49 protein-coding genes (1 of these 49 running past the window's edge) are annotated in these 57,671 nt (G+C 50.1%); 19 read left to right on the plus strand and 30 right to left on the minus strand.

Annotated elements, in window-relative coordinates; genetic code table 11:
• Positions 1-314: the 5' portion of a cytochrome c gene (locus tag PJI16_14065; GenBank protein ID MDT3778686.1), read on the minus strand. The gene continues 292 nt to the left of window position 1, outside the view; the window shows 314 of its 606 coding nt (coding positions 1-314); its start codon is at positions 312-314; the stop codon falls past the left edge of the window.
• Positions 315-515: 201 nt separating this feature from the next.
• Between PJI16_14065 and PJI16_14070 the strand changes: the two genes are divergently transcribed.
• Complete coding sequence (locus PJI16_14070; GenBank protein MDT3778687.1) at positions 516-2,093, plus strand: AAA family ATPase; 1,578 nt, start codon at positions 516-518, stop codon at positions 2,091-2,093.
• Positions 2,094-2,217: 124 nt separating this feature from the next.
• Here the strand turns inward: PJI16_14070 and PJI16_14075 are convergent, their stop codons facing one another.
• The 4 genes from PJI16_14075 to PJI16_14090 all read right to left on the minus strand — a co-directional run bounded on the left by PJI16_14075 (position 2,218) and on the right by PJI16_14090 (position 6,283).
• Positions 2,218-2,796, minus strand: coding sequence for a TadE/TadG family type IV pilus assembly protein (locus tag PJI16_14075; GenBank protein ID MDT3778688.1), 579 nt, complete (start codon positions 2,794-2,796; stop codon positions 2,218-2,220).
• Positions 2,793-3,326, minus strand: coding sequence for a pilus assembly protein (locus PJI16_14080; protein MDT3778689.1), 534 nt, complete (start codon positions 3,324-3,326; stop codon positions 2,793-2,795). Before PJI16_14080 ends, PJI16_14075 begins: the two co-directional genes overlap by 4 nt.
• A gap of 77 nt (positions 3,327-3,403) precedes the next feature.
• Positions 3,404-4,723 carry a VWA domain-containing protein gene (locus PJI16_14085; GenBank protein ID MDT3778690.1) on the minus strand — a complete coding sequence of 440 codons (1,320 nt, stop codon included), beginning with the start codon at positions 4,721-4,723 and terminating at the stop codon, positions 3,404-3,406.
• 483 nt (positions 4,724-5,206) lie between these two features.
• Entirely contained in the window at positions 5,207-6,283 is a 1,077-nt protein-coding gene (locus tag PJI16_14090) for a tetratricopeptide repeat protein (GenBank protein ID MDT3778691.1), read from the minus strand.
• An 872-nt stretch (positions 6,284-7,155) separates the two neighbouring features.
• Here PJI16_14090 and smbP point away from each other — a divergent pair.
• A complete protein-coding gene (smbP, locus tag PJI16_14095; GenBank protein MDT3778692.1) occupies positions 7,156-7,509 on the plus strand; it encodes a small metal-binding protein SmbP in 354 nt (117 codons plus the stop codon).
• 187 nt (positions 7,510-7,696) lie between these two features.
• Here smbP and PJI16_14100 read toward each other — a convergent pair whose 3' ends face one another.
• The 9 genes from PJI16_14100 to PJI16_14140 form a co-directional block, all read right to left on the minus strand.
• Positions 7,697-10,012: a TonB-dependent receptor gene (locus PJI16_14100; protein MDT3778693.1), complete on the minus strand. Its 2,316-nt coding sequence runs from the start codon at positions 10,010-10,012 to the stop codon at positions 7,697-7,699.
• A gap of 524 nt (positions 10,013-10,536) precedes the next feature.
• Positions 10,537-11,007, minus strand: a complete 471-nt coding sequence (locus PJI16_14105; protein MDT3778694.1) for a TlpA disulfide reductase family protein — start codon at positions 11,005-11,007, stop codon at positions 10,537-10,539.
• Between the two features lie 47 nt (positions 11,008-11,054).
• Entirely contained in the window at positions 11,055-12,344 is a 1,290-nt protein-coding gene (locus PJI16_14110; GenBank protein ID MDT3778695.1) for a sialidase family protein, read from the minus strand.
• A 221-nt stretch (positions 12,345-12,565) separates the two neighbouring features.
• Positions 12,566-13,945 (minus strand): PepSY domain-containing protein, encoded by a 1,380-nt coding sequence (locus PJI16_14115; protein MDT3778696.1) that lies wholly within the window; start codon positions 13,943-13,945, stop codon positions 12,566-12,568.
• 175 nt (positions 13,946-14,120) lie between these two features.
• Positions 14,121-14,582, minus strand: coding sequence for an energy transducer TonB (locus PJI16_14120; protein MDT3778697.1), 462 nt, complete (start codon positions 14,580-14,582; stop codon positions 14,121-14,123).
• A gap of 172 nt (positions 14,583-14,754) precedes the next feature.
• Positions 14,755-15,069, minus strand: coding sequence for a hypothetical protein (locus tag PJI16_14125; protein MDT3778698.1), 315 nt, complete (start codon positions 15,067-15,069; stop codon positions 14,755-14,757).
• Positions 15,070-15,657: 588 nt separating this feature from the next.
• Complete coding sequence (locus tag PJI16_14130; GenBank protein MDT3778699.1) at positions 15,658-16,893, minus strand: PepSY-associated TM helix domain-containing protein; 1,236 nt, start codon at positions 16,891-16,893, stop codon at positions 15,658-15,660.
• The gene (locus PJI16_14135) at positions 16,883-19,216 is read right to left on the minus strand and encodes a TonB-dependent siderophore receptor (GenBank protein ID MDT3778700.1); all 2,334 of its coding nucleotides are present in this window, start codon (positions 19,214-19,216) and stop codon (positions 16,883-16,885) included. The genes PJI16_14130 and PJI16_14135 overlap by 11 nt, the downstream gene beginning before the upstream one ends.
• A gap of 229 nt (positions 19,217-19,445) precedes the next feature.
• Positions 19,446-19,814, minus strand: a complete 369-nt coding sequence (locus PJI16_14140) for a hypothetical protein (GenBank protein MDT3778701.1) — start codon at positions 19,812-19,814, stop codon at positions 19,446-19,448.
• A gap of 979 nt (positions 19,815-20,793) precedes the next feature.
• Between PJI16_14140 and PJI16_14145 the strand changes: the two genes are divergently transcribed.
• Entirely contained in the window at positions 20,794-21,450 is a 657-nt protein-coding gene (locus tag PJI16_14145) for a hypothetical protein (GenBank protein MDT3778702.1), read from the plus strand.
• Between the two features lie 372 nt (positions 21,451-21,822).
• Here the strand turns inward: PJI16_14145 and PJI16_14150 are convergent, their stop codons facing one another.
• The 3 genes from PJI16_14150 to PJI16_14160 all read right to left on the minus strand — a co-directional run bounded on the left by PJI16_14150 (position 21,823) and on the right by PJI16_14160 (position 24,744).
• Complete coding sequence (locus PJI16_14150; GenBank protein ID MDT3778703.1) at positions 21,823-22,710, minus strand: vitamin K epoxide reductase family protein; 888 nt, start codon at positions 22,708-22,710, stop codon at positions 21,823-21,825.
• A 502-nt stretch (positions 22,711-23,212) separates the two neighbouring features.
• On the minus strand, positions 23,213-23,764 hold the full coding sequence (locus PJI16_14155; protein MDT3778704.1) for a cytochrome P460 family protein: 552 nt from the start codon (positions 23,762-23,764) through the stop codon (positions 23,213-23,215).
• A 233-nt stretch (positions 23,765-23,997) separates the two neighbouring features.
• On the minus strand, positions 23,998-24,744 hold the full coding sequence (locus tag PJI16_14160; GenBank protein ID MDT3778705.1) for a hypothetical protein: 747 nt from the start codon (positions 24,742-24,744) through the stop codon (positions 23,998-24,000).
• 338 nt (positions 24,745-25,082) lie between these two features.
• On the opposite strand from PJI16_14160, the gene PJI16_14165 reads away from it, so the two are divergent.
• Positions 25,083-25,244 (plus strand): hypothetical protein, encoded by a 162-nt coding sequence (locus tag PJI16_14165; GenBank protein MDT3778706.1) that lies wholly within the window; start codon positions 25,083-25,085, stop codon positions 25,242-25,244.
• A gap of 81 nt (positions 25,245-25,325) precedes the next feature.
• Here PJI16_14165 and PJI16_14170 read toward each other — a convergent pair whose 3' ends face one another.
• The 10 genes from PJI16_14170 to PJI16_14215 all read right to left on the minus strand — a co-directional run bounded on the left by PJI16_14170 (position 25,326) and on the right by PJI16_14215 (position 34,783).
• Complete coding sequence (locus PJI16_14170; GenBank protein ID MDT3778707.1) at positions 25,326-25,532, minus strand: helix-turn-helix domain-containing protein; 207 nt, start codon at positions 25,530-25,532, stop codon at positions 25,326-25,328.
• 612 nt (positions 25,533-26,144) lie between these two features.
• Positions 26,145-26,555: a biopolymer transporter ExbD gene (locus tag PJI16_14175; protein MDT3778708.1), complete on the minus strand. Its 411-nt coding sequence runs from the start codon at positions 26,553-26,555 to the stop codon at positions 26,145-26,147.
• A 176-nt stretch (positions 26,556-26,731) separates the two neighbouring features.
• Positions 26,732-28,951 (minus strand): TonB-dependent receptor, encoded by a 2,220-nt coding sequence (locus PJI16_14180; protein MDT3778709.1) that lies wholly within the window; start codon positions 28,949-28,951, stop codon positions 26,732-26,734.
• A gap of 108 nt (positions 28,952-29,059) precedes the next feature.
• Entirely contained in the window at positions 29,060-29,377 is a 318-nt protein-coding gene (locus tag PJI16_14185) for a hypothetical protein (protein ID MDT3778710.1), read from the minus strand.
• 81 nt (positions 29,378-29,458) lie between these two features.
• On the minus strand, positions 29,459-30,931 hold the full coding sequence (locus PJI16_14190; protein MDT3778711.1) for an amidohydrolase family protein: 1,473 nt from the start codon (positions 30,929-30,931) through the stop codon (positions 29,459-29,461).
• A 109-nt stretch (positions 30,932-31,040) separates the two neighbouring features.
• A complete protein-coding gene (locus tag PJI16_14195) occupies positions 31,041-31,628 on the minus strand; it encodes a MotA/TolQ/ExbB proton channel family protein (GenBank protein ID MDT3778712.1) in 588 nt (195 codons plus the stop codon).
• Positions 31,629-31,655: 27 nt separating this feature from the next.
• Positions 31,656-32,546 carry an energy transducer TonB gene (locus tag PJI16_14200; GenBank protein MDT3778713.1) on the minus strand — a complete coding sequence of 297 codons (891 nt, stop codon included), beginning with the start codon at positions 32,544-32,546 and terminating at the stop codon, positions 31,656-31,658.
• Positions 32,543-33,595, minus strand: coding sequence for a tetratricopeptide repeat protein (locus PJI16_14205; protein ID MDT3778714.1), 1,053 nt, complete (start codon positions 33,593-33,595; stop codon positions 32,543-32,545). Before PJI16_14205 ends, PJI16_14200 begins: the two co-directional genes overlap by 4 nt.
• 37 nt (positions 33,596-33,632) lie before the next feature.
• Positions 33,633-34,166, minus strand: coding sequence for an energy transducer TonB (locus tag PJI16_14210; GenBank protein MDT3778715.1), 534 nt, complete (start codon positions 34,164-34,166; stop codon positions 33,633-33,635).
• 323 nt (positions 34,167-34,489) lie between these two features.
• A complete protein-coding gene (locus PJI16_14215) occupies positions 34,490-34,783 on the minus strand; it encodes a hypothetical protein (GenBank protein ID MDT3778716.1) in 294 nt (97 codons plus the stop codon).
• 272 nt (positions 34,784-35,055) lie between these two features.
• On the opposite strand from PJI16_14215, the gene secA reads away from it, so the two are divergent.
• The 15 genes from secA (at position 35,056) to PJI16_14290 (ending at position 54,372) form a co-directional block, all read left to right on the plus strand.
• A complete protein-coding gene (gene secA, locus PJI16_14220) occupies positions 35,056-37,776 on the plus strand; it encodes a preprotein translocase subunit SecA (protein ID MDT3778717.1) in 2,721 nt (906 codons plus the stop codon).
• 236 nt (positions 37,777-38,012) lie between these two features.
• Entirely contained in the window at positions 38,013-39,215 is a 1,203-nt protein-coding gene (locus PJI16_14225; protein MDT3778718.1) for an SAM-dependent methyltransferase, read from the plus strand.
• Positions 39,216-39,283: 68 nt separating this feature from the next.
• Positions 39,284-39,655: an NADH-quinone oxidoreductase subunit A gene (ndhC, locus tag PJI16_14230; protein MDT3778719.1), complete on the plus strand. Its 372-nt coding sequence runs from the start codon at positions 39,284-39,286 to the stop codon at positions 39,653-39,655.
• 117 nt (positions 39,656-39,772) lie between these two features.
• Positions 39,773-40,252: an NADH-quinone oxidoreductase subunit B gene (locus PJI16_14235; GenBank protein ID MDT3778720.1), complete on the plus strand. Its 480-nt coding sequence runs from the start codon at positions 39,773-39,775 to the stop codon at positions 40,250-40,252.
• A gap of 59 nt (positions 40,253-40,311) precedes the next feature.
• Entirely contained in the window at positions 40,312-42,063 is a 1,752-nt protein-coding gene (nuoD, locus tag PJI16_14240) for an NADH dehydrogenase (quinone) subunit D (protein ID MDT3778721.1), read from the plus strand.
• 86 nt (positions 42,064-42,149) lie between these two features.
• The gene (locus tag PJI16_14245; GenBank protein ID MDT3778722.1) at positions 42,150-42,674 is read left to right on the plus strand and encodes an NAD(P)H-dependent oxidoreductase subunit E; all 525 of its coding nucleotides are present in this window, start codon (positions 42,150-42,152) and stop codon (positions 42,672-42,674) included.
• Between the two features lie 80 nt (positions 42,675-42,754).
• On the plus strand, positions 42,755-44,062 hold the full coding sequence (nuoF, locus tag PJI16_14250; GenBank protein ID MDT3778723.1) for an NADH-quinone oxidoreductase subunit NuoF: 1,308 nt from the start codon (positions 42,755-42,757) through the stop codon (positions 44,060-44,062).
• A gap of 11 nt (positions 44,063-44,073) precedes the next feature.
• Complete coding sequence (locus PJI16_14255; protein MDT3778724.1) at positions 44,074-46,764, plus strand: molybdopterin-dependent oxidoreductase; 2,691 nt, start codon at positions 44,074-44,076, stop codon at positions 46,762-46,764.
• A 51-nt stretch (positions 46,765-46,815) separates the two neighbouring features.
• Positions 46,816-47,877 (plus strand): NADH-quinone oxidoreductase subunit NuoH, encoded by a 1,062-nt coding sequence (gene nuoH / locus PJI16_14260; GenBank protein MDT3778725.1) that lies wholly within the window; start codon positions 46,816-46,818, stop codon positions 47,875-47,877.
• Between the two features lie 14 nt (positions 47,878-47,891).
• On the plus strand, positions 47,892-48,428 hold the full coding sequence (gene nuoI, locus PJI16_14265; GenBank protein ID MDT3778726.1) for an NADH-quinone oxidoreductase subunit NuoI: 537 nt from the start codon (positions 47,892-47,894) through the stop codon (positions 48,426-48,428).
• Positions 48,429-48,505: 77 nt separating this feature from the next.
• The gene (locus tag PJI16_14270; protein MDT3778727.1) at positions 48,506-49,024 is read left to right on the plus strand and encodes an NADH-quinone oxidoreductase subunit J; all 519 of its coding nucleotides are present in this window, start codon (positions 48,506-48,508) and stop codon (positions 49,022-49,024) included.
• Positions 49,024-49,329: an NADH-quinone oxidoreductase subunit NuoK gene (gene nuoK, locus PJI16_14275; GenBank protein MDT3778728.1), complete on the plus strand. Its 306-nt coding sequence runs from the start codon at positions 49,024-49,026 to the stop codon at positions 49,327-49,329. Before PJI16_14270 ends, nuoK begins: the two co-directional genes overlap by 1 nt.
• 4 nt (positions 49,330-49,333) lie before the next feature.
• On the plus strand, positions 49,334-51,235 hold the full coding sequence (gene nuoL, locus PJI16_14280) for an NADH-quinone oxidoreductase subunit L (GenBank protein MDT3778729.1): 1,902 nt from the start codon (positions 49,334-49,336) through the stop codon (positions 51,233-51,235).
• A gap of 84 nt (positions 51,236-51,319) precedes the next feature.
• A complete protein-coding gene (locus PJI16_14285; protein MDT3778730.1) occupies positions 51,320-52,894 on the plus strand; it encodes an NADH-quinone oxidoreductase subunit M in 1,575 nt (524 codons plus the stop codon).
• Positions 52,891-54,372: an NADH-quinone oxidoreductase subunit N gene (locus tag PJI16_14290; protein MDT3778731.1), complete on the plus strand. Its 1,482-nt coding sequence runs from the start codon at positions 52,891-52,893 to the stop codon at positions 54,370-54,372. The genes PJI16_14285 and PJI16_14290 overlap by 4 nt, the downstream gene beginning before the upstream one ends.
• 56 nt (positions 54,373-54,428) lie before the next feature.
• Here the strand turns inward: PJI16_14290 and PJI16_14295 are convergent, their stop codons facing one another.
• The 3 genes from PJI16_14295 to PJI16_14305 form a co-directional block, all read right to left on the minus strand.
• A complete protein-coding gene (locus PJI16_14295; protein ID MDT3778732.1) occupies positions 54,429-55,307 on the minus strand; it encodes an EamA family transporter in 879 nt (292 codons plus the stop codon).
• Positions 55,308-55,502: 195 nt separating this feature from the next.
• Positions 55,503-56,282 (minus strand): ankyrin repeat domain-containing protein, encoded by a 780-nt coding sequence (locus PJI16_14300; GenBank protein MDT3778733.1) that lies wholly within the window; start codon positions 56,280-56,282, stop codon positions 55,503-55,505.
• Between the two features lie 481 nt (positions 56,283-56,763).
• Positions 56,764-57,405 (minus strand): hypothetical protein, encoded by a 642-nt coding sequence (locus PJI16_14305; GenBank protein ID MDT3778734.1) that lies wholly within the window; start codon positions 57,403-57,405, stop codon positions 56,764-56,766.
• Positions 57,406-57,671: the final 266 nt, after the last annotated feature.

The following is a 57,671-nucleotide window of genomic DNA, read 5'->3' on the forward strand; positions in this document are numbered from 1 at the left end:
GGAACAGGAGGATAGAAATTCGGACCCATATGTGTTTTTCCACTTCCATCATTGGCGTGGCAGGTGGCGCAGTGATCGGCAAAATGATGCCGAGCTTCCCCTAGTGCTTCAGAAGAATGGGGGACCGGGTTCGTCATCTTAAGGAAGTGGCTGGGGGTGGCTAGATGGCGAATAAATCTGGCCGCTTTCACTTCCCACTCGGGCGGAGTGGATTTGGCGGAAAACGTCCCAGGTAACAACCAGAGCGCCGCCAATGTAGACCCGACCAAGAAGAGAAGAACAATAATGAAAAATACTTTAATTCGTTTAAACATAATCAGTTAGATGATTTTATTGTACCTGTTCGGAGAATTTTTTCACAAGTCAAATGAACAGTTCACCATCAGAGGACGCATTTTTCTGTTTGGTGAAGGGGATGAAATTGGGTAGGATGGTCCAGTGTCTTGGGTGAAGACATTGTGGAATGAAATATTCTTATTCCTTCTCAATGGACCAATCATCTTTATTGGATGGCTATGACTTCTTCTCCGTTGATCAAATCCCTGAAGAAACCGGAATGCTATTCACACCCCGTGAGTGGGGTCACATTGGTGGAAACACACATTTCATGGGTGTTCCTAACTGGTCAGTATGTCTACAAAATTAAAAAACCCGTGTTGTTTTCCTTCGTTGATTTTTCGACACTTGAAAAACGGAGGTGGTTTTGTGAAGAAGAGGTTCGTCTCAACAGACGGTTAGCCCCACAGCTGTATCTGGGGGTGGTCCCCATTACTGGGTCCCCATCAAATCCTCGCATTGATGGGGATGGGAACCCTTTTGAATGGGCGGTCAAAATGAAACAATTTCCTCCCGATCAAGAATTTCACAAACTCCTTGAGACAGGCAATCTTGATGAATCTGTGATAAGTCAACTCGCCATAGATATTGGAACATTCCATGGCCGGATCGATTCCTCAGGAGATACCTTTCCCTATGGAAAGCCGGATATGGTATGGCGACCTATCGCAGAGTGCTTCGAGGACATTCCACTTGCAGCCCTCCCTGAGCGTATTCAATTCTGTATGAAGGATATCAAGGAATGGACTAACCGGGAATGGACGCGATTGAGACCATTGTTACGAGGGCGCAAATCATCCGGGCAGATTCGAGAATGTCATGGTGATCTTCATTTAGGAAATATTTCCCTATTTGAGGGCCGGACCTGTGTGTTTGATGCCTTGGAATTTAAGCCGGGGTTGCGTTGGATTGATGTTATTAGTGAAGTCGCATTTTTGGTCATGGATTTAGAGAGCAAGGATCGAGTGGATTTGGCATATTGGTTTTTGAACTGTTATCTGGAAGTGACTGGTGACTATGCCGGGATGAGTGTGTTCCGGTTGTATGAAGTTTATCGGGCACTTGTTCGAGCTAAAGTGGCAGGCTTGCGTCTGGCTCAGGTGGAGCCAGGAAGCCCGGTAGGGGATGATTTCCTTGAAGAAATAATCAGATACGTGGAGCTGGCTAATCGATTGGTGATGTCTGCTCCTCCAATATTGATGCTAATGCATGGAGTATCCGGGACCGGGAAGACGACCGTCTCCACTGAAGTGATGAATGCATTGGGTGCAGTGCGCGTGCGATCCGATGTGGAACGTAAACGGATCTATGCCGAACAATGTAAAAAAGTCGTAGATCAGGGAGCTTCCATGAGCTTATACGCGCCAGCTATGACTCATGCAACCTATGATCGGTTATGGAATCTTGCGAACGGCATGTTACAGGCGGGCTATCCGGTCGTTGTGGATGCCACATTCCTTGATGGCGCACAAAGGCAGTCATTCTTCCGACTCGCTCATGAACGTCATGTGTCTGTTGTCATCTTGGACGTCTGGGCGCCGGATGAGGTGTTGGCGGAGCGAATAGCATGTCGAGCTAAACAACGGACCGATGCCTCTGATGCAACGATTAGAGTTATGGAACAGCAAAGGACCAAAGAGGATCCTTTAACTGAACTTGAACAAGACACTGCTATTCACCTGGATTCGACTGATTTACCAACAGTTAGATCGACGATAGAGAGTCTTATTAAACAACGAAGGAAGGCTGCAGATTAAAGCCAAAACCGTGAAGGGGGTGTTGACTTCGCCTGAATCCTTGCAAGTCTGTCTAACAGGTTGGCGGCTATTAAATCTAAACGTACACGCTGCGGAATTCTGAACAGAATCCTGGCACCATATATTAAAAAATCGCTTGACTGAACAAGGTCACACTATTCCCCAGGTTGCCTGCCCCCCATCCAAATTGAGTAGCGAGTGCCCCTATGGGGGTTATTGGATCATGTTCATAATAGACTTTTAGGACGGTAAATTGTTGTACCGTTGCACCGGTACCGGGAACATACACCAAATAGTCAAAAAGATTTTGCGGTAAATCACAGTTTGGAAGCGCTGGAGCTGCCACGCCGGAGCCGTTAAATCCTCCCTGCTCAACGACTGTACAGGTAGGGTTATTGTTCGCCACGGTTCCGGCCGTAATTTGGGCTAGGTAAATATGATATTTGGATGGTTGATTTTTGAAATCCAGGGCATTGTCGGTCGAGCCGAGAAGATCCATCATGTTCTGGTTGGTCGTCAGGTTTCGGGAGGCTAAGCTTGCGCCCTCTCTTGCGAGCTGTGTGAGCGAGTTGCGTTCGTTGATGAGGCTTCCGTATTCGACAATACCAAAGGCGACGAAGAGGAAAATCATGAGGGAAAAGGCAAGCTCGATAGAAGCGGTTCCCCGTTCATTTCTCACTGTTCGTAACAATGATGCCATCATGATCCGCCTCCTAAGATGAAATTTTCATTGCGGTAGGTCCCCTCGGAGGACATGACCATGGAGTCTCCTGCCCCAAAAAAACCGCCGATCAATTGGGTGAAAAATTGATGGGTGAAATTGACTCTGACCCGCATAAATGCGCCGGCACCGCCGGCACTTGCCGTTCCCACAACGGCTGGATCATCAGGATCGGTCCAATCGGCATCGACGGGAAAAATGAAAATGTTTGACGAGTCGATATCCATGACTGCTGCGGCACTTTGTTGAATCGCTTGTTTAATTGAGTCTTCACGGGATAAGGCATTTCCATTACCATCGACTGAAGTCGCGCCAACGGTTCCAATACGAATGCCCTCTCTAACTGCAGAAGTGAGAGTATTCTGGTGCACGAAAAACCAACCCATTTCCGCTACCGCGAAGAGTGCGGTGAGAAATACCAGCATGGTTGCTCCCACTTCCACGACCGTGATTCCCGATTCCGTCTGGCATGGAGACATCAATTTCTGAAAAGACCTGATCAAGCTCTTCATTGGGGAATCCTCCTGCATGTAGCCCTATCATCCCAGTCACGCGAGTTGTGTTCACCATCCTGTGGCATCGGGGTTGCTTAACTAATAAGGACAAGTTTGAGAATATTGGCAATTTGTTGGAAGATTCCTTCAAGTTCTGAAGAATCAGGGGTATAATAGACAAATTTTGGCCCACTGGAGAGAGCACTCAAGAAATTTTGGTCTATATTCCCCAAGCCGATGGTATAAATTTCAATTCCGTTATTTTTGATGGCCTGGGAATTGTCTATGGCCATTTGACGAACCAGGTAGTTCACATAGTCTCCCAAGGGAGTGGGATTGGTTATGGTGCATTGTTCAGGGTTCAACCCGGTAGTTGGGCCGAAGCTATTCAGTCCATATGAGCTATCTTGGAAAATGTACCATTTGACCGAATAATATAACTGGCCACTAATGTTTTTCTGGGGACAAGCCGTACCCGATTTTTTCCCATCTCCGGTATAAGTGATTTTAATTGAATTCTCATAGGATGCCTGTGGATTGGGATACCCCATAGAACCATAAACATTGACATAGCCTCCGTCCAAAGCCGCCACTCCATCATAATTTACCCCTTCATGTTTAAACTGGCCTCGGAAGGCTGATGGATTTCCATCCGAGAAAAAAATGACAACTTGTTTGGTGCGTTCATTTGCGGGAACGCCGGATTGATCGGACCAAGGCAGGGTCAGGGCTTGGGCTAACGCATCTTCGGCATTGGTCCCTCCAGCAGCAGCCAATCCGTTAATGGCTGAAGTCATGGGGGAGACGTACCCATGGTCCATAGCAAAGGGTTTTTGGACTCCTGTGGCAAAGGTCAACAAGGCGAATCGATTATCGGCTTGTTGATCAGTGAAGTTTTCGACAAAGCTCTTGGCCCCATCTTTCAGATCGCTGATGGGGCTGCCTGCCATTGATCCCGAAATATCTAGAACTAACGCGATTTCCGCGTTACGAAGTTTGGCGGATCCGTCCGCAGCGATAGCGGTAGTGTCATGACCTCCCCCAACCACTCTCGAGAGTGAATTGATGGAATTCGTCGAGCCTTGCACTGAAACCTTACCGTTTCCGTCGTCGGTCACTACGAATGTAGGTGTGTCAGTTCCCAATAGTCCGGGAGGAAAGTTGGCTTGAGCCACTTGTTGGACAAACCCGTGAAGGTCAGAAATATTGGGATTGTTCACATTTTTGGCTCCCGCAAAGGCGGCTCCATCGATCGCTTTACTCATTTCTCCCTGGATGGCATACCACCGTCCAACTTCAATACCCAGGGCTGCAAATCCAAATAGGGCCACAACAGCAATGCCTGTAATCAGGATGTATGCACCTTGTTGGTTTCGTAACGGATTCTGTAACCCTTTGATTGAATTGCGTCCCATTTTCCGTATCTCCTGGATAAAAGGATCAATAACCTCACAAACCTCACACCAACTCATTCATTTCTCGCTGATTCAGCGCGGAGGTTCTTTGGTAGGAGAATATCGACTGATTATTGAAAAACTTGCCGATTGGAAATGTTCTACAAATGGCTAGTTTTCCTCATTTTTTGTGTAGTTGTTATCGAAAGAATGTCCTTCCCGAACATTACGGGAAGGTTTTTTTGGACAAAAACGTTGGCATTCCGCCCTTAAGCAAAGCCTAAATGTGATCAGCGGGTTCCAGGCGTGAATTAAAAGGCATGGAGGGAGAAGATGAAACAGCATCGAATAAGGTTTCAGGGGCTGAAAGTATCAAGGAGCGAAGCCTCTGAGCTAGTGAGGAAGAATATGGAAGCACTAATAAAATGGAGTGGATATCAAATTGATCGGTTGGGGAGGTCTTGAAGAAGAAATCGAGGATTTCTTTGAACCGATGGGGATGATCTATTGCCCAAGTTGTGTAAGCAATTGTTGGATTCTGGCGTCTTTTCCGCCAAGGTCAAGGTATTTCTGGTAGTGGATTCGTGCTTGAGGAAGATCCTTCTTGTGGAATTCGTAAAAGGCACCAAGATTGAAATGGCCTTCCAGTGAATCTGGTTGCAAAGCGATTCCTGTTTGATATGCTTGTTCTGCCTCCACGAGCTGATGGTTTCCTGCGAAGAGGACTCCGAGATTGAGAAAGGCCTCGGCATCCTGAGGCTTGAGTTCGCTGACGCGTTGGAAATGTTCAATGGCCTCTGGTAGGTTCCCTTGTTGTTGGTAAAGAAATCCAAGATTGGCGTGGGCTTCCGAATTGTCAGGATTGGCCTGAATGACTTCTTGGTAAGCATGTAAGGCCTGTGAGGGTTGATTCTGCCGTTCCGCAATCCGGCCCAGCAACAACCATGCGTCTGTCTGGTGAGGGTGGTGTTCTGTCAATTGGGTAAGGAGGAGCTGTGCTTGGTCAAAATCTTGAGCTTGCATAAACCGGGTAGCTAGATGATAGAGCGCTTCTTCCTGGAAGGGTTGTTGAGTGAGAATTGTCTGGTATTCCTGAATAGCCTGATTCGTGAGTTCTCGCTTATCCAATAATTTCGCGAGTATGAGGCGGGCCTCCCAAAAACGTGGATAGATAGCGAGCGCTTGCTGAGCGGCTTTTTGAGCTTCTTCTATTTGATCTTGCTTGATAAAGAGTAACGCCAAATCATACTGCCCTTGAGCTAAATTCGGGTTGAGGCGGATGGCCTGTTGAAGGGCAGAAATTGCGCGTTCAGGTTGTTGGGTCAGTTGAAACTCCACCAAGCCATACAGGTGATGGGCTTCGGAAAAACCAGGAAATTCCTGGATGGCCTGTTCGAGTAAGGATTGGGCGGTCTTGAAGTCCTGATTTTCCACGGCTGAAAGAGCATCACGATAAAGGTTTCCCGCCTGGTGCCCCAACGCTGGCAAGGGCCAAAGGAAGATAAGGCATAGGAATATTCTTTGCCACTTCATGCGTGGCGAGAAAGTATGCGAGAAATTGCCGTGATTCGGATTGAGCATGAGGATTTTCTTTCAGTCGAAGTGTTGATCCATTGGTCGGATTCAGAAAAGCAAATCTTGAAAATTGTATCGTATTGTCTACTGATTTGCCAAAATTCGAATCAGAAAAATGGAAGAGGGAAGGGGCTCGGAGCCAGGGGATATTGTCCACCTGACAGGGAGCCCCGATCAGGGGGAAATTCATTTTTCTCAAGAGTGGGAATATTCTGCCAGTCAGGCAGAAAAGCCCTGTTTTCATGATGAAAGGCAGGGCGTGAATCACATCTTCTGGTGTGCAGATTTCAGGTTCCGTGAAGATCGGGATGAAGAGCGGAGGTAGTCGATACCAGGCTCCATCCCGATCGTTCTCCACAGAAGGAAGAAGGTTTTTCCAGGGGGTCAGGGTTCCCTATCGCACCTTCTATCCAAAAAAACAACAAGTGGTAATATTGGTCAGGATTCCTATGGGTCAGATCATAGCTGAATCACATAAAAAGGCTACCTGACGTGGAGAGAGTATAGGAATAGCCACAGAAATCGTCTACAGATCGTTGCTCATGTATGCAACACATTTCCCAATGGGTTTAGAAAATTTGTCCGTGGTCATGTGAAAATAAAAAATCTCGAAAAATCGAATAGTCAGAAAATTCGTATGTGGTCAATGGTCAATTCGTCAAAGTGTCGCGGTCGTAAATAAGGGGCCTTTGCCGCAAGGACCTTATATGAGCTTGCCGTTGGCTTTGTTCATCGGGTAAAGAATTATGCATTCACGTTTCTTCCTGTGAATGGCATAATGGATTATGACAAACAGTGTATTAGAAGACGGAGCCGGGAGGACCGTGAGGAAAAGGCTGCAGTATGGTTGGTACGTTATTAATCAAAGGAGGAAAGGCATGAGCAGTACATTCTCTACATTCATTCGAATTGTCGGTTGTGTTGGAGTATTGGGCTTTTGGGCAGTTCCGGCTGTCACATTGGCGGAAGGCGATAAACATTTGTATGAAGCGATCGGACATGCCGGTGAGGCAAAAGCTCATGGAGAAATGGGGCATGCCGGTGAAGCCACCAAGCATGCGCAGGAGGCCCTTTCGCATGCCGATGCTGCCAAGCAAGAAGGTGGCAATGCCCATGTCGGTGAGGGCATCAGTCATCTCGGCGAAGCGGTGGACCATGGCAAACAGGGACATGGCGAGGTTGCGGCCGAACATAGTGAGGAAGCCTTGAAGCACCTCCAACAGGGCCATTAGATCGTTCTCCTCTTTACCTTTTGAGAGGAAATCAAAAGGAAGGCTTGGTCAGTGGTATCTGACTCCATCCCAATCATGCTTCCGTACATATTGGATGTAGGCCAATCAGGTTGCCTTCTGCTCTGGTGAGGGGGGCACTCGGGCCTCCCTCACCCATGACCCACCTTACGAAAACCCCATTGATTAACTAGAACACCCCGATTGTCACGCCTCCATAGAACGATCGCCCATACCCGGCAAAGAACAATTGCTTATTGGCATCGGGTGTTGAGTCTGACACGACCTGGCCGGATGCCGCGTAGGTTTTATCGGCGATGTTGTTCACTTCGAAAAAGAATTTAGCAAAGCGAACCCAATCATTGTTGAAGGTAAAGGTCTTGTGAAGATTGACGTTCATAATCCAGTAGGAAGGAATTCCCACGGTATTGCCATTATTTAGAAAATAGCTATTGTAATAATTGGACTCGATCCAGGCACCCCAATCGTTTTTCGCATCATCATACATGACCTTCATGTTCAGGACATCCGAAGGGACGTTGGGGACGTCATTGCCGTCCTGTTTGACATCGGTGGCCACGCCATTCACTAGATACCGATCTGTGAAATTGATGTACTTGGCATCAATGTGGGTGTACGCACCGTGAAATTGCCAACCGGGTATTGGTCGCCAATCCGCGGACACCTCGACACCCCGATATTCCGAAGAGTCGGCATTGGTGGAGGCTGTATTCGTACCTGAAATGTTTTGCGAAATAATTTCATCGCGAAAGAAGATCCAGAATCCCACAAGTTGCATGTTGAAGGTTTCATGAAGCCTGGCTTCGTGCCCGAATTCCACGTTCACATTTTTTTGGGGCTTCAAGTCAAAATTGGAACCTGGAAGACCCGTGATGGGATTGCGAGTCAAATTGCTGAATTGCGGGATGCCATATCCGGTGGAACCTCTGATCCAATGCCGAAAGCCTTCTCGGGGCCTCCACGTCAGTGACATTTCGGGCGCCCAATTATAGTAGGTCTTTGTGGTGTTTGGACGGCTGGAGACCACCCCATTGGTATAATTAATCGTCTGGATGCTTACGATGGACTGTTCGAATCCCAGGCCGGCGGCCACGGTCCAATTCGGTAGGAAGGTCAGTTCTTCTCGGAATCGTCCCCCGACATTTCGAATGGTCCCCCGGTTATTCTGGATCAAGTTGCCTCGCGTGCCTTGACCGTCATCCAAATTCTGGAAGGTCTGACCTTCCTGTTCCATGTTGTTGATGAAGAACCCGAGATAGCTGTTTAACGGCATGCCGGCGATCTGACCGGTGTGTCGCAAATCAGTATAATGTTTCCAGTTGGTATTCACATTATCGAAAACTTGATTAAAGTACTGGTTAATATCCTTGACGTCATAATCTCCTTCTGTCGTCAAGATGAGGTTGGGTGTCAACTGCCGTTCATACATTAATCCGATAATAGTGCGGCGGTCGAGGCGAGATTGATCCCTGGCTTTCGCTCCATCTCCCGCCTGACGATCGTTTGCATTAAATTGGCTTTTGGTGAGCCGGGTCGGCACCTTCGTATCAAGCCAGTTGGTGATGGCTTTGACGTAAAGACTCTGTTTTTCGTCAATGGTGAAACGGAAATTTAAATTCAACGTCTGGGTGTTATAGCCACTGTGATCGATATACCCGTTTTCCGCGGCGTTACTGGCAAATAATGATACATCAAGATTCTTCCAGTGTTGACCGAAAGCGCCAGCCTGTTTGTTATATCCGTATGATCCTCCGGCAAAGAACCCTTCGACTCCATTGATGTCACTTCCCCGTCGGGTTTTAAAATGCACCATTCCGCCCAAGGCATAATTATCATACAGTGAGGACGCCGCCCCACGGATCACTTCAGTCGATCTCATGAACCACGGGTCTTGTATATCGAGTCGTGACAATCCGTCCGACTGCGTTTGTTGAAAACCATCTTCATAGACTTTGATATCCCGGATGGCGAATGCTGTTTTGACTCCGGAGCCTCGAATGGAAATACTGAAGTCCCTGGGGCCATTAGCCTGGCGGAGCACCACACCGGGAAGAGATTCCATGGATTCTTTCATGGTTCGGGTCGGTTGGGAATCGGTTTCCGATTGAGGGGTAGAGGACATCGTCAGGCCTTCCGGCCGTTTTAATATCCGGGTACTGACGATACTCATCTCTTCCAATGTCACCACTTCCTCCTCCTGGAGGGCCTCCTCTGTCTGGCGTTGTTCATCGGTTTGTTGGGAAACAGGTATTTGTTGTAATTCGCTCAGTTGTTTCCTGATTTCATTAAGTCGGGCATTGACGCGATCGAGTTCTCCCTCCAGGTCCTGTTGTTGCTGCAGGAGAATTTCTTCTGACGGGATAGGGCTGTCACTTGATTCAGCGAAAGTCGGAGCGGAGACACTAAGCGTTAGCGGAACGCTCAAGATTAATACGAAAAAACCCCATGGCCAATTCCATGAACGGACAGAAAGCAATCGTTTCACGAGATCATCTCCTTACAAAAAAGATAAATAAACCATGCTTAAGCCAACTTGCCTATGCATATGGCCAGCAACTAAGAATGAGGCTTATTGAAGGAATTTTCGGGTGAGATCCAGGTTCGCCCGTATAGATTATGTGGAACGAGGCGTGAATCTCCCGCAATTCACAACGGAGCCTTGAGAATCATTTAAGAGAAAAACGAAAAGAGGTTGTGTGGGGGAGCTCTAGCAGATTCGTTCGAAAGAGAAGGAAGCGAAGCCGGCAGGGAATAAAGAGAAAGCACGGCGCCAAATTCCTGGAATGGCGAATGCCAGAATGGAGAGGTGGTCAGGGAGGTTGACGAAAGCTTTCCGATGTGACAAGCCCAGTTGCAGAGAACCCCATGCAGTAGTTTCGTCTTGCTGTGATGGGATTCCGGAGAGTTGTGAGAGAGGTCCTGCACGGCCATGCAGGCCGTGGATGCCAGGAGCATGGCGAGAAACAGACTCGATGTCAGGAGGGCAATCGGTTGAAACCGCTGGTGCATCTACTTCGGGTTAAGGAGGTTGTGGATATGGGCGACCGATTCAGGGCTATCCCACTCTCTTGGCCCCATGATTCGTTGGCTCAGGTGTCCATGCGTATCCACAATCACCGTTGTGGGAAGATTTCGAACCATGAGCGCTTGAGAGAGTTCTTCCTGTTCATCCAGGAGGACATCGAAATGCAACTCGAGTTGCTGCCAAAATACTTTGATTTCTTGTGGACGAATATCGGTGGTAACCGCCAATATGGCCAACTGGTCTGGAGGAAACTTTTGACGAAGACGTTCTAACGAAGGCATTTCTTCCTTACAAGGGCCACACCAGGTTGCCCAAAAATTCAAGATGAGAACCCGACCGGCTAATTCATTGGAATGCACGGGAGTGCCCTGCAATGTACGGAGCTGGAAGGCGGGGAGCTTCTGGCTGAGATCGACTCGGCTGAGAGTGAAGGGGACCGAGGAAGGGTTCCCCATGGCAAGGGTTATTCCCAGGATTCCTGAAGCGAGCACAGAAAGCGGCGTCATGGTATTGGGTGTAATTGAGCCGTCTGCGGGGTGGGAAAAGAAAGAGGCTGGACCACCGTACTCCATGCCGGAAAAACCACTTGCTCTGACCAGGCAATGACGGCCTGTCCCGCGTCATTCAATGCCACAGCCGGACTTTTGGCTTTCTTCTCATTCACCTTATTCGGGGAACTAAATGTTTGCCCTCGGTCGAGGGAATAGGTGAACACCACTTCACGTCGCACCGGAGATTGCTCTTCCCATGAGACGAGTAGATGCCCTGCCTGATTCACGGCCAGTTGAGGATGATCCGGAAACGTGCCTTTCGACATGTTTAACAAGCGGCGGGGGGTAAAGGTTTTTCCCTGATCATCGGAATATGCCAGATATACACCGGGAGTATCATCCGGGCCTTCCGTGTACCAGGTGACATAGAGGCGTCCTTGCTGATCGACTCCCATGGTGGCGGGACGATGTGGGCAACCCTCGAAGACCCATTGATCATGGCCCACGATGACCGGGGGGGAAAACGATTTCCCGTTATCGGTCGAACGGGATACGACCGTTTCCCTGACCGCTCCGGACAAGACCTTGCGCCAGGCGAGATAGACGGTGCCATCAGAGGCAGTGGTCATATGGGTCCGGCAGCAGACACAACTGGATTCGTCAATTTTTAAATTGGGGGAAAGAGTGTGGCCCTGATCTTGGGAAACGACGGTATAGGTGGCCGGATCTTTTTTCCCTTCTCGGGCATCAAGCCAGGAAATATGAACAGAACCATTCGGGCTCACGGTCAGATTGTCAAAAGAATGGCCGGTGACGGCCTCGTCGTCGTTGATTTGAACCGGGGGAAGAAAGGTCTTGCCTCCATCAACGGATCGGCTTAGGAGAAGAAGGTTGGCAAACGGTTTTCCGCCAGCATTCGGATGAGGGGTGGTCCAGGTTAGGTAGACATCGTTGTTATGGCCTAACGCCAGCGCCGGTGGTTCATGGAGGGAAGCGGCGGGAGGATTGGAGGGATTGACTTTGGTTGGTTCGGGATACTCTTCCTGTTGAGGTGGAACCTTGAGATAGAAGACTCCCCGCTCTTCCTGCTTTTCCCCACCCCAGGCGAGGTGCAGTGTCCCGTCTGTATCCAGTTGGGCCATGGGGCCGGTGGTTTGCATGCCCTTATGGTCGATGATGTGTTTAGGTCCGGCCTGAATCATCGAGACAGATGGTTCCGCCCCGAGGGCTAAGGATACGACACCTCCCAAGCCAATCGAGAGGACCACGGAAGTGGCTCCAAAAAATACCGGTCTTAACATGGGTGCCTCCACAGATATTTGAATGTAGGATGAAAAATGACGTTCATGCTTCCTAAGCGTGAGAGAGGTTATTTCTACCAGAAGGGTGAAAGTCTACGCTACCTTAAGATGTGGAGTGCTGGCCGCAACCGCACCAGATGCCAATGCATACTACAGTTTTTCTGGAAAAGGACAAATCCGAACATTTTAAAATTGCTGGAAACGTGACAGCGAGATTGTCTTCAGACGCGTTTCTCAAGCCCAAGCCATAGGACAAGTGGAGGAATCCGGCGAATGAGTAGTTTCTCAATAAGCAGTATCGATGTCAGGGAAGCGGCAAACAAGGGAAGATAAAGACAGAAGAACAGGAGAAAGATCATGAATCCACATGAAAAGGGTTGGGCTTGAGGCAAGGGAGGAGCACCCAGTAGTCCCGAAGGACGCCGATGCCACCACATGAGAATCCCGCTTGTAACCACCATGAGGAGACCCCCGGTAGTGAATACCCCCAATACCACATTCGGCCAACCAAACAATTGCCCTTCATGAGCCGCTACACCGAAGCCAATTATCCGGTCCAAAACATGACGGTCTTCAAAGTTTTCCCGTTGTAGAACGGCCCCGGTCGTGGCATCCAACATGACTTTGACTCGTTGTGGACGGTTCTGAGTGTCCGACTTGGCAGTCCAATACCCTTCAATGTGAGAAGGGGGGATTATGAAGACGGGAGGGGGGAGATCTAGCGCATGAACAGCGGGCAGGAGAATATCGATCGGAGAATAGTCCAAGGGAGGGTCCACAGTGTTAGCGGGAGGAATTGTCTGACCAATATGGGCGAGATGTTCCCCTGAAAGATCCTTTGGCGTGTTCCGGGAAGTTGCCCCGACCGTCCAATCCTGTTCCACTACAGCCGTTCCGGTCACACGACGAATCTCTTTTAAATACTCACCCCAGACTTTCGCCCAGGGCAGTCCGGTGACAAGCAAAAACAAAACAAAGAGAGAGATCCAGAAACCTGTGACGGCATGAAGATCCCGCCAGAATCCCCGTGAGCCACGGTTCAATCGGGGATACACGATTCCACCAATTCCTTCATGACCACGTGGCCACCACAGGTACAGGCCGGTGACGATCATGATGATCGTCCAGGAGGCAGCTAATTCCACAAAGACAGAGCCGATATTGCCCATCAGCAATTCTCCATGAAAATGAAACACCATCCTGGTAAACCGGTCTTCTTCAGGAATGGTCTTCAGAATTTCCAGGGTTTCGGGATGTACATACACACGAAAGCGTTCCCCCCGATTGTTCACAATGATCCGGGTCGCGTCATCTTCATTCCTTGGCAGTTCATATGCGGAAAACGTAGAACCCGGGACGGCGTGAAGGGCAGCTTCCACTTGGGCCTGTGCCGTGGCGTTGGGTCCAGTAAGGAAAAGGCGATCATAGGGCCGGTCGAGCCAGGCATTAATCTGGGGAGTGAATAAATACATTCCTCCGCTAATCGCCAACAACACGATAAAGGGAACACAAAATAAGCCGGCATAAAAATGCCAGCGCCAGACCGTCTGATAATCGGGCCAGATCCGAGAGTAAATGGCTGGAGTGAGCTTAGACTTCATAGCCGGTCTGAGTGACAGGGGGAAGTAAGGAAAATATCTTCAAAAAAAAGAACAGAGTTGGATTCTTTTTCTCGACCCAACTCTTGATGGTTGTATGCCGAGTGAAAGGGTTCCTGGTGAACAAGCCGGTGAAAATTCTGAATAATCCTTATTGGCAGGGAAGAAGTTTAAGGCCCTAGTGAGATAGGCGATAAACGACCGGAAGAGTGATGGCGACTTCTGGTCGGTGGATCTTGTGTTGTAAGGGGAGCGGGCAGGCCAGCCGCACCGCTTCCTGCGCGGCCTGGTCCAAGGGTTCGTAGCCTGAGCTATCCTGGACGATGACGTCTCTGAGCTGGCCCTCCGCTCCAATCGTCACTCGCAGCAGGACTTTTCCTTCCCATCCGTTGCGCCGGGCGTCGTTTGGATAGCGATTGAATTCGGTCACCCGATGGCCAAGAGAATCGGCCAGCCAGCTATAGTCGGTATGAATGCGTGAGTCTGTGACGGTTAATTCCGGGAATGTTTCGACCTCAGGCTGAGCGGAAGATTCCGTTGCCTGGAGATGCGAAGGTAGACACAGAAGACATGCCAAAACGAAGAGGTATGGGATGCGAAAGGTTCTTGGTACTGGTGGAGAGAGAAGCGTGAAGACCATCGGGTTAAACCTTTCTCGAATAACAAGAGCACCAAAAGAAATCAGGAAAGGAACGAGAGCTTACTCAAAAGCCAATCACCAATCAATCTATCGGAACCATATGAAGCAGGATTCGTGATGTGAAGGGTTGGACAGTTTGGGTATGGACCGGGGACGAAAGGCCGCTTTCAAGCTATTTGGGCTTGGGTGTTGCAAAACGAATTTCATGAGCGACAAGATCGTCCGCTTCTTTCTCTGCCTCAGCCACAACCCGGTCTCCCACTGCCGGACGAGCGGTGTTTGTCGTAATGCCATCGAGTTGGAAAATAGTCTTTTCCTGGATCATCAGAGTGACGGATTCACCTTTTGGAGTTGTCACAACAATTTGTTCCTGTGCGGCTTCTGTGACCGTTCCGAAGATATGAATCGCTTTGCCGTGGGCAAACACAAAACTTGGGACCATCAAAAGCATGACCATCAGAATAAACGCCATCATGTGTTTCATCATCAATTCTCCTCAGTCCAATGTGTGTATGGTGCCGCGTACCTGTTGGGGTGAATGCAAGCTTGGCTCGTAACAGAAACGCTTCAGGTCAGGGTTCTTTTGCAATCTACGGAGAAAGCCTAAATTTGAGGTCGATCACCCAGGATTTTCCTCTAGGAAACAAAAGGCGCCCTCATGTGATGGAGGGATTGTTCCTGCTTTTTCAGTCTGATTGAGCGTAAGTTGAAAATGAACGATATAGAAGGAATGTCTGGTGGTCTACCAATGTCTGCTTACGGATGCAACAGTTTACTGAAACACATGGAAGACCGGATGACTCATGAGATCCCAAAAATATAGATCCCCCTAGATCCTGGTCCGAAAAGGCGGTGGTGAATTCCGCACCTCAAACAACATCATCCTTCTAAGTTTAGAAAGGTCTGCAAAACCCATCGTGAGAGCCTCAGAACATACATTACTCCTTGTTAAATTGGTTCATCCTTCCACCTCGTAGCTGGGCCAAACGGAGGCGAGGCGCACCAGAGAGGGAAAGTCGTGGGCTGGGAAATTCCTCACGCACAACGAATGGTGAGTGGAGGATGAGAAGGGCCTTTAGATCCTTGTTTGGCTATAGAAGTTTTGCTTTGTGGAGGAAGTGCGAAGCCTGTTAGGAGCGCCACGCTTTTTCCGTTTGTGCTTCCAGCGCATCAGGCCGGTAACAAAGAGGACCGTGGGTACCAACCCCAGGATCATAATGCCGATCCGGCCAGGAAGACCGAAGGCTTCTCCACTGTGAAGAGGAAAGAGCCATCGCTCGAATGTATCACCTGCGGTGAATTGTTCGGGGTCATAGGTGTGGAGAATCTGCCCCCTGTATTGGTCAATCCAGAGTGCCCGAGCCGGGAGGATATCGGTGCGCTCATGGGGCCCCTTTTTCACGATTCGATAGAATCCTTCCTGTCCCTGGGGAAAGAAGATCCACTGAAACCGTCCATCGGCGTAATATCCATTGGCGATGGCCGCTGCCCGATCAAAGCCGATGGGTTGTTCACCAGGCAAAGGTCTGGACGCCAGGTCTTCTGGGACAAGCGTGATGGCAGAGGACATGCCGATCAGGTTCCTTCCAAAGTCGGGAAACACGAGATAGAGGCCGGAAGAGAGGGCTACTACCAACAGCACCGACGTATAAAGGCCGAGTGTTTTATGCAGATCGTAGACACGTCGGATACGCCCGGCTCCGCGTTTTATGGTAAAGGCTCCGCTCAATTGACCGAAAGACGGCCACCATAGGATCAGCCCGGACAAGAGAGAAACCAACAAGAGGAGAGCCAGCACTCCCACGACCGTTGAACCCCTCGCCCCCAGGGCGAGGGTACTATGTACACGGAGGACGAAATCAAAAAACGTTCCGCGCCATGGCCGCTCCAAATCAAGCCGTAAATGTTGTCCTTTGATTTGTGCCGTCTGTGGGTCAATGAAGACTTGATGCCACTCCAATTGTTCAGGATTAGGTGCCGGGCGGCTGTAGCTCACCATGAATGCCGTATCAGGCATTCGTGGAAACACCAGCGCATAGGGGGTGCCATCAGATGGAATCGCCGTGTTGGCTGCCGCTACGATCTCGTCCAAGGGACGGAATTCGATCTGTTCCTCTTGCGGGTTGACTTTCCAAAGATCAGGATGCAGCCACACCTCAAGTTCTGGCCAAAACGCCAGTATACTTCCGGTTAAGCCGATGATCGCGAAGACCGCTCCTGGAATCAACCCGAGATATCTATGGATCTTGAGCCAGAAGGTGCGGCGCCTGTTTCGAGCGTCTCGATCCCGGCCTTCTCCTTTAGTACGCAATTCTGATTGACCCGATGAATGTGCGTGGGGCTCCGACATTAATGGAAAAACGATCCCCCAAGGTTCCCCCGTAATACTTTTGATCTAGGAGATTATTGACATTCAACTGAAGGGTCATCCGGGCCATCGTAATCGGGATCTGGTATTTCATTAACGCGTCGACTCGGGCAAAGCTGGGTAGTTGATAACTATTCTGATTGTCTCCTTGTCGCTTACCCTGGGCAAAAAGGCCGCCACCCACTGTTAATCCACGCAGAGGCTCCTGCTGCATATTGTATGTAAGCCAGACACTCCCGGCATGCTTGGGCACATTCCAGAGCCGGTTCCCCTTGTTGTCCCCTTTCATGATCTCGGCATCGGTGTATGCATAGGTGGTGATGATACTCAACCCCTCGGTAATTCTTCCGGCGATGTCCACTTCAACCCCTTGACTGCGCGCTTCTCCCACAGCCTCGGAAAACGGTTGGCCGGGTACCTGGACCGGCAGATTCTCCTTGGTCAGATGGTAAAACGCCACAGTGCTGGTCAACCGATCGTTGAAAAATGCTGTTTTGAATCCCGCCTCATACTGTTCGGCATATTGCGGGTCGAGTATGTTGCCCGACGCATCGAACGCCAGATTCGCACTACCCAGGGCCTGGACATAATTGCCATACAGCGACAACCACTGCCAAGGTTGATAAACGATTCCCGCGCGAGGGTTAAACCGATTGTTTGTGGCTTTGTTAATGTTATATGTCGCATCAGCAACGGATTGATCGGCACCGAAGGCCAATCCCAATTCTTGCGTGGCCCAATCATAGCGCCCGCCACCCAGAATATGGAGTTTATCGAACAGCGTGATCTGGTCCTGAAAATACAGACCGTTCCATTGTGTCCGTTGGTCGATAAAAAAATTGTTTTTGACTCCGGCTAAATCTGTCGGATCGTATTGTGGATTGTAAATATTGATGGGGTTGGCAGCCAGGGATGTGGACTTCACTTCCGTAAACCCCCCGTAATAATCCCATCCCACCAATACATTATGCTCGATGCCGGCTGTATCAAATCGTCCGGTGAGATCGACGGTACCCATATAGGTATTTCCAGTCGCATTGCCTTTATAAAAGAATCGTTGTAATTCACCCGTCTGCTCATCCAGGCTTCCTCCCGATGTCTGCGGGTCTACGACGTCTCTGCGAGCGTAGTTAAACCGGGCACGGACTTTCCAATTCTCGTGAATGGCATGAGTCAACGTGGCGGTCGAGTTGTAGAACCCGGTGTTGCTCTTATCGGTCGTCGGTTCGCCAAGATACCGTGATCTGGGAATGGAGGCGGGGCGGTTACCCACGGCCACGATTCCGTGATCTTCACGGGTATCTTGGTTGAGATAATTAAAATCTAGATCCAATTGGGTGCGTGGAGTCATTTTCCAGGTCAGCGAAGGCGCGACAAAGATCCGCTTGGTAAAGCCGTAATCGCGAAAGGAATCTTTATTCAGGTACTCCAGGTTGAATCGATAGAGCAATGTCCCATCGGTCGTCAGTCGGCCGGTGGCGTCGGCGGTGGTTCGATATTCGTTGTACGAGCCGAATTGCTGATTCAACGAATACATGGATTCGGCTTGAGGCCGTTTGGTGACCAGATTAATCATGCCGCCGGGTTCTATCCGGCCATAAAGATTTGCTGCGGCGCCTTTGACAACTTCGATGCGTTCGATATTGGCCAGCGGGAGTCGATCAGCCGATAATCGAAACCCGTCTCGATAGTTGTTGAAATTTGTATTGAATCCGCGAATGATAAATTCTTCGCCAAAACCACCGAACGTAAATCCGGGAAATACCCCACTGACATTTTTGACGGCATCCTCGATCTGAATGGCCTGTTGATCCTGAAGCACGGCCTGCGGGATCACTTGGATAGAAATGGGCGTCTCCATGATCGAGGTATCGGTTTTGGTCGCGCTCGTCGCACGCTCCACGTTATAGGACTCGCGTTGCGCCGTGACATGAACCGGTTTGGCTTCCACCACCGGCACCTCTACCTTGTCCTGGTCTCCCATCGCTTGGCCCGAGCCGATCGGGGGGAATGGTAGAAGAGGGATGCGTGGTTCGGGGACGGGAGCCGGAGCCGGATCAAGTGGCTTGGGTCCCTCGGCCGTTTTGGTTGATGGAAGTGACTGTTCCGCTTGATTCTGTGTGGGTGGCACCGGCTTGGCCGGTCCCATGCAGGCAGTCAACTCGGTGAGGCAGAAGAGCGTCGCGACAATATATACGACCCTCGTGAGGGAACGGGAACATGTGGGCATTCGAGTGGTGACCCGAGAGGATCCGGCTGAACTCATAGTAATACGCTCCTACCTGAGCACCCTGGATGGAGGGACGTCAGTACTGTGTGATGCAGACGGTTCGGTTCCGGGAGCGAGACTCGGCATGCCCGTGGTGGGAGGAAACAGTGTGAGGAGAGACCCCTTCCTGCTCACATCGCGAGATGTCAGTCCCAGGGCACACGCGTCGACACGGACCAGGCCGACTGCAGCTCATGATTAATCAAACGTTGTGTGGTGCTTGTAATTAGGAGATGCGTGCGCTGAAGGGAGGACTGCGGCCATGCGCGGCAATCAACGGACTGTCGGGCAGCGAAATAACTTGAGTGACCAGTGGCGCGAGAACGGACCCCTGCACCGGCATGTATGGCTTGTCCGGCAGGAGAAGCATCTGATCGTCCTGATACACCGTACAGGCCCATCCGACGAATGGGTTGAAAGTGGATTGACCATGCTGACAATGGCTATGGGAGCCTGCCGCATGGATATGCACGGTGCGGATTGTCCTGATCTCCCAATCCGCGACGCAGATATAGGCCCCGAAGGCGGCCACAAACCGGATGCCGATCAGCAGACAGATCAGCCATAGACTGAACTGTCCAGGCTGTCGAGTCACAGGCCTATAGGGAAGAGCGGGGGTTCTTAGTTGGGTGTTGGTCATCATGCGGGGTGAGAGGACATATTCTCAGTACATTGAGAACAGCAGAGGGAAGTCGTGCAATTTCATCCATTTCATCATGATAAATAATGAATTCAATATTTCGATATAGAGTACAGGAGCATGGTTGTATCAGAGCCATACTGGTCCGGCTACCGACGTGTACTGACCGATACTACAGTTATCGTGGTGAAACAAGATTGTTTTATCTACACATCAGACCCAGGCTGACCCGTAGGAAGCTGATTCGTCGCGCTGGCATGATACAGAATCTACATGGCCGCTCTTTGGTGAAGAGATTGTGTTGTGTGGTAACTCCTCCGTCAGTGTTACGAGCGAATTGTATCCAGAATGTAGCGGGAAATGGGAATGGCTCAGGCCTATGTCAATCCTTGGTTCCCCCGATCCGCCAATGAATTGTTCTGGAAAAGCGGGACAAGTGAGAATAAAAAAACAGGGTGAAGGCCAAGGAGGTTGCAAGTCCCAATGCCTTCACCCTGACAGGGAGCGGGGTGGGTCAGGGATGAGTCACGCCGCTCCGATTGATGCTTGAAGAGTGCAGTGATCTCTCAGCGTCAAGGGAAAATGTATCCTATCCGGTGAGATTGTTCTACCGATCTCTACTGATCGGTGCTACATCCGTGAATAATTCTGGAAAATATGTTCATGTAACTATTGTTATTTTGATAGTTCTCCCTTACGAACCCGTTAGGAAAAACCGCGGTTCCATATCATGCTCCTTCTCAAGCTTTCTTGAGACCATGTCGGTATCTTTTCCTGGCATTCGAAAAATTATGAAGTGAAAAAATATGTTGCAACGATTGGTTAATGAAGGCGTGGTTTGGTAGCGAGATCTTCCATCACAGGATATATTTCTTCCGGTTGTTCGAAAATTTTCGCATCCATGTTCACATTCACCAAAGAGGAGGATTCTGGTATGCCGTGCATGCAAGTTGGTCAATGGTATCGGGTGGGCTCAGGAATGTGTGTCGTGTTGGCAGTGGGGTTCTTGATGCAATCGGTCGCCATGGCCAATCCCCATGAGCCAAGGGAAGTCGGGCCCTATACCTTAGCCGTCGGGTTTAGGATCGAACCGGCATTTGAGGATGCCGTTAATGCCCTTGATTTTTTTGTGACCCGAACATCAGACGGGAAGCCTATCAGCGTGAGTAACGGAGATGTGGTGGATATTGAAGCGCAGGTTCAGTTCCGAAAGGAAGAAAGTATGGGTTCTGCGATCATTCAGGAGGATCGACTTGCCAAACCCGAGCAGGCCTTCGGAGCCGACAATCGGTACAATGCCTGGTTCAAACCCACGATTGACGGGGCCTATGGGTTCAGAGTCAGGGGGGAGATCAATGATCTCAGCGACCCGCAAGCCGGGCCGCTATTTTTTGATGAAGTGTGGGTCTGCGGGGCCGGAACCCAAAATCCCCAAGGCAGCCGGTTTGGCTGTGTGGAAGATCCGCAAACATTCCCCAAAGGTGTTCTTGATCACCGAGGCATAGACCACCATGGGTATCAGGACGATGATAGAAGAAAATTTTTCAAGGAAGGGGGATCGCGTAAGCACGGATCCCGCGATCGAGACTGAGAAACATCATTGGCATTTCATCGGTGACTTCAGCGAGGGGGGAATTCGCGCATGCGTGTTCTCCCTCATCGTGGATTTGAGCGGTGGTGTGGCCGGGAGAAGCGATGATGGCCCTCTCCATTGTATTTTTTCTTGAATTTCCGTGACGATTCCATTCTGATCGAAGATAATCCCGATTTCCGTGTTTCGGCGGTGAGCACGGGTAATCGCAACCTGGGCCACCCCGATGGGTGGGACACGGGTTTGAAGATGAAGATAATGATCCTGTGTCGTGAGTAAATAGTTCCACTATCCGGGGTCGAGAATGTGGGGTACAGGGAAGGTCGGCAACGGAGGTCTAATGAGATGGAGGGGAAGACAATGCCGGATCGTTTACTCCTGCCAATCGAATCCGGAGGCTCGTGCCAATTCCTGTGGGGTCTTGAGTCCGGTTAACCGTCGTTCTCCAATAATCCAGGTTGGGTATGTTTTGATGTCGGCCTTGAAGCAGGGGGCGGTGAGACCGCTTCCTCTTCCGCCCGAACTGCATTCCACATATGGGAGCCGTTTAGCTGATGAGAGAAATGTGGCTTTCTGTTCCTGGCAACGAGGGCACCAATAGGCGCCATAAAACTTGGCGCCGGTGTCATTGAGATGGATGGCGAGTGCCTGCAGTTGCGGATCTTCAGGGCCTGCCGCCGGGTCAAACCAACCTCCATAGTGCAGGTGGAGCCCGCCAACGATGAGTAGTCCAACCACGACTGCCTCTTTCAACGACTTCGTCCAATTGGGAGGACGTTGAATGAGAGCGAGACCCAGTATGGTCGTGATGATGGCAAATGAAGTCAGGCAATAGGGACAGGTGGCTTCGATCTCCATGACCGAGACGATGGTCAGGTAGGCGCTAACCGCGAATCCACTCATGGCCACGTAAATCAACGCCGATCCGCTACCGGACTGGCCGCGGCCGGACCACACCAACCCCGCGATTACCATATAGGTCACGAAACCCCACAAGGCCATGGGAATTCCCAGAAATGTAGCCCATCGGCTGCTCTGCACAATGTCACAGCCCGAACCCTCGCTGCAAAATGCCGGGTGAACCTCGAATGATGCCGTATAGGTCAGGTAGGCGGTTAACATCAGTCCGGCACCGGCCAGGATGATGAGGAGAAGATCGATTAGGGTTTTCGAACCTGAGTGCAGGGAAGCCGGAGTGTTCGATGTCTTTCTTGGAGCTTCGGTGTCGACTGAGTGTTTTTGTCTTTTTGATTTTGCCATAGCGCGACTCGTGAAAGAGTGTATCATGGGATTCCTGCCAATGAAATCCCGACAATCAATGTATCAGAAACTCCCGACCGTGGGTGAGACTTTTGATGAGGCCATGTCAGGCGGGTAGCCTCCAAAGATGAATTGCTGAGCACGGGATCGAAATTTCAAACGGCTTTTGGTCCTTCAAGGTCTTGCTTGAAAAAGGGATAGGGTCGGGCCCTTGTCTGCCGTTATGTTTCAGGATTGGATAGGGTGATAGTCTTTCGGTCATTGGTTCTGAGTGATTGGATGCCGGAGTAGGGACCTCTTAGGCTGAATATTTTTGACCCCTGATGAGCGGTGTTGAGGAGGGAAGAGGCGGGGTGCGCATAGGAGCAGGGTGAAGGTCTAGGAGGCTGCAGGAGTGCAATCCACCTTCACCCTACTCGTCCAAGGTTGGAGGCCGGTCCGTCCCTGGATGTTCTACGCTGTTCTGTTTTTCCTGGAGCCAGGAAAGGATGCATTGTTTTGGTTAATGAGTCGCATGCATTCGTTTCTCAAAATATTCATCATACCGGTGCACAAAATCTTTGGATTCACCAAGGGGTAAATGGCACCCCCGGCAGGTCGTATAATCGACCTCCAAGCGATCGCCATTGGCATTAAACGCTGAGTAAATCCAGTCGCCGTTTTTGAGATTCTCCGGAGCGCCTTTTCCCCATCCTGCTCCTTTTTGCATGACAAAAACCTTGGCCAATTCGGCTTTCACCAAATTTCCGTCTGCTCCTTTTTCCAAAGTTCCTTTGACATTTTTCTTGGCGTTGTAGATTGCCATCACCAATATGGATCCGTTGGTGAAGGCTTGACCTGGTTGGTTTCTGGCACTAATCGGGTTGACGTACAGGTCACGGACCGCATCGGGCTTTTGGACCCCTGATAAAAAGACGGGGAAGGATGTATAGTCTGAAGGAAATGCCAGCTCACCGTCTTTCGGCATGGCGTCAGATTGAACCGCAAGAGGCATGGTGAAAAAAGAACAGACTAGAACCACCAAGGCCGGAAACGCGATACTCATTCTTTGCATGTTTCTTAATCCTCCTTCGCCGAACACTCGTTCGGTTGACGCAACCGGCAGATCGTGAAAAGCCAAAATTGGAAACGTCTAGACAGTGGCTCCAGCATACGATGGACCCAACAGTCCGTCTACAGATGGATACTGTCTTCTGCTACAGCGGGATGGTTTGGGATCTGTAGCCGAGTGGGTGATCGAGACGGTCTCTGTGTTATATCGATCTCTCATTTCCAGAACTTCTCGGGTTAGGGATATTGCGAAGGCACATGAAAATTTAATGGATTCATCGCCTGGTAGCTGACGTTCGTGCCCATTCCCGCATCGGGATCGACAAATCCATCGGCCATCCCGGTTTCGTGAAAGGTGAATGCAGACAAGGCGGTCGGGTCACTATTGAATTGATTGACCCGTTTGGCGAATATCCGCCTGGCCGCTTCAATCCGGTCAATTTCTTCGTCCGTTCCGTATACGACAAATGGTGGATACGAACGGCAGGAATCGATTGCGGCGTAGAGGACCTGACGGAGATGCAAAAACGTATTCAGGGCGGCGTTTCCTAATTGTTGTTGTGATGCAGGGAGTGAGGCCATAAATTTGCTTCGCGCTATGCCTTCGGGGTGCTCTGCCGTAAAGATCACGGCATAATTCCGATCAAAGGCAATCGCGCCTTGGGTGACGATTCCATCGGTTAAATCCTGCAATTTGATGAAATGGACATACTGCTTGATTCTGGCTTCGCGAGATTCGGCAGGTATCCATTGTCCGGGAACCTTGCGAATGATGAGATCATGATATTTTGCCACCTGAATCCTGATGGATCGGTCATGGCCGCTGCTTTGGCAGAGGGCAGGGCTGAAAGGGCGTGGGTCAAGTTGAAACGAAAGAATGGCTTGCTCACGGCCAAACCCCAGGCTTGGAAAGAACAAAAAGAGGACGATCAATAGGGTGAAACTGCTGGTTGGTCGGAAACATTTAAAGGAATAACTGTACATGAGACAGTGCCTCCATTGAGTAGGTATCAAGGAATAAATTGAAAACCTGCTTGAGAGCCGGTGAGTGCTCCGGACTCTGAGGTTTGGTTCAGTTCTTCTGCGAACCCACGTCTTTCATCTTCATGAGTGAGAAAAACCAACGGGATCCAATGAGAAGCTTAGAAGAGGGAAAAGTGAGGCGGGGCACGAGAAGCACTGTGGTGATGTCGGAAGAGATCCGGTGCTGTAGGTTTGAAGAGGGGAAGAATGCCCAATAGAGAAAATGACCTGAGGATGTCAGCTGACAGCGTCTGAAGGCCTTGCCCGGCTTGGCACGTCCAGCTACACCAGGTGTTCCCATGAGTCTGCTGATCATGGTGCCCGTGGTGGATGTGGAGTGGAGCCGTATAGGCAAGGCCTCCAGTCACGCACAGGAAGCACATGCTGAGCATGAGAGCCGCAAACGATTGTGTGAGAGTGGTCTTCCTCATCTTGGGCCATTGCAATTGCAGCAATTTTGATTATCTCCCCCGTCAAGCTAGCTGTTTCTTTGCAAGGTGTCTACGGACGGGTGCTCATCGATGCAACAGTTTATTCGTTGCTCATTGACATTCCGTGATGGCAAAATCCCAATGGTTTTTGCGATTTTGTTGAATCAGCGCATCGATGGAATCCCGAAATATTCGTAAGCTGCCTTTTCCAATTTTCGTCGCTTTCAGACGATCTTCTTCGACCCACCGATAGATGGTCCATCGGCTGACATTCAAGGTTTGAGCCGCTTCACCGACACGTAAAAGTTGTTTGTTCATGGGTTCTCCTTCCGCAGCCTGTATGCTGTGTCATGCGATTACAGTCATGTGTTCGTGTCCGGTCACTACTATGAAAGATCCGGAACGAAATAGTTCCAACCGGGCTTCAACATGGTTACTTCTTGAGCGCAATACGTCGAATCAATGGAGAATGGAGATCATTGGACCATTCTGCTCACGACGAAACGATGCGCTTGGGATGTGGGTTCAGGGACGGATTCGTTGAAAATCCGAGTCTATCCATGAACCAAAAAACGAACGGGTGGGCCGCGAGGAGAGAATCTGTGTAAGGGCGAGGTTCGGGAAAAGATGAATACCGGTGTCAGGGGCCAGAACATGATGGGAAAAAACAGCGCCGACCATTGAGCAATCGGACTGGCACCTGAGGCAATCTGGGCGACATGACAGGCCCACGAGCAAAGAAGAGAGAGGGATTGGGCCGGGTGGGAATGGTGAGAGGTGTTGGGATCAAGGGATCTTGAAGCACAGAACGCTCCCGCACCCAGGAGGACGACGTGTAACCCAATGAGTAGCCCGATAAGGGCATGTGCCAATCGAGGCCCTACATTGGTGAATGGAGTTGCTGGGGTGTGGTTCATGGTTTCCGGGGGATTAAGATTCCGAATTGGGTTTTGTGGCAATTGCCATGTTGGAAATGCCGGCCAATCGAATGATGTCCATCACTTTTATGACCTGGCCATGGGAAACCTGTTCATCGGCGTTAATGACGACTGAAGGGTCCGAGTCGGTTTGCCGAAGGGTTGCCAGGCGGACTTCCAGTTCCGGTAGTCCAATGCGGTCCTTATTGTAGTACAGCATTCCTTCATGGGTCAGCGTGAGAGAGATTTGCTCAGGAACTTTATCCGTTGAGGAGTCGGCCGTCGGCAAATTGACCGGCATCCCATGTTGAATGGTCATGGACAGCGTGGCGATCATAAAGAACACCAGGAGAAAGAACATCGTGTCGATCATCGGAATGATCTCGATGCGGGCCTTTTTCTGTGTGGCGGCAGGTAGTCTCATGGAAATCTTAATGCCCGGTTTGTCGTTGCGAAAAGGTTAACAGATAATGTGAATGGAAATCTTTAAAATATCCGTCTTCAGTTGATAAGCCATTGGGTGTCACACCTAGAATAACGAACTAGGTGTGACAACCTCAATGTTCCGTTCCCTGAACGATTGTGTCCGGCCCGAACACATTAAAACTTCCATTCGATTCCACCAAACCCGCTGATCCCCTGACCGGGATTGAAGTATCGGCCCAGACTGTCATTGACCACGACAGCACCCGCATAAGTTTGATCGGACAGATTTCGTCCTTCTGCGAAAAAGGACAGGTTCTTACTGTAATTATAGCCCGCCTTCAGATTGACGAGGAAATAGGCCGAGTTCTTGGCGGTATTTTCGCTGTTTACGTAATATCCGGCGAGGACCCATTCGAAATTCGGGGCGATAAAAAATCCGGCCGGATGGTCATAGCGTACCTCCCCGGCAAGCTGGTGCTCGGGCGCCCCGGGAACCCGGTTGCCGTCCTTGGCCACCAAAAATTTTTGAGTTCCATTGTCTCCTCCGCCGTACACATCATCGGTGAATTTAAATAAGGACCAGGTATAGGCGGTACGAACGGAGATCGTGTCGCTTTGGTTTTTAGGGCCCTGAACCAGCAATCCGTTGGCTACCACCATACTGCCTCCTGCTTCAATGCCTGTGTGTCGCGTCCCTTTGGCATTTTGATAGGTCGGTTGGTTATTGATATTAAACGTCAGGATTTCCTTTTGCATTTCCAGGTTATAGAAGGTGAGGTCCCAGGTATAGCGGTTATCCGCTGTGGAGCCTCGTGTGCCAATTTCAAACTGCCAGGCCCGTTGCGCATCCAGGTTGATGAAGGGGGTGGTGGGGACCGTGCCGTCCGGGTTGATCGATGAGGTCAATTCGACATTGATGGGGGGTTCGTACCCACGGCTGACGTTTCCGTAAATTTGCGAGGTCCCGGTGGTTTGGTACACGAACCCCATCTTTGGGATAAGAGCATTGAAATGACGTACGCCGGTATCGCTGGTATTTAAATCTCCCGTAAAGGGACTGTAGAGTTGGTTCCTGCCCTGCCGGATGCTGTATTCCCAGCGTCCGCCTGCAATGACAAGGAAATCATCGGTTACGTTGAATTGGTCTTCCAGGTAGGTGCTGAGATTGGTCGTCTCCAACGTGAGGTTTTGGGTCTGTATTCCGCGTTTGCCCAAATTGTTGACAAAACGCCGTTGATTGGTGTCTCCGTATCGTGGTTGATTGCCGATGAGGAACTTGTTCTCATGTCCGAAAATGGGATGTGAATTGACGTATCGAATTTCCCCTCCCACATTATAGTTATCCTGGACGATCGTTTGGAAAATAGGATGATCTACGTATTGGTAGGAATAATAGGGGATAATCTCAAAAAACTGGTGGGATGCGAATTCATTGCGATAGGCGGCCCCGACCCGGATATAACTATAGTACCGTCCCCATTTGCAGGCCTGGTTTGGCCCGCAGGAAAACGGATTGATTCCCCCCAAGGTGTTAGCCTGCCTTCGATCGGAATCCAATTGCGCTTGGGTAATCGACCCTGGGAGTGCTTCTGACACCTCGGCTCCCAGGATATAGGCGCGCACTTCCTGGTGATCGCCGATCTGAAATCCGAAGTTGGCATTTAACCGTCCGCGTGCCTGCTGGCTGTTATCCTGAAAGCCGTCCTGATGATTGCCCGAAGCGCTGATATAGTAATCGGCGGTGGTGTCCATGGTGCCGACCTTAAAGGGTTTGGTGACCTGGCCGCTGGAGACCTGTCCTGAATAGAGTCCGAAACTCCCAGCCAATCCACGCGCTTGGTAGAGGGAGGCGTTGTAGCCCGTGCGGGGCACAAAATTGATGGCTCCTCCCAGGGTATTGGCTCCATACCGGAGGGCGTTGGACCCTTTATACACCTCGATACGCTCATAGGCCATCAAGTCGATGGATTCAAAATCGGAGAATCCGTCCGCATCGCCGAAATAGATCCCGTTGATGAGAATATTAATACCACGATGATGAAAGTTGTTCCTGAGGGAAGTCCCCCGGATTTGGAATTGTCCTTCGTCGGCACCGAATCGGGATTGGAATCGCACGCCTGGAGCGAATTGAAGGACGTCGGTTAAATTGAACGCACGGGATTCCTCGATTTCTTTTTCCTCGATCAGGATGGTGCTGCTGGGCCGGCGAGCGAGTTCTTCCTTGACTACATCGATGTTTTCGATTCGTTTGGCTTCTACTGTCACAGTTGGAAGTGTTTCAATTATTTCTTCAGCTATACCCAGAGAGGGCTCGATTAGGAGAAAGCTAATTGCCGCGCAAAACTGCAAGGCTAGTTGCATGTTTTTGATTTTCAAGTACTTTAGGTCGATCATGGATTTCACGTATCCTTTCCTGCGCGCATGAAGGGATTCAGGTCAGGCTGAACAGGGTTCTGCCCTTATGGCTGCAAAAAAATATTAAGTTGGAATCGTGGAACCTGATTAAACCGGAGGGCCGCGAGCGAGAGACCGACTCAGCGTTGCCTGTGCAGGAATGACGGAAAAAAAGAAAACGAATCCGACGATTAATAGGGTGTGGGTAAGAAGTGCGTTGTGGGTCGTGTCGGCCGAGTTCGCTTTCGAACTGACCTGACAGGCCCATGAGCAAATTGAGGAATGGGAAGTGGTGTTTTTGGAATGATGATTGATTGGAGAATGTTGGATCTCATGAGATGCCACGCAATACGTGGCTATGCTCGCCAGAGCGAGATACGCCACCGCGAAGATGACTGAAGGGAGTGTAAGGCGGCGCGGCATCATGGGAGGGCTCGATGGCTTGTCAGGCATGTTGAAGGGTTTATGGCTTGTGGTTTAAAAATCCTGTCCATTGTAGATCGAAGATTAATGCGCATGTTTGGCTGTGGCATCTGTATGGTGAGTTTCGCTCCATGACAGAGGTGACCCTTGCTTCATACGAAGGATAATGTTTTGAACCTGTTCGAAGTCTTCAAGCGGATTGCCCTGTAAAACAAGAAAACTGGCTTCATATCCCTCGTCCAATCGTCCAATTTTCCTTGAAGGAAAAATAGTTTGAGGAGTGGTCTCACTCCACATTTTCAGTAAGGTCAGATTGTCAAAAATTCCCATGTGATGAAGGTGAAGTGCTTCCGCCAGGGAAGTTTCCGCATGGTCGCTTCCGATGGCAATGGTGACCCCGGCCTGATGCAGTAACTTGAGGTTTTCCATCTGAATTCTCTTGGCGACCTCAAGGACATTTTTCACGGGTGGCGGTTGGTGCTCTTGGGAATTTGCAGGAGAGTGGGGATTCGCGTCCGTCTTGGTATGATGTCCTGCCGGGTGAAAGTGCTCGGCGACGGTCGTCGTGGCAATCACGGTCCGGTGTGTGGCCGCCAGTTGGGCATCTTCTTGAGTTAATCGCACGGCTGACTCTTGGTCGGGCGAAGGAAGGAACCACCCTGGGAGATGGGCGATCTCATCCACATGATTCTTGATGGCCGTTCGAAAGTCATCAACTGTTTCAATATGTGCGGAAACACGCAGGTTTTGCTGGTGCGCACGCGTGACAATCGGCTCGATAAGCTGCGGATTCAGGCCGCTCCGAAACCCATGAGTGGCGGAGCGGGTGCCGTGTTCAAAATGTTTCGAGTCGGCAAGATAGAGCTTAATGAAATCCGGCTTGGTCGCCATGATGGCCGGCCAGTAGGTTTCCACATCCTTCAGAGAGGAAAGAGCAAAGTAAGCTCGCCCGTTGAACCATCCTTTTTCACGTTTGCCAATGACCGGTTCATAACGATGGGTGCGAAGTATGTCTTCGTATAGAGCAATGGGATGACCGCGTTTCCCGGTCAGACCGGCATGGGCAAAGATCGCATCAATGGTCTCCGGTGTGTTGAGTTTTCCGTCGATTTGCTCAACAAACTCGGGAATGTCGGTGGTATTTTTTACATAAAAAATACCATCCCGGACATAATGATTGATGACCTGATCGATGTTCCAGGCACCTTCGACGTTGTGGGTGTGGGCTTCGCCAAACGGTGGCACGACAAACCCGCCTTTCAGGTCAATGGTCTGTTCAACAACCTTGGGCCGGAGGCGGGTAAGTGAGCCATCGACCGCATACCAGGTATCCCTGGTGAAGCCTTGTCCATCAAACCATTGGCCATTGATAAATTCATAGGTTTTGGCAGTCTTCCGGTTGTCGAAAGATTCGATATTGGTGGTTGGTGGGGAATGAGTGGGAATGCTACATCCCATCAATCCCAGTCCACTAATGAGTAACAGGATGGTCAAAGACAACAGGGTGTATGGTGTCTGTTGACTCTGAATCCATTTTCTTTCGCCCTGAATAATCATGCCTGGAGGCTCCAAGCATGCTAAATGAATGAACCTTCTGAGTTTGGCTACGATTTCTCTGCTTTGTTGCTGTGGGTTGTCCATGCCGTTCGTAAGCTGAAGGTGGGAATTAGGAATGTCCCAGGAACGACTGAAGTTTGGTGGCATATTGTTCAATGCGCTCGGTTTCCCGTTCGACCATGGAAAGGAAAAAGTTGTAGGGAATGAGCGTGATGACGGCAACCCCAATTCCTGCAGCGGTGCAAATGAGTGCTTCAGCCACACCACCTGTGACCGCGTGGGGATTTCCTAGTCCTGATTCGGACATGATGTCGAAGGAATCGATCATTCCAATAATGGTTCCTAGCAGTCCCAGTAAGGGACCCAACGTAATGATCGTATCCAGAACGGATAATCCCCGCTTTAATCGGGCCAGCTCGCCGATTCCAGCTGCTTCCATGGCTTTGTCCGGTTGTTGGTCTCGATGAAATATGCCTGCCGCAAGCACGCGGAGTGTGGGGCTCTGGCGTTGTTCGGCTAATGCCAGCGCATCCGTCCATTTTCCCTGTTCAACCAGTTTGATCATCCGGTCCGCCAGGCGGCTGAAGCGCAACGATCGGAATTGGAATCCACGTTCGATGCTGACGGTCAGAGCTAATAATGAGCAGCCCAGGATGGGGATCATCATCCATCCGCCACCCATCAGTAATTGAATCATGCCTCTACTCCCTTCTTCTCGCGTCGCTTAACTGTTCAGGTCAAATTTAATGGGAATGTCGACCCATTTGGCTATGGGGATGTTCCCGTCTTTCGCCGGCTGAAATTTCCAGTTTTTAATGGCTTCCTGGGCAGCCAGATCTAACGCCTCATGACCGCAGCTCTTTCGAATTTCCACCTGGCTGGGAGCGCCATCGGTGTTAATCAATGTTCGCACAATGACCGTCCCCTCCCACCCAGACTCACGCGCCACACGAGGATAGAGTGGTTTGGTCGAGGCGACAATTCTCGGCTTGGACGTTGAGGATCCGGCTGCCATCGCCGGCGGAGTTTTTAATGCCGGACGAGCCGACGGGTTTGGCGGGGGAGGCAGTGTGTGCTGCGCTATTGGTTGACGATTGTTCATGTGCATGGGTGTCCTGGCAGGGGGTTGTTCCCGCTGCGGTGTCGCCGGTGAAAGCTGAGGTCTTTGCCGGTGTTGAGGAGGAACGGCCATTTTCATCATCTGACGACTCTGTATGGCCTGCACCGTTCGTGTGTCTTTGAGCATGGGCTTTGCCTGAGGAAGAGGCGGCGGAGCCAGGGGTTTGGAAGGTGTCGGTTTAATTGATGCCTGCATCGGTGTCGCCGGCATGGCTGGCGTAGGTTGGGTCCGGGGAGACGGTGGCGTGGGTTGTGCAAAATCCGGTTGGGGTGGTGTCAGAGGTTTCGTGGGCGGTTGTGGGGTGGGACTGATTTCCTGGAGAGCCGGAACCAATGTCACCTGGACTGTTGGGGTGAGGTCTTTAACTTCAGGGGGACTTGGATAATACGTCAGGGCGGCAAGAATTCCTGCATGAAGAATAACGCTTCCCAAGGCGCTCAGGAGAAAAATTCGATTATTGAAATTGGAAGAGGAATCTTCAAACGTGGAGTTCACGATTTGCTCCGTTGTAATAATGTTTGAATTCGTTCGTCCTGGCCCCCAAGCTTCAAGAATTCTTCGTAGTGCTTGAGAGCTTTTTGGGGGGCATTGCGATGAAATTCATACAACATGCCAAGATTGTAGTGGGCTTCGGCCAATTGATCATTCAAAGATAAGGCTGTTTGATATTCTTCTTCAGCTTGATCAATTTGGGACAGGGCCGCATACACGACTCCCAGATTGACATGAGCTTCCGCATTGTTTTTATCGAGAGCGGTGACGTGTTCAAATGCTTGTGCCGCTTCCTTGAAACCTTCCTTTTGCCGGTACAGGATGCCTAAATTGAAATAGGCGCTGGCTAAATTATTGTTTAATTTTACGGCATGTTGGTAGGCCTGAATGGCGTTGTCCACGTGATCAGATTGTTGAGCGAGTGATCCGGCCATTAACCAACCATTGACATACGTGGGATGGAGAGAGACCAGTTGGTCGACGTAACGTTGGGCTTCATCGGTCTGTTGCTCCTGGGCCAGCCAAAACGCGATGCCGTATAACGAATCGACGCGATGAGGCTCGAGTTCCAAGACGGCCTGATGGGCCTTAATGGCTTTCTGCGCTTGTTGTTGCTGATCAAACAACGCCGCCAACGCAATGCGGGCTTCCGTAAACTTGGGATAGGCCTTCAAGGCAAGATTGAATGATTGCTCGGCTTTTGGAAATTGGGACTGATGCTGGTAGATGGATCCAAGATCCACATAGGCTTGAGCAAATTTGGGATAGGCCTCCACCGCCCGTTGTAACTCCATGATGGCTTTATCCGTTTTTTCAAGATTGTTGAAGATTAACCCCAACAGATGGTGCGCCTCAGCGTATCCCGGGTACAAGGCCAGCGCACGCTCTAAGGAAGCAATGGCCGAAGTCCATTGTTGTTGTTCATAGGATGAAAAGGCTTGGGAAAGAAGGTCCTGTGCTTCTCCAGCCTGACTTGAGGGGCTGCCCAGGCCGATATGGGTGACGAGAAGGAAAAACGCGATGAGTCTGATTTTCGAGAAAGGAGGTATCATGGGCTAACCTTATTGATATGGGCAATATTCCCCAGGTTTATTGAAGCAAATCAAATCGAATGGGCAAATCCACGGTGGACGCAACGGTAAATTCTCCATTTTTTGCTGGTTCAAAGGACCAGCCCTTTACCGATTGAACGGCACTTTCGTCCAGGAGAGAAAATCCCGAACTTTCCTTTACTGTGGCACTTGTGACCGTGCCATCGGAACTTATGTGCGTCCGCAGGACCACCTTCCCATGCCACCCCTGTTCTCTGGCCATTCTGGGATAGAGGGGGCGTTCGGTTTTCAGGGGTTTGACGCTTTTCAATCGCCCGCGTGTTGTTCCGATCCGGTCTAGGAGTATTCGGGGTATGGCGGGCTGTGGCAGATTATCCATATCAAGATCGGGAGCCCCAAGGGTATGAAATGTCGTTGGCGGCCATGGGCGGTCAATCGTGGGCAACGGAAATGAAAATGTTCTACTGGTTTTTGTCACCGTTGTCCCGGTCACTTCAATGACGTCTAAGGTTTCTATGGGCTCTGTGCTCTCACCGAGGTTTTCCGCCAAAGAAGTTTGATTGGAGGCCAAAGTGCACCATAGAGATAAAACAATGAAAAACATCAGATTGTGTTGATGTACCAAAAGACCTTTTCCCATTACGAAATATGACGACCGGTCGTGTTGAATTATATCCACTGGTTGTTTTTCTAGGTTGCGGATAACGTCAAATCAAGCCAGCTGGCATCTTTGACGTTAAGAAACTCACTACCCCCTTAAAGAGGTTGTCCCTTGTTCGGTTTCTCCTGTCAGGAAGATGTCGGCCGTCCCCTCCTCTGACCATGCGTTGTGAGGCCGTTCCCGAACTCAACTCGTTATGGTGAAAGCGGTTTGGGAACCAGGCTTCGGATGATTTATCGAGGAGGAGCTCTGGTTGGAAGAAAATGAGTGGAAATGAGAGTAGGGACTTTAGGAATCGGATATTCCATAATGGCAAGGAGTTGGAAGCTAGGGGAAATTTCCTGGTTATCCCCGGAAATTGTTTGTGCCGCCGCGCACATCCAGGAACAGATTGCCGTGCTATGCATGGCTGATGTGTGGTGATGGGTATGTTCCGTAATGTGCGAAGCGTAGGTCCGATGCATGCTCCCCATGATGAGGAAGAGCATCAGAATGAGTACAACGGTGAGGCTTTTTCGATATGGCATGTTATCTACAGACCAGAAATGTTCAAAACCCTGAATAATAAAGGAGGCTTATGCTAGGGAAACCCGAAAGATTCTGTCAAGCAAATGCCTGTCCTTCGTTTCGTGTCGTCGTCTGTCACAGGATGGATCTTTGCGATCATGAATCCTTTTCCTGTGAGTTGATTCCCACCGGTAATTCGGTATACTAGGGCAACTGTATGGTTTGAAAGGTGTGTCTAGCCCTCATTCCCTATCCATTGTGATTTTCTCCCACCCTATTTCGTAAGGTCGATATGTTTGTTCGTCTATTAAATATTCTCTTTGGTAGCAAAAATGATCGGGAGCTCAAGCGGCTCAGACCACAAGTGATTCGAGCCAATGAATTTGAGGCTTCCTTGCAACCCCTTGATGACGAGGGATTAGCGGCAAAAACCGCAATATTTAAAAAAAGACTGGAAGCTGGCGAGTCTTTGGATGATTTGCTCCCTGAGGCGTTTGCCGTATGCCGTGAAATGTCCAAGCGCCAGCTTGGCATGCGCCATTTTGATGTACAGTTGTTAGGGGGAATGGTCTTGCACCAGGGACGTATTGCCGAAATGCGCACAGGTGAAGGAAAAACTCTTGTCGCCACTCTCCCGGTCTATTTGAATGCGTTGGAGGGAAAAGGGGTTCATTTGGTGACAGTGAACGATTATCTGGCAAAGCGCGATGCCCAGTGGATGGGACCGCTCTACCATGGTTTAGGCTTATCCGTCGGGATCATTCAACATGACGCCTCCTTTTTATTTGATCCAACCTATGATGCCCCGGATAAACGGTTGCAATTTCTTCGGCCATGTTCTCGACGTGAGGCTTATGGGGCCGATATTACCTACGGGACCAATAATGAATTTGGGTTCGATTATTTAAGGGATAATCTCGTGGTCACGGACTTGAGCCAGGGGGTTCAGCGGGAATTGAATTTTGCCATTGTCGATGAAGTTGACAGCATTCTCATCGACGAAGCTCGGACGCCGCTGATTATTTCCGGACCCGCCGAACAAAGCACAGACCTTTATTTCCAGGTGGATCGGATCATCCCTCACCTCAAACGGGAAGAGGATTATACGATTGAAGAGAAAACAAAAACGGTATCTCTGACCGATGAAGGCAATGCGCATGTTGAGAAACTGTTGGGAGTCGATAATCTCTATGACTTGAAGCACCTGAGTTTGGTGCATCACGTTATTAAAGCTCTCCAAGCCCATGTGCTCTATCATCGGGATGTGGAGTATGTGGTGAAAGATGGCGAGGTGATGATTGTTGATGAGTTTACCGGTCGATTAATGCCGGGACGGCGATGGAGTGATGGACTCCATCAGGCTGTGGAGGCGAAAGAAGGGGTGAAGATTGCCAACGAAAATCAAACTCTGGCATCCGTGACGTTCCAGAATTATTTTCGTATGTATAACAAACTGGCGGGCATGACCGGAACCGCGGACACCGAAGCTGCGGAATTCGCAAAAATTTACAACCTGGAAGTGAATGTGGTGCCCACCAATAGCAAAATGATTCGAATCGATAATCCGGATGTGGTCTATCGGACCGAAAAGGAGAAATTCGAGGCCATTGCCGACGAGATCAAAGAATATCATGAGAAGGGACAACCGGTTCTTATTGGCACGATTTCTATCGAAAAATCTGAACGTCTTGCGGCCTTATTGAAGCATCGAGGCGTAAAACACCATGTCTTGAATGCCAAGTTTCATGAAAAAGAAGCAGAAATTATCGCCCAGGCCGGGCAAAAGGGTTCGGTGACCATCGCCACGAACATGGCCGGCCGCGGTACCGATATTTTGTTGGGAGGCAATGCTGAAGCGCTCTTCAAACAACAGGTTGTTTATCGGGGGGAAGATCTGACAGAAGAGGAGCAAAACAAAGCGTATGCCACAATTAAAGCCGCCTGTGATGAGAATAAGAAAGAAGTACTGGCAGCCGGAGGGTTGCACATAGTCGGGACTGAACGTCATGAGAGCCGCCGGATCGACAATCAGCTGAGAGGACGGGCGGGACGGCAGGGAGATCCTGGCTCCTCGCGCTTTTTCCTTTCCTTGGAAGATGACTTGCTTCGCATTTTTGCGTCCGAACGGGTTTCAAACCTCATGCTCAAGCTCGGCATGGAAGAAGGTGTGCCCATTGAGCACAGGATGGTCACCAAATCCATTGAAAATGCGCAGAAAAAGGTCGAAGGCCATAATTTTGAAATTCGCAAGCATCTTCTTGAATATGATGATGTGATGAGTAAGCAGCGAGAGGTGATATATAAACATCGGCAGAATGTATTACATGCGACCGATGTGACCGAAGACGTTCTGGGTATGATTGAGGAAGTGGGCGAACGCTTGGTCGATGTCTATTGCCCTGAGGAGCAGTACGCCGAGGAATGGAACATTGCCGGATTAGCGGAATCAGTGCAGGGACAATTTGGCGTTGATGTGATCCAAGCGGATGAGATCAAAGACGTCGGTCGAGACGCGCTCAAGGAAGAAATTCCAGAAAAGTTAAAGCAGGCTTACCGAGACAAAGTCCAAGGACTCATCCAGGAGCATGGGGCCACCGAGGATTTAGTGCATTATGTGGAACGCACGATTCTGCTTCAAATGATTGACCATCATTGGAAAGATCACTTGTGGGGAATGGACCAGTTGAAAGATGGAATCGGCCTGCGCGGGTATGGGCAAAAGGACCCCCTCGCAGAATATAAGCGTGAAGGCTATGACATGTTTGCCGGAATGATGGAGCGGATTAAAAATGATACCTTGGAACGGCTCTTTAAATTTCAACTGGTTCGCGGTGAACGGCCTGAGCCTGAGCGGGAAGCGCCTCGCCCGACACAATTAAATCTGAACCGGGGAGGTGAGTCCGCTTCCGCTCCCCAGCAACGCACCGTTCAACGTGCCGAAGAGAAAGTTGGTCGAAACGATCCCTGCCCATGTGGGAGCGGGAAAAAATACAAAAAATGCCATGGGACCTGACACCTGAAAGGCCTGCCCTGCTCTTCTCATTGACGCGAGTATTGTTGTAACCTCACCCTCTTTCTGTTTGCCACTCACCTACCTTCTTCTTCCGATTAGGTTCTTGTTCATAACATGTTGAATCTATTGTTTTTTATTGCCATAAAAAGTGCGAAATTGCTTGACTTGTTTAAAGGTAGGCCGTTATCGTAACCGATTCTCAATGGGCATATTGCAGGAGGGACCATAGTCCATTCGTGCCATCAGATCATCAGAATACACAGGGTAATCCAGACCTTATCGAGAAGATTCTGTTGGAAATTGACCTTAATGGGCCCATAAGTTTTGCGCGTTTCATGGAATTGGCGCTCTACGATGTTCCACACGGATATTATATGACCAAAAAGGTTGAACCTGATCTCCCTCCCTCAGACCGAATCGGATGGGGTGGTGATTTTTATACGGCACCGGAACTTTCCCCTATTCTGGCGAAAACCTTGGTTCGCCAGGTTTTGGCTATTGATGACCAGTTAGGACATCCCGCTCAGTTTACTTTTATGGAAATTGGTGCAGGGAACGGAACTTTTGCCTTCGATTTCATTCAAGAATGCCGATCGATCAATTCTGATTTTTATCATCGCCTTTCTTATCAAATCATTGAGCGGAGTCCCCATCTCCAATCGCGTCAGGCAGCCAAGCTCAGCGAGATAGGGGAGGGCTGGGGAAACAAGCATCTGAGTTGGAAGACGTCGTTAGAGAACGTTGAAACGGATTCGGTGACCGGTGTTGTCTTTTCCAACGAATTAGTTGACGCGTTACCTGTCCATCGAGTCCGAATGGCTGACCACCGCCTTCATGAAATATGTGTGGCCTACAAAGGCGGGCATTTTGTTGAATGTCTGAATCATAGGCTCTCTCCGAACCTGATCGACTACATCGAGACTCATAAGGTGGCCTTGAGTGAAGCCCAAACTTCAGAACTCCATCTTGCCGCTGAGATTTGGATGAGGCATGTGGCTCGCCTTCTCCGTCGCGGTGTCGTGGTGACTATCGACTATGGTCATACGCATAGTGATTATTATCGATCCGACCGAAAGGACGGGACCTTCTTGTGTTATTATCGGCATGCCATTTCGACCGATCCGTATTCAAGGGTTGGAGAGCAGGATATGACGGCTCATGTCAATTTTTCCGCTTTGGCGAGTGTCGGAACGACAAACGGGTTGGACCTCATCGGATTCACAACTATGGCTAATTGGCTGATCGGGTTGGGGGTCGAAGAATTGGTGCGAGACCAGGACCAAGAGTCTGAAGATGTAAAGGCGTTGACGCAATTATTGCGTCCCCATGGGATGGGGACAACATTTAAGGTTCTCGCTCAGCGAAAGGGAATGGAGCCTTTCCCGCTTCAAGGTTTGCGTTATCGGGCTTTTTTTGATGACGCGGTGTCCTCACAATGAAGATGGAAAAAGTTTTGAATCGGAAATGAATGTGGTGAGTATGACTCATTCTAAAATGAGAGTAATCTATGGGTAGTGAACCGGTTCCTTTTAATTATCTCCCCATCATCATCTTCATGGTTCTTGGGGTACTCTTTGGAGTCGGGTCCTTTGTTGTGGGGTGGATTGTCCGTCCAAGCCGGCCTTATCGGGCGAAACTGCTTCCTTACGAAAGTGGCGCTCCGTTGTTTATGGACGCCAGGGTTCAGTTCCCGATGCGCTATTACATCATTGCCATGCTCTTTGTCATTTTTGATATTGAGGTGGTGTTCTTATTTCCTTGGGCGGTGGTGTTTAAAAAGCTTGGCCTTCTTGGCCTAGTGGAAATGGGAGTGTTCCTGGCCATTCTCATTGTGGGGTTCTGGTATGCCTGGAAAAAAGGTGCATTAGATTGGGATTAAGAAAAATAGGTCTTTATGCCTGGAAATATCCGCAGTTCACCCAGTACAATGGCACCCCCATAGTTTGGGGGTAGGCAACGAGCCACATACAGAACATTGAGGTAGGCAGATAATCTTATGGGCATGCTTGAACGACAACTTGAACCGAATATTATTACGACCAACTTGGATTATTGTATTGCCTGGTGTCGGAAATCTGCCCTTTGGCCGATGACCTTCGGATTAGCCTGTTGTGCGATTGAAATGATCGCCTCCGTGTCATCCAAGTATGACATTGATCGGTTTGGGGCCGGGGTATTTCGTGCGTCACCACGCCAATCCGATTTGATGATTGTGGCTGGTACGGTTTGTCGGAAAATGGCACCGGTGATCCGTCGAATTTATGATCAAATGGCCGAGCCCAGATATGTGATTTCCATGGGATCCTGCGCGACATCCGGGAATCATTACAATAGTTACAGCGTCGTTCAGGGTGTGGATCAAATCGTCCCTGTGGATGTCTACATTGCGGGTTGTCCACCAAGGCCAGAGGCGCTCATGGATGGTCTTATTAAACTCCAAGAAAAAATTCAAAAAGAAAAATACTTTGTGAAGTAACACCGGAAGTTGTGTAGAGGGTTTTTCGATAATCAACGATCCAGCAACCGATCTCATTTATGCATGCTTTTCTTGAATCCCTGGTTAACCGCTTTCCTCAGGCGGTGCTGACGGCGCAGCAGGATCCCGTGCGTTTGGACCTGTGGGCTCAAGTGCAGGCCGATCATTGGCTGGAAATTGCCCAATTTCTCCATGACGATCCCTCAATGGTCCTGGATCATATCACCGATATCTGTTCGGCGGATTATCCTGATGACCTTGAGCGCTTTGAAGTCATTTATCACTTTCTCTCCCTTTCACACAGGACCCGCCTTCGAATTAAAGCTCGCGTGACAGAGGACCATCCGGAGATCGCCTCTATCAGTGGGATCTGGAAAGGGGCGAATTTCCTGGAACGCGAAGTATACGACTTGATGGGCATTCGCTTTAGCGGGCATCCCGATCTTCGACGAATTTTGATGCCTGATGATTATGATGAAGGGTATCCGTTACGAAAAGATTTTCCGGCCGAAGGGAAAGGGTGGCGAAGCCGCTTTGATTTTCTCCCCAGGTTGGACGAACCGATTGGCGAATGGTCGGAAGCCGAGGTGCCAGATGATCAGCGGCATCAATTCATGGCGGATGACCATCCGGGTGACACCAAACGCACGACGGAAATGCTCCTCAATATGGGACCGCAGCATCCCAGTACGCATGGTGTGCTTCGGGTCGTGTTGGAATTGGATGGTGAGCGGGTCAGCAAAGCCACCCCCGATCTTGGGTATCTGCACCGTGGAGTGGAAAAGTTGGCTGAAGGTCTGACGTATATGCAAATGGTTCCGCATACCGACCGATTAGACTATGTCTGTGCCATGACCAATAACTATGCGTATGTGAGGGCTGTGGAGAAACTGATAGATATGGCCGTTCCGGAACGGGCGGAATATGTGAGGACCATCGTTGCCGAAATGCAACGGATCATCGGCCATTTATTCTGGCTGGGAACACAAGCCCTGGATATCGGAGCCATGACCGTGTTCTTTTGGACATTCCGGGAACGTGAAGTCTTGTTAGATATGTTTGAAAAGTTGTGTGGAGCCCGTTTGACATTGAATTACTATCGGATTGGAGGCGTGGATGCGGATCTCACGCCGGAAATTATTACGACCCTCAGGGATTTTTTGAAAACGTTTCCTGCCCATATTCGGGAATACGATACGCTCTTGCAAAAAAATCGAATTTGGGTAGCCCGCACAAAGGGGGTGGCACTCCTTTCTGCGGAGGATGCCATCAATTTCGGATGCACAGGGCCGGTTCTGCGTGGGTCTGGAGTGTCCTATGATATTCGAAAACTGGAGCCCTATGGCGTGTATGATCGCGTGGATTGGGAAGTCCCTCTGGGAAAAGACGGGGATACCTATGACCGGTATTGGATCAGAATGGAAGAAATGTGGCAAAGCGCTCGCATCATTGAACAATGCCTCAATCAAATGCCTGAGGGACCCGTGATGGCCGTCGATGCCCAAGCCATTCCCCCTCCCAAGCCCGAGGTGATGAGGGATATGCAAAGCCTGATTCATCATTTCATTATCTTTACGCAAGGGTTTAAGCCACCGAAAGGCGAAACGTATTGTGCGACTGAGGTGCCTAAAGGTGAATTGGGCTTTTTTATCATTAGTGACGGGAGTTCGCGTCCCTATCGGTTGAAAATCCGATCTCCTTCCTTTATTCATATGGGCGCCTTTGATCATATGGCGCGTGGATATTTGATTTCTGATATCGTCACGATTTTCGGAACGTACGATATTGTGATGGGGGAGTGTGATCGATAACATGGGGAATGGTGTCAGGGAGTTAAAGGGTTACGCGCACAATGGTCATTGGGCGATGACTCCTCACTTCAACTCACGAGGCTGCCATGTTATTTGAGCGATTCAAAAACGAGGTTGAGGATATTCTGTCCCGCTATCCGGTGAAGCGCTCGGCGTTGTTGCCGTTATTGAATTTTGCGCAGAGGGAAGAGGGATATGTCAGTGAATCAGCCATGAAAGAGATTGCCAAAATTTTGGATTTGACTCCCCCGCAAGTGTTTGAGACCGTCACGTTTTATACGATGTTTAATCTCAAGCCGATCGGGAAGTTTCACCTTCAAGTGTGTAAGTCGCTCATGTGTGCTTTAGTTGGATCGGATGATCTTGTGATGTGGATTCAGAAAAAACTGAGCATTGCCCCAGGTCAGACAACGGCAGATAACATCTTTACGCTCAGCGTGGTGGAGTGTCTTGGATCCTGTGGGACCGGTCCCATGATGCAGGTGAATGATGACTATTATGAGCAATTATCTGAAGAAAAGGTCGGACGAGTCCTGGACGATTTGAAACGGGACGGGACAAGTTCGCTTAAAACAGGACCCTTCATGTATCCTCAGCCCCTTGCTAAATGACAGGAGTCTTTGTAGAGCATAGACATGGATAAGCAATTCATGGGTTATTCAAAACCGCCCGTTCACGAATTAATGTGTTTATGACCACTTACGAAAAAATATTATTGAAGAATATGGAGCAGCCGGGATACACCGGTTCGTTGGCGGACTATGAAGGGACCGGTGGGTATAGAGCCCTTCGGACAGTTTTGAAGGAAATGCAGCCCGATCAGGTGATTGAGGTGGTGAAAAAGTCAGGTCTTCGCGGTCGTGGTGGAGCCGGGTTTCCCACCGGTGTGAAATGGGGATTCATTCCCAAGAATCATCCCGGTCCTAAATATTTGTGCTGCAACGCGGATGAAAGTGAACCCGGAACATTTAAAGACCGGCAACTCATGGAACGGGATCCCCATCAAATGCTGGAGGGGATGGCCATTACCTGTTTCGCCATTGGCGCACAAACGGCCTACATCTACATTCGAGGAGAGTTTCGTCTCGGTGCGAAGATTCTGGAACAGGCTCTTCAGGAAGCCAATGCGGCCGGGTATCTTGGCAAAAATGTTCTGGGGAGCGGATTGACGATCAATATTTTTGTCCATCTTGGAGCCGGAGCGTATATTTGTGGTGAGGAAACAGCTCTACTGGAATCATTAGAAGGGAAACGGGGCATGCCTCGCTTCAAGCCGCCGTTTCCGGCGACGCATGGGCTATATCAAAACCCCACTGTGGTCAATAATGTCGAAACGATGGCCAATGTTCCTCATATTATCAACCGAGGGGGAGAGTGGTTTGCCTCGATTGGCTCTCCGCCTAAAAGCTGTGGAACGCGGGTGTTTTGTTTGAGTGGACATGTAAAGCGGCCTGGCAATTATGAGGCTCCCATGGGCATTACATTCCGCGAATTGATTTATGAGTTGGGCGGAGGGATGCGATCGGATAAGCCCCTTAAGGCCTTTATCCCTGGTGGGGCCTCGGCTCCATTTCTGACGCCTGACCATCTGGATGTGAAAATGGATTTTGAGTCAGTGGCATTAGCCGGCTCTATGCTGGGATCCGGGGGCGTGACGGTGATGGAAGAAGGCACGAATATGGTGTGGGCCGCTCTCCGATTAATGGAATTTTTCTATCATGAATCGTGCGGAAAATGTACGCCCTGCCGGGAAGGAACTTCCTGGCTCGTTCAGACTCTTCAGCGAATCTGGAACAAACGGGGGCGTCCTGAAGATATTGGAGTTCTTGATGAACTCTGCGGAAATATCCCCGGCCGTACGGTTTGTGCGTTTGGTGATGCGGCAGTCTCTCCCATCGTGAGCACATTACTCCACTGGCGCGAGGAATATGAGGCTCTCATTCAGGAAGCTCTGGAGACGATGCCTCGCAACAAGGAAATTCCGGTTTTCTCGCATTGAGGATATCTGAAATGGCAACACCTCCAACGACCACTACAGACATGATTACCCTGACGATCGATGGAAAGGCGGCATCGGTCGCAAAGGGGACGCTGGTCATTGAGGCTGCGCGGCAGGTCGGTGTCATGGTGCCGCACTTTTGCTATCACCCGAAATTGACGCCAGACGCCAATTGCCGGATGTGTTTAGTGGAAATTGAAAAAATGCCTCGGTTGCAAACCTCCTGTAGTACGCAAGTGGCGGAAGGCATGGTGGTGAAATCGGCGTCTTCCTCTGTGGTACAAGAGGCACGCAAGTCTGTATTAGATTTTATTTTGGCCAATCACCCGTTGGATTGTCCGGTCTGCGACCAAGGGGGGCGGTGCGATCTTCAGGACTTTTCTCACGAATACACCGCGACGACAAGCGAATTTAAGGAACTCAAACGGGTCTTTCCCAAGGAGTATTTCAGCCCGCTGATAGAAACGCAGATGAACCGCTGTGTCCAATGTTTGCGGTGCGTGCGCTATTGTGATCAGGTCATGGATGTGAAAGCTCTGGCGCCTGCAGGACGCGGCACCATGACGGAAATCAAAGCCTTCGGGGCTCATGAATTGGATTGCGAGTTTTGTGGTGGTTGTATTCAGATTTGTCCGGTGGGAGCCATTACGAGTCGACTCTCCATGTACGAATTTCGCCCATGGATGCTGAAGCGGACGGACTCAATTTGCGGCTATTGTGGGGATGGGTGTCAAATCACCTTTCAAACGAAGAATAATGACCTCATCGAAGTGAATTCCACTCACGGGGCTGGCCGTAATAACGGTGATCTCTGTGCCAGAGGCTACTTTGGCTATCATGTCAGCGTTCATCCTGATCGGCTCACGGCGCCTCTCATCCGGCAAGGAGAAGCCCTTCAATCCGTGCAATGGGAAGAGGTCTTGGAACTGGTGGGGCAGCGTCTATTGGACATTAAAGCCAAGTATGGTCCCGATGCGATTGGCGGATTAATTACGGGACGATGCACCAATGAAGATATCTATGTGTTTCAGAAATTCATGCGTGGGGTGGTGGGGACCAATCGGATTGATAGCAGTGTGCGGTATGGCCATCTGAATGCGGTGCATGCCATGCAGCGGGTGCAAGGCACCCATCGTTGGGCCGTGAGCTTTGACGATATTCTATCGGCGGATACCCTTTTACTCGTCGGGACCAATATTACCGAAACCAATCCTATTACAGGGTTGAAGGTCAAAGAGGCGGTGAAACGACGTGGGGCGAAGCTGATTACCATCGAAGCCCTGCAACCTGCCATTGGGAGCATCAGCAATATTGTGAATCTGGCCCAACATCATCTGGGCGTCAAACCGACGGGCTATGCCGGAGCGATTTTGGGCATGCTGAAAGCGGTCGTGGATCAGCAAATGGTGGATCCGGAACTTCAGACCAACGCCTCGTCCTATGTCAACGACATGACCGCTACGCTGAAAGCCCTGTCCTGGAATGTGATTCAAGCGCAAACAGGATTGGATTCGGAAACGTTTACTCAAGCCGGCCAGGTGTTTGCCAAAGGGGAGAAGGTTGTCATTCTCGTCGGACCGGGAGTCCTGCGATCCGAGGGTGGATTCGGAATGACCATGAATTTGTTGGACCTCTTGTTGATAAGTGGAAAACTCACAAAACCCGGTTGTGGTCTTGCTCCTCTGGCGGAAGAAAATAATGATCAGGGAGCCTTTGAGATGGGAGGAATCGGATCGGTATTGCCTGGTGGACAATCCCTGGGTAGCCCGGAGGAGAGGACGCGAATGGCGCAAGCATGGGGTCGGCCAATTCCCGACACGCCAGGCTCTTCACTCCCACAGATGATTGAGGATGCGCAACAAGGCAGATTGAAAGCTTTGTTTGTCGTGGGTGAAAATCCCCTGGCTTCGTTGCCTCCGTCATCGGGTATACAGTCGGCATTAGAGAAGTTGGAGTTTCTGGTATGTCAGGAACTGTTTCTCACTGAAACCGCACAGAAAGCTCATGTTGTTCTACCGGCCTGTTCCTATGCTGAAAAAGACGGAACCTTTACCAATACGGAAGGGCATATCCAGTCAGTACGAAAAGCGATTGATTTGGTTGGTGAGAGTCGACCGGACTGGGAAGTGTTCTCTGCGCTGTCGGTGATGATGAATGATCCAATGGAATACGGAGACGTCAAGGAAATCGGCAAGGAAATCCATAATCTCCTCCCTGGAACACGCACCTTAGGGCCTGGTCCCTTACCCCCTCGCCCTAACCTGACGGTCATCGCAAAATACCTCACGTCGGATTATCAACGGGATATGGCGACGCGGTACCAATTGCCGGCAAACGATTCAGCCGATGATGCGGATGACATGATCTTGCAGGTTTCCCAATCCTTGTTTCATTCCGGAAAGCTTTCACGAAAGGCCAAAGGTTTGCTGCAGGTTGAGGCAACCGGCAAACTTTATCTGCATCCGAAAGACGCGGCTCGACGCGGGATTGGTGAAGGGGACACCGTGAAGGTGAGCAATCGTTTGGGGGAGGTGGTCACTCAGGTCGGACTTCGTGAACGTATTCCCAACGGTGTTGCGGTGTACCCTGAGCATTTTGATGAAGAGATACGCCGTCTAATGCCCTATAGTGTTGATCCGGAAACGCAGGTGCCCTCTTGCAAAGTGGCTCGTGTTCGCCTTGAAAAAATGGCTGGGATATGAGGCGGTTCTTAGCTTGTGGTTTGATTCATAGAGGAGAGGAGTGAATCCGTCATGGATACGGGAATTCGATTAGCCTTAACGTTAAGCCAAATTGGCGCAGTGATGGTGGCAGTGCTTCTTACCGTTGCTGCGCTTACCCTGCTGGAACGCAAGGTGTTGGGTTGGATGCAGGATCGGATGGGACCGATGGAGGTCGGGCCTTATGGCATCTTGCAACCGGTAGCCGACGGCTTAAAGCTCTTTTTTAAAGAAGATATCATTCCTGCCGGTGCCAATAAGTTCATGTTTAGCATGGCGCCAGTGTTGTCATTAGTTCCTGCCCTCATTGGATTCGCGGTGATTCCATTTGGCCCGGATTGGACGGTTGATGTCGGCGGCGTCAACTTTAAACCGTTTGTGATTACCGACATCAATATCGGCGTTCTCTATATCCTGGCGTTTGCTTCAATCGGGGCATACGGCATTATTCTGGGCGGATGGTCATCAAATAGTAAGTATTCCCTTCTGGGAGGTTTGCGGTCTGCGGCACAATTGATCAGTTACGAATTGAATGTGGGGCTTTCCATTGTCGGCGTATTACTCCTTTCAAGCTCCTTGAGTTTGGTGGCCATTACCAATGCGCAGGCAGGAGGGTTTTGGAACTGGTACTTTTTCGGAGGAGGGGGCTTTCCCCAAGCCGTGGCATTCGTCGTGTTTATTATTTCCTCGGTGGCAGAAACGAATCGGACCCCATTTGATTTACCGGAAGCGGAAAGCGAGTTGGTGGCGGGATTCTTTACCGAATATAGCGGAATGCGGTTTGCTTTCTTCTTTCTGGCCGAATACGGCAACATGATTTTGGTGTCGTGTGTGGCCACCGTATTGTTTTTTGGCGGATGGCATGCACCTTTTGAGTTTTTGCAAGGTCCGGAATCCATTCATTGGGCCACCGGTATATTTTGGTTTGTGTTTAAAGTTTCGAGTTTTTTATTTTTATTCTTTTGGTTGCGCGCCACGTTACCCCGCTTACGCTATGACCAGCTCATGCGGTTCGGGTGGAAGGTCCTCCTTCCCATCGCGTTGGCAAATATTGTATTGACAGCTATCATCGCATTTCTCTTTCCGGGAAGCTGAGAAGGTTGAATGGTATGAAACTCAAGGAGTGGGTTAAAACGCTTTTGTTTTATGAGATTGCGTTAGGGATGAAGGCAACCTTATCCCATTTACTCCGTTATAAGCCCATCACCTTACAATACCCGCACGAGAAGAAGCAGTTGCCGTCCAACTATCGCGGCATGTTGGCGTTACTGCGTTACGATGATGGCACGGAAAAGTGCGTGGGCTGCGATTTATGTGAGGCGGCTTGTCCCTCCCGTGTCATCCGGGTGGTGAGTGCCGAGGTGCCGGGGGAACCGACTAAGCGGTATTCCAAGGAATATTACATGGACATGACCCGATGTTTGTTTTGCGGGTTGTGTGTGAAGGCATGTCCGGTTGATGCCTTGGGAATGACACAGGAGTATGAATGGGCGGTCTATGATAAGCGGCAGCTTCAATTAAATAAGCAACAACTCCTGGCAATTGGTGATCGAAATTATCCGATTCGGGAAAAGCGCCTGGAATTTCAGCATCCCAATGTGGCCTATTTTAACGTAGGGTTTAAGGACATTCCTCAAAAAGAATAGTATCTGTTTTTGTCCGGCGCTACATTCGGTCTACATGCCGGTTAAGGAATATCCAAAAAGTTTTTGAAGAGCAGATAATGGGAACGATAGTTTTTTTCTATTTTGCCAGTGTGATTGTGGCGACGGCCGCTTTGGTGGTGGCCTTGAGAAGCCCGGTATATTGTGCGCTGGCGCTCCTGGTCATGTTCTTTCACGTCGCGGGCCTCTTTGTCACATTGCACGCGGAATTCCTGGCGGTAATTCAAATCCTGGTGTATGCGGGTGCCATTCTGGTGCTCTATCTTTTTGTGGTTATGTTGCTCAATTTGAAGGCGGAAGTACGCTTTCACCACCAATTGACCGTAGGCCTCTTTCTGGGATGCATGTTGTTTGCGGAAGCGGTTCTGCTGGTGGTTAAGGGCGAAACCTCATTGGGTGCGAACCTTCCTGCTCCGGGAGAGCCTACCCATTTAACCCAGGGCAATACGGAATCGATCGGTGAGTTGCTGTATTCCACGTATCTGTTTCCATTTGAAATCGCGTCTCTTATTCTCTTGGTGGCGATGGTGGGTGCGGTCATCCTCACCAAAAAGGGGATCTTGGAGGCGAAGAGTTAATGGACGTTCCGGTGAGTTACTATCTTGTGCTGAGCGGGATTGTGTTCTCAATCGGATTGGTAGGAGTGCTGATCCGACGCAATATCATCATCATTTTATTATCCATTGAGTTGATGTTGAATGCCACGAACATTAATTTTGTGGCTTTCTCTTCCTATTTGGGTAATCTTTCAGGTCAGGTGTTCGTGTTTTTTGCACTTACCGTGGCTGCTGCGGAAGTTGCGGTAGGGCTGGCGATTATCATCGCGCTCTATCGGCATTCGACCAGTACTAATATTGACAACTTCCGGTTGTTGAAATGGTAAGGCGATGCTCTACGCCTTAATTCCTTTCCTCCCACTCCTGGCCTTTGTCATCCTCGGGCTATTCGGTCACTGGATCAAAGACCGAAGCCATTGGGTGGCCGTTCCTGCCGTCCTGGGATCGTTCCTACTTTCCATCATGGCGCTTGTCGATGTGGCCGGTGGTCAAACGCTTCACATCCCTCTCTATACCTGGGCGGATTCCGGAAATCTGCATATTGCCATAGGGTTATTTGTCGATCAGCTCACCGTCGCGATGTTGTTACTTGTCACCATTGTGAGTTCCCTGGTCCATGTCTATACGATTGGTTACATGCATGGAGAGCCGGGCTACGCCAGATTTTTTAGCAATATCGCGCTCTTTACCTTTTCCATGTTGATGCTGGTGATGTCCGATAATTTCCTTCAGCTTTTTGTCTTTTGGGAGGCGGTGGGTCTGTGCTCCTACTTGTTAATCGGCCATTGGTATGAGCGTGAGTCAGCCAGAGCCGCGGCCACTAAGGCCTTTCTGGTGAATCGGGTCGGGGATTTTGGATTCATGTTGGGTATTCTGCTGGTCTTTGTCACCTTCGGCAGTCTGCATTATCAGGAGGTGTTTCCTCAGTTGGAGCAAAAGGCTGGTGATTTGGTCAATCTTCTTGGTTCAGTCGGAGGTCATTGGGAAATATCAGTGATGACCTTGATCTGCCTCTTTCTCTTTATCGGGGCAGTCGGAAAATCTGCTCAAGTGCCTCTGCATGTGTGGTTGCCTGATGCGATGGAGGGTCCCACTCCGATTTCAGCGCTCATTCATGCGGCGACGATGGTGACGGCAGGGGTGTTTATGGTTGCCAGATTTGCTCCGTTATTTAACCTTTCTCCCGTGGCCATGGATGTGGTGGCAGTGGTCGGTGGAGTCACGATGTTTATTGGAGCGACGATCGCGTTGACGCAAACCGATATCAAACGGGTTGTGGCGTATTCCACGCTCAGCCAACTTGGGTACATGATGATGGCCTGTGGGCTGGGTGGCTATATTGCCGGAATGTATCATCTTCTGACCCACGGGGCGTTTAAGGCCTTGTTATTCCTCGGATGTGGGGCCGTGATCATTGCTCTTCATCATGAGCAAAATATGAAAAATATGGGTGGACTCAAAGATAAGCTCCCTGTGACGTATTGGACCTTTCTCATTGGGGCCTTGGCCCTGTCCGGTTTTCCCTTCACTGCGGGATTTTTCAGTAAAGACGAATTACTCCTGGCGGCATGGATGTCCGGCGACCTGGGGAAAGTCCTGGCCGCCTTAGGATTACTGACCGCGCTCATGACGGCCTTTTACACTTTCCGATTGGTCTTTGTGACATTTTGGGGGGAATCGCGAGTGGATCCCCAGCATGCCAAGCATGTGCATGAACCCTCAAAAACCATGACGATTCCTCTTATGATTCTTGCCGTTCTGAGTATTCTCGCGGGATACATAGGAATTCCAGAGTTTTTGGCCCCCGCGTTTCCCGGTGCTGAGGGTGGTGGAGGTCATCATGAAGGATCTGCGGCCATGGGCATGATGGTGACGGCCACCGCAATGGGTCTGCTGGGGATTGCCGGCGCCTATTGGGTCTACGTGAAGTCGCCGGGTTTTCCGGACCGATTGGCCAATCAGTGGCAATCGCTGTATCAGTTGTCTTTGAATAAATGGTTTGTGGATGAAGCCTATGACCGGACCGTGGTGATGCCAACATTGAATCTCGCGGACCGGTTGTGGAAAAGAGTGGATATTGCGGTGATTGATGGTGCAGTCAATGGAGTCGCGCGAGCCGTGGCCTGGGGAGGATGGGTGACGCGAAGACTTCAAAGCGGACAAGCACAGAATTATGCGCTGGCCATGACGGTCGGCGCTGTGGTCATTTTAGGTGCGATGATCTTTTATTAGTTTGGGTGGCGGACCGTAGGATGGGATATTCGTGATGGTTCAACCGACAACCGTATGGCAGGAGATTATTCAATCGTGACTGAGATGGTCATTCCCACAGGGGGGATCCCCTGGCTCACGATTGTGCTTATTCTCCCGCTGCTCGGAGTGGTCGCGGTCTTGCTGGCTCAGGAAGCCCTTTCACGCACTATTGCGTTGACGGCGTCCATCCTGACATTGGTGGTCTCCCTGCCTCTGTGGTTCGCGTTCGACAATGCCAGTGCCGGCATGCAATTCGTGGAAAAGCATCTATGGATCAATTCTCCCGCGATCCATTATTCTCTGGGTGTGGATGGGATCAGCATGCCACTTGTCCTGCTCACGACCTTTCTCACTCCCCTCTGTATTCTGGTCTCCTGGACGTCGGTTCAAACCAGAATGAAAGAATTCCTGATCAGTTTATTGGTGATGGAGACGGCGACGATCGGCGTGTTTGCGGCCTTGGATTTTGTGCTGTTTTATGTGTTTTGGGAGACGATGCTGATTCCCATGTATCTTTTGATTGGGGTCTGGGGTGGGCCGAATCGTGTCTATGCGGCGATCAAGTTTTTCCTGTATACCCTGGCCGGCAGTATCCTGCTGCTAGTAGCGATTTTAGTGCTGTTTTTTGAAGGTGGGCGAACTTTTGATATTTTGGCCCTCACGCATGCGTCCTATGCCCCCGGGTTGCAATCCCTGCTCTTCTGGGCCTTTTTTGCCGCCTTTGCGGTGAAAGTGCCCATGTTTCCCTTTCATACCTGGCTTCCGGATGCTCATGTTGAAGCGCCCACTGCAGGGAGCATCATTCTCGCGAGTGTCCTGCTCAAGATGGGGACGTATGGGTTTTTACGATTTTCATTGCCCATGTTGCCTGATGCCTCGGTTGCCTATACCCCCGTTATCATGACCCTCTCGGTTATTGCCATTATTTATGGGGCCTATATGGCATTAGCGCAATCCGACCTCAAGAAACTTATTGCCTATTCCAGTGTCAGTCACATGGGATTTGTCACCTTGGGAATTTTTGCGTTAAATGCCCAGGGAATTGAAGGCGCGGTTCTTCAGATGATCAACCACGGGATTACGACCGGTGCCCTCTTTATGTGTGTGGGCATCATTTACGAACGGACACATAGCCGGCAAATTACGGATAATGGCGGGTTGGCGAACGCCATGCCTAAATACGCGACATTTTTTGTGATTTTTGCGTTGTCTTCCGTTGGTCTTCCAGGCATGAACAGTTTTGTCGGAGAGTTTTTAGTCCTACTTGGCACCTTTGCCTGGAGCAAGCTCACAGGGACTCTGGCCGCGTTGGGAATTATTTTGGCTGCCGTCTATATTTTGTATTTGGTGCAACGGATGATCTATGGGCCGGCCTCTCCGAAGATGCTCCCAAAATTAACAGATTTAAATGTTCGCGAATTTGCCATGCTGGTTCCGTTGGTGGTGCTGGTGTTTTGGATTGGGCTCTATCCAAAACCGTTGCTGGATGTGATGCATGCAAGCGTGGCGCGGGTCATTTCGTCTCAATCCACCTCGGTCCTGGTTCAGCAGGGAGGGGATGGCCCAGGTCATACCCTTGTGATGACGGCCGATCCATCCGGGCACCCTCTTATCATGAATGGTGAGGTCGCACCATGATGCTTCCTCTCGCCGATATTGTCCTTATTCTTCCTGAAATGCTCGTTGTGGGCATGGCATGTTTGATTCTCGTTCTTGATCCCATTACCCCTGCACACAAAAAAGAATTCCTGGCGTGGATGAGTCTCGGCATTCTCGTAGTATGCAGCGTGGTGACGGCGAGCGGTTTTGGCCAGCGAGTGATGGCGTTTAGTGATTTAGTGGTCGTGGATTCGTATGCCGTATTTTGGAAAATGTTGCTGTATCTCGTGAGTGGTCTGACCATTTTATTGTCCATGGGGTATCTAAAAGAGGAAAAGATCCAACTCGCGGAATACTATGCCTTTGTCCTATTGGCATTGACCGGCATGATGGTGATGGTATCGGGGGCTGATTTGCTCACGATCTATCTTGGAATCGAACTGATGTCGATTACCCTCTATATCATGGCCGGATTCAAGCGTTTTGAACTCAGGTCAATCGAGTCCTCTGCCAAATATTTTGTGTTGGGGGCCTTCTCCTCCGGGATTTTGCTCTATGGGATTTCAATTATATTCGGAGTCACGGGAAGTACGAGGCTGGTGGAAATTGCGGCCGTGGTCAATGGGCGGGGGATTGATGATCCGTTAGTGTTTATTGCGCTCATGCTGTTGATCGTGGGATTCGGGTTTAAAGTTGCGGCGGTGCCCTTTCATATGTGGACGCCCGATGTGTACGAAGGAGCCCCAACTTCGGTGACGGCCTTTATGGCGGTGGCTTCCAAGGCTGCCAGCTTTGCCGCATTCCTTCGAGTGCTCCTGGAAGCTTTCGGTGGAATTAAACCAGATTGGAATCTGTTGATCCTGGGCATTTGTATCATCACCGTGGCTCTTGGCAATCTTGTGGCTATTGTGCAGACCAACGTGAAACGGATGCTGGCCTATTCCAGTATTGCCCATGCGGGGTATGCCTTGATCGGGGTCGTCGTCGCCGGGTGGAGCGGTACGGAGTCGGCAGTTTCGGCTCAAGGCGTGTCGAGCTTGATGCTATATTTGGCGATCTATTCGTTTATGACGATAGGGGCATTTTCCATGGTGGCTATATTGCGGAAAGGCGGCCTCGAAGGTGAAGAAATAGAAGATTTCACTGGATTGGCCAAGCGACATAAGGGTGGTGCATTTCTCATGTTGGTATTTATGGTGTCGTTGGCGGGTATTCCTCCCACGGCCGGGTTTATTGGGAAATTGTATCTCTTTATGGCTGCCGTCAATGCGGGGTTGGCATGGCTGGCGATCATTGGTCTGATCTTTGCGGCCATTTCGGCTTTTTTCTATTTGCGGATTGTCATGGTCATGTATATGCGTGAGCCATCCTCCGAACAAGAATTACATACCCGACTTGTTCTTTCTCCCCAGGTATCGTTTGTGTTGGCCTGCGCAGTTGCCGGCGTGGTGTTACTCGGAATCTTTCCAGGTCCGCTGGTCTCGGTTGCAGACCTTTCCTCGCTCCCCATTAAATAAATATCGGTTGTCCTTTTCATGCCAGGCCTTTTGGGCTATTCATGGGCATGAAAGGGTTACGCGGCTTGTCCCAATCCTAATACTCCCACCCCGATCATCATCAGCACAGCACCGACCAACCGCTGCCCAACATATCTTTCCCTCAAAAAGAGAATGCCCCATATCACCGCAAAGAGCATGCTGGAGCGCTTGACGGCGATCACGGAGGGAACAGGACCAAGGTTGAGCGCGGTATTATGGAGGAGAAGACCGATGCCTTGAAACAGGCCGATGAGTATAAGGATTCCGACGGTGCGCGAATGAGGCATGCCATGGTTAGGTCGTGGCAGGAAACGGAGTCCTAATATAAATCCCAATGTCATCACACTGGTAAGGGAAAGACTCCAAAAGAGAGGAGAGGAATTTTGTACGCCGATCTTGTCGAAGTTGGATGTGAGACTATAGATGAAGGCCACCGCCAGCATGCGTCTGGGGCCCGGTTGTTGGAAGATGGCGACCAAAGGACCCAATAAACCTCGGTGCACCGACTGAATGTGTAGGACATATGCTCCAGCCACAATACAGGCAATGCCCGCAATATCCTGGGTCGTTGGCATCTCTCCCACCAGGAGAGGTGAGGTGAGTAATAAAAAAAGGGGGGTTAAGGAAACGAAGGGAATGGCCAAGGAAAGATCGGAGCTTTGTAAGGCCCTCATGAATTGGAACATGGCCAGGATATTCAAGGTCCCGCCCAACAGGAGGGCGGGAATATATTGAGGACCCAGTGGAGGAATTGAATCCGTGAACAGCAACATACCGAGTAACAATGGAATGGGAGTGGCACAAGCAGCTAAGGCGGCCAGTTGAGGTGAGACGGATCGTAGTCCCTGCTTACTCAATAGGTCTTTCAGGGATTCTCCGAGCGCAGCCAACAGGGCAAGAGACATCCAGCTCATGTTTTGATCCCCAATACAGAGAATCTCCAGGTGAAAGAATAGATCACTAATTTTTTCCGAATATACTTTGGCAGGGACGCATTCCCAGGATCTTACAAGGAATACCTGGATGCCACCAGTGGATTCACCTAATGTTCTTAAGAAGATGTGGAGACGAATCGGAAAGGGCGGCCGTAAGGACTTGACGGGGAAAACTTAGGAGGCCAGATGGTTAGGGCAGTGGTGGAGGACTTCCTGAAGAGCCGCATACAGTCGACTGAAATTGGCAGACGAGGAACTTTGGAGTGGTTGTGAGGGAAGAGAGCAGGTGGCTCCACGAGACAACAGATAGTGGGTCAGCTCCCGTTGTCCGGAGAGGACGGCAGAATGGAGCGGCGTCAGGCCAATGGTATTGGTGGCATCGATAGGGGCCCCGGAATCCAGAAGTAGGCGAGTCATGTCGGTATCTCCGGCCTGGGCTGCGACGTGCAGCGCAGTCCAGCCTTCTTTGAAAGACGTTTGAACGGTGGCGCCTTGAGCGAGGAGATATGACGCCATGCGTCGGTGGTGTTCCTGGACGGCGATGTGGAGGGGTGTGATATTCCCTTTAAGGCCTTCAATAAGGGCACCGTGTTGAAGGAGAAGGTTGGCGATATCCACATGACCCCCTTTCGCGGCGAAATGCAGTGGGGTCCATTCGGATTGATAAATAGCCCCGGGGTCTGCCCCGTTTTGTAACAGGAGTTGGGCAATCGTAAATTGTCCGGACCTTGCCGCGAAATGGAGAGGTGTGGCTCCTTGTGGCGTGCGCTGATTCACATCCGATCCTTGGTCTATTAACCGGTGTGTTAAGGTCACGTCCCGGTCTTGGATGGCTTGAATAAGGTCAGGTTGCGGGGGAGGGCTATTCCACTCTGAAGCAAATGCATAGGACAGAAGAATTCCAATGATAATCCCCACATATTTGACGATGATCAGTCCACGTGATTGGCGCATGAGAAAGCGTTCCTTGTTTTGGAGGTCAGAGCGTATGGAATAAGAACCGGGCTCACTGAGTATAAAAATGTAGGGAACGTCAAAATTGGTGGCCTCCACCATTCCCCATATGAAGGGGAGGGTCGGCGTCCTATTTGGTGAGGCCCACGGGTTGCGTCAGGAATCAATCTTGCCGAAACCCCGAACGATTCATGTTTATGCTGGAATACATGGGCATAGCTGGACCGGGATTCAGTGGGGGATGGGTTCGTCGACTGTTTTCCCCCTTTCCCCCCTCTAAATCTGATAAGAGGAAAAAAGAAAACATGGCCGAATTTTTGGAAAAATAACCCGGAGTATCGTTTCGGAATGTGTGAGGAAATGCCTGGGGCGGAGAGAAAAAAGAGGTTAGGTCTTGCCGGAGAAAAGTTTTTCTTTCCGGATGATGAATTCTTGTGAAGTCATGAGTTACTTGTCGACTAAGTCATTTGCTTTTTCCAATTCATCTGCAACCGACGCTAATAGGACTTTCCGTTCCCCTCCCGTCGGGTTCATGCTGAACGAGGGCATGTTGATCGGCCTGATGTATCAGCCCATCCAAAACATTGTGCCAATGGGATACCGTACCCAAGGATTTTTCATAGAGAATCCCCCCTTCTTTGGTTTCCATATTGAGAAAGCTGACAACATGGAAGGGTTCGTCTTCATCGTGGATCCACACAATGAGGTCGATTCGCTGGTTATCTTTGGTGGGAGAAGGGGTTTGCCAACTTTTTATCAGTCTTTCCGCGTTCACGTGCATGAGTTTTTGAAATGAGATGAGTGCTTTTGGGCCCGTTCGTAAGGTTTCTTGAAGGACTTCTCCATTTTTCACTAAAATCGAACCGACCAGGCTTGAAATATGAAGCAATCGTGGTGGGACTGCAGGAGAATGTAATAGGCAAATGGTGAGAGATTGGTCGTTCACGGCAATGCCTCCAAGCCCATCGCTTCCCATGAACATTTGTGATGGAATGAAATTGGTGCCGAGGATCCGGTTTTCTTCTTTTTTCTTTTTCGCGTGAGGACTCAGGCTTAAGGTGAGCACAATGCCCCCGAGTGTTAGAGATACAAACAGCACCACGAATATCAGGGTGAAATCCATCAATGAATCCTATGACTGTAAGGGGCCCTACGGTGTTATGGAAAGTGCAAAACGGCATATGAATCGGGGATGTGGGGGAATTTTTGTTGTCATCTTAAGACCTGAGTTAACCTCCAAGGGCGTGAACCGAGCAGAATATGCAGCAATGCCCTGATACTGATTGCTCTTCTTTCGCTTACCATGTGAATAGAAATTTTGGTTACGGAAACCAAGCCGAGAGGGGTTGTTCAAGATGTTGTATTTGGCATTATTTCGACCTGGCTCCC

The organism is Nitrospira sp. MA-1 (genome assembly GCA_032139905.1).
Classification (GTDB): domain Bacteria; phylum Nitrospirota; class Nitrospiria; order Nitrospirales; family UBA8639; genus Nitrospira_E.

Coding starts and splice junctions, on each gene's coding strand:
- PJI16_14070 (MDT3778687.1), top strand. CDS start 516: ATGACTTCTTCTCCGTTGATCAAATCCCTGAAGAAACCGGAATGCTAT.
- PJI16_14075 (MDT3778688.1), bottom strand. CDS start 2,796: ATGATGGCATCATTGTTACGAACAGTGAGAAATGAACGGGGAACCGCT.
- PJI16_14080 (MDT3778689.1), bottom strand. CDS start 3,326: ATGAAGAGCTTGATCAGGTCTTTTCAGAAATTGATGTCTCCATGCCAG.
- PJI16_14085 (MDT3778690.1), bottom strand. CDS start 4,723: ATGGGACGCAATTCAATCAAAGGGTTACAGAATCCGTTACGAAACCAA.
- PJI16_14090 (MDT3778691.1), bottom strand. CDS start 6,283: ATGCTCAATCCGAATCACGGCAATTTCTCGCATACTTTCTCGCCACGC.
- smbP (MDT3778692.1), top strand. CDS start 7,156: ATGAGCAGTACATTCTCTACATTCATTCGAATTGTCGGTTGTGTTGGA.
- PJI16_14105 (MDT3778694.1), bottom strand. CDS start 11,007: ATGGGGAACCCTTCCTCGGTCCCCTTCACTCTCAGCCGAGTCGATCTC.
- PJI16_14110 (MDT3778695.1), bottom strand. CDS start 12,344: ATGTTAAGACCGGTATTTTTTGGAGCCACTTCCGTGGTCCTCTCGATT.
- PJI16_14115 (MDT3778696.1), bottom strand. CDS start 13,945: ATGAAGTCTAAGCTCACTCCAGCCATTTACTCTCGGATCTGGCCCGAT.
- PJI16_14120 (MDT3778697.1), bottom strand. CDS start 14,582: ATGGTCTTCACGCTTCTCTCTCCACCAGTACCAAGAACCTTTCGCATC.
- PJI16_14125 (MDT3778698.1), bottom strand. CDS start 15,069: ATGATGAAACACATGATGGCGTTTATTCTGATGGTCATGCTTTTGATG.
- PJI16_14135 (MDT3778700.1), bottom strand. CDS start 19,216: ATGAGTTCAGCCGGATCCTCTCGGGTCACCACTCGAATGCCCACATGT.
- PJI16_14145 (MDT3778702.1), top strand. CDS start 20,794: ATGCCGTGCATGCAAGTTGGTCAATGGTATCGGGTGGGCTCAGGAATG.
- PJI16_14150 (MDT3778703.1), bottom strand. CDS start 22,710: ATGGCAAAATCAAAAAGACAAAAACACTCAGTCGACACCGAAGCTCCA.
- PJI16_14155 (MDT3778704.1), bottom strand. CDS start 23,764: ATGCAAAGAATGAGTATCGCGTTTCCGGCCTTGGTGGTTCTAGTCTGT.
- PJI16_14160 (MDT3778705.1), bottom strand. CDS start 24,744: ATGTACAGTTATTCCTTTAAATGTTTCCGACCAACCAGCAGTTTCACC.
- PJI16_14165 (MDT3778706.1), top strand. CDS start 25,083: ATGAGTCTGCTGATCATGGTGCCCGTGGTGGATGTGGAGTGGAGCCGT.
- PJI16_14170 (MDT3778707.1), bottom strand. CDS start 25,532: ATGAACAAACAACTTTTACGTGTCGGTGAAGCGGCTCAAACCTTGAAT.
- PJI16_14175 (MDT3778708.1), bottom strand. CDS start 26,555: ATGAGACTACCTGCCGCCACACAGAAAAAGGCCCGCATCGAGATCATT.
- PJI16_14180 (MDT3778709.1), bottom strand. CDS start 28,951: ATGATCGACCTAAAGTACTTGAAAATCAAAAACATGCAACTAGCCTTG.
- PJI16_14185 (MDT3778710.1), bottom strand. CDS start 29,377: ATGATGCCGCGCCGCCTTACACTCCCTTCAGTCATCTTCGCGGTGGCG.
- PJI16_14190 (MDT3778711.1), bottom strand. CDS start 30,931: ATGATTATTCAGGGCGAAAGAAAATGGATTCAGAGTCAACAGACACCA.
- PJI16_14195 (MDT3778712.1), bottom strand. CDS start 31,628: ATGATTCAATTACTGATGGGTGGCGGATGGATGATGATCCCCATCCTG.
- PJI16_14205 (MDT3778714.1), bottom strand. CDS start 33,595: ATGATACCTCCTTTCTCGAAAATCAGACTCATCGCGTTTTTCCTTCTC.
- PJI16_14215 (MDT3778716.1), bottom strand. CDS start 34,783: ATGCCATATCGAAAAAGCCTCACCGTTGTACTCATTCTGATGCTCTTC.
- secA (MDT3778717.1), top strand. CDS start 35,056: ATGTTTGTTCGTCTATTAAATATTCTCTTTGGTAGCAAAAATGATCGG.
- ndhC (MDT3778719.1), top strand. CDS start 39,284: ATGGGTAGTGAACCGGTTCCTTTTAATTATCTCCCCATCATCATCTTC.
- PJI16_14235 (MDT3778720.1), top strand. CDS start 39,773: ATGGGCATGCTTGAACGACAACTTGAACCGAATATTATTACGACCAAC.
- nuoD (MDT3778721.1), top strand. CDS start 40,312: ATGCATGCTTTTCTTGAATCCCTGGTTAACCGCTTTCCTCAGGCGGTG.
- PJI16_14245 (MDT3778722.1), top strand. CDS start 42,150: ATGTTATTTGAGCGATTCAAAAACGAGGTTGAGGATATTCTGTCCCGC.
- nuoF (MDT3778723.1), top strand. CDS start 42,755: ATGACCACTTACGAAAAAATATTATTGAAGAATATGGAGCAGCCGGGA.
- PJI16_14255 (MDT3778724.1), top strand. CDS start 44,074: ATGGCAACACCTCCAACGACCACTACAGACATGATTACCCTGACGATC.
- nuoH (MDT3778725.1), top strand. CDS start 46,816: ATGGATACGGGAATTCGATTAGCCTTAACGTTAAGCCAAATTGGCGCA.
- nuoI (MDT3778726.1), top strand. CDS start 47,892: ATGAAACTCAAGGAGTGGGTTAAAACGCTTTTGTTTTATGAGATTGCG.
- PJI16_14270 (MDT3778727.1), top strand. CDS start 48,506: ATGGGAACGATAGTTTTTTTCTATTTTGCCAGTGTGATTGTGGCGACG.
- nuoK (MDT3778728.1), top strand. CDS start 49,024: ATGGACGTTCCGGTGAGTTACTATCTTGTGCTGAGCGGGATTGTGTTC.
- nuoL (MDT3778729.1), top strand. CDS start 49,334: ATGCTCTACGCCTTAATTCCTTTCCTCCCACTCCTGGCCTTTGTCATC.
- PJI16_14285 (MDT3778730.1), top strand. CDS start 51,320: ATGGTCATTCCCACAGGGGGGATCCCCTGGCTCACGATTGTGCTTATT.
- PJI16_14290 (MDT3778731.1), top strand. CDS start 52,891: ATGATGCTTCCTCTCGCCGATATTGTCCTTATTCTTCCTGAAATGCTC.
- PJI16_14295 (MDT3778732.1), bottom strand. CDS start 55,307: ATGAGCTGGATGTCTCTTGCCCTGTTGGCTGCGCTCGGAGAATCCCTG.
- PJI16_14300 (MDT3778733.1), bottom strand. CDS start 56,282: ATGCGCCAATCACGTGGACTGATCATCGTCAAATATGTGGGGATTATC.
- PJI16_14305 (MDT3778734.1), bottom strand. CDS start 57,405: ATGGATTTCACCCTGATATTCGTGGTGCTGTTTGTATCTCTAACACTC.